53 protein-coding genes, 1 rRNA gene, 1 pseudogene and 1 riboswitch are annotated in these 55,736 nt (G+C 70.3%); of the genes and pseudogenes, 35 read left to right on the top strand and 20 right to left on the bottom strand.

Features of this window, described 5'->3' with window-relative positions; genetic code table 11:
- The first annotated feature begins 104 nt into the window (after positions 1–104).
- Complete coding sequence (locus AB0H78_RS27160) at positions 105–722, top strand: TetR family transcriptional regulator (protein WP_363237223.1); 618 nt, start codon at positions 105–107, stop codon at positions 720–722.
- Between the two features lie 1,002 nt (positions 723–1,724).
- On the opposite strand, the gene AB0H78_RS27155 is transcribed toward AB0H78_RS27160, so the two are convergent.
- From AB0H78_RS27155 to AB0H78_RS27145, 3 genes are all read right to left on the bottom strand, one after another.
- On the bottom strand, positions 1,725–2,822 hold the full coding sequence (locus tag AB0H78_RS27155; RefSeq protein WP_363237222.1) for a serine hydrolase domain-containing protein: 1,098 nt from the start codon (positions 2,820–2,822) through the stop codon (positions 1,725–1,727).
- Positions 2,823–3,040: 218 nt separating this feature from the next.
- Positions 3,041–3,274: a ferredoxin gene (locus AB0H78_RS27150; protein WP_363237221.1), complete on the bottom strand. Its 234-nt coding sequence runs from the start codon at positions 3,272–3,274 to the stop codon at positions 3,041–3,043.
- Entirely contained in the window at positions 3,274–4,743 is a 1,470-nt protein-coding gene (locus tag AB0H78_RS27145; protein ID WP_363237220.1) for an aldehyde dehydrogenase, read from the bottom strand. The genes AB0H78_RS27150 and AB0H78_RS27145 overlap by 1 nt, the downstream gene beginning before the upstream one ends.
- 239 nt (positions 4,744–4,982) lie before the next feature.
- Between AB0H78_RS27145 and AB0H78_RS27140 the strand changes: the two genes are divergently transcribed.
- The 3 genes from AB0H78_RS27140 to AB0H78_RS27130 all read left to right on the top strand — a co-directional run bounded on the left by AB0H78_RS27140 (position 4,983) and on the right by AB0H78_RS27130 (position 7,612).
- The gene (locus AB0H78_RS27140; RefSeq protein ID WP_363237219.1) at positions 4,983–6,020 is read left to right on the top strand and encodes an MBL fold metallo-hydrolase; all 1,038 of its coding nucleotides are present in this window, start codon (positions 4,983–4,985) and stop codon (positions 6,018–6,020) included.
- 135 nt (positions 6,021–6,155) lie between these two features.
- A complete protein-coding gene (locus AB0H78_RS27135; protein WP_363237413.1) occupies positions 6,156–6,416 on the top strand; it encodes a hypothetical protein in 261 nt (86 codons plus the stop codon).
- Between the two features lie 11 nt (positions 6,417–6,427).
- The gene (locus AB0H78_RS27130) at positions 6,428–7,612 is read left to right on the top strand and encodes an SPFH domain-containing protein (RefSeq protein WP_363237218.1); all 1,185 of its coding nucleotides are present in this window, start codon (positions 6,428–6,430) and stop codon (positions 7,610–7,612) included.
- Between the two features lie 37 nt (positions 7,613–7,649).
- On the opposite strand, the gene AB0H78_RS27125 is transcribed toward AB0H78_RS27130, so the two are convergent.
- Positions 7,650–8,147 (bottom strand): NUDIX domain-containing protein, encoded by a 498-nt coding sequence (locus AB0H78_RS27125; RefSeq protein WP_363237217.1) that lies wholly within the window; start codon positions 8,145–8,147, stop codon positions 7,650–7,652.
- Positions 8,148–8,256: 109 nt separating this feature from the next.
- Here AB0H78_RS27125 and AB0H78_RS27120 point away from each other — a divergent pair, with 109 nt between their 5' ends.
- Both AB0H78_RS27120 and AB0H78_RS27115 read left to right on the top strand, forming a co-directional pair.
- On the top strand, positions 8,257–9,837 hold the full coding sequence (locus AB0H78_RS27120; RefSeq protein ID WP_363237216.1) for an MFS transporter: 1,581 nt from the start codon (positions 8,257–8,259) through the stop codon (positions 9,835–9,837).
- Positions 9,834–10,466 carry a TetR family transcriptional regulator gene (locus tag AB0H78_RS27115; protein ID WP_363237215.1) on the top strand — a complete coding sequence of 211 codons (633 nt, stop codon included), beginning with the start codon at positions 9,834–9,836 and terminating at the stop codon, positions 10,464–10,466. The genes AB0H78_RS27120 and AB0H78_RS27115 overlap by 4 nt, the downstream gene beginning before the upstream one ends.
- A 4-nt stretch (positions 10,467–10,470) precedes the next feature.
- Here AB0H78_RS27115 and AB0H78_RS27110 read toward each other — a convergent pair whose 3' ends face one another.
- Complete coding sequence (locus tag AB0H78_RS27110; RefSeq protein WP_363237214.1) at positions 10,471–11,310, bottom strand: GntR family transcriptional regulator; 840 nt, start codon at positions 11,308–11,310, stop codon at positions 10,471–10,473.
- 273 nt (positions 11,311–11,583) lie between these two features.
- Here AB0H78_RS27110 and AB0H78_RS27105 point away from each other — a divergent pair, with 273 nt between their 5' ends.
- The 7 genes from AB0H78_RS27105 to AB0H78_RS27075 all read left to right on the top strand — a co-directional run bounded on the left by AB0H78_RS27105 (position 11,584) and on the right by AB0H78_RS27075 (position 19,710).
- Positions 11,584–12,987 (top strand): cellulose binding domain-containing protein, encoded by a 1,404-nt coding sequence (locus AB0H78_RS27105; protein WP_363237213.1) that lies wholly within the window; start codon positions 11,584–11,586, stop codon positions 12,985–12,987.
- 139 nt (positions 12,988–13,126) lie between these two features.
- Positions 13,127–13,203, top strand: a riboswitch (cobalamin riboswitch).
- A 132-nt stretch (positions 13,204–13,335) separates the two neighbouring features.
- Entirely contained in the window at positions 13,336–14,559 is a 1,224-nt protein-coding gene (locus AB0H78_RS27100; protein ID WP_363237212.1) for a prenyltransferase/squalene oxidase repeat-containing protein, read from the top strand.
- A 5-nt stretch (positions 14,560–14,564) separates the two neighbouring features.
- Complete coding sequence (locus AB0H78_RS27095; protein ID WP_363237210.1) at positions 14,565–15,236, top strand: transmembrane domain-containing protein; 672 nt, start codon at positions 14,565–14,567, stop codon at positions 15,234–15,236.
- Positions 15,236–16,351, top strand: coding sequence for a CbiQ family ECF transporter T component (locus tag AB0H78_RS27090; protein WP_363237209.1), 1,116 nt, complete (start codon positions 15,236–15,238; stop codon positions 16,349–16,351). Before AB0H78_RS27095 ends, AB0H78_RS27090 begins: the two co-directional genes overlap by 1 nt.
- Positions 16,348–18,087: an ATP-binding cassette domain-containing protein gene (locus AB0H78_RS27085; RefSeq protein ID WP_363237208.1), complete on the top strand. Its 1,740-nt coding sequence runs from the start codon at positions 16,348–16,350 to the stop codon at positions 18,085–18,087. The genes AB0H78_RS27090 and AB0H78_RS27085 overlap by 4 nt, the downstream gene beginning before the upstream one ends.
- Positions 18,084–18,890, top strand: a complete 807-nt coding sequence (locus tag AB0H78_RS27080) for an ECF transporter S component (protein ID WP_363237207.1) — start codon at positions 18,084–18,086, stop codon at positions 18,888–18,890. The genes AB0H78_RS27085 and AB0H78_RS27080 overlap by 4 nt, the downstream gene beginning before the upstream one ends.
- Positions 18,891–19,296: 406 nt before the next feature.
- Complete coding sequence (locus AB0H78_RS27075) at positions 19,297–19,710, top strand: transglycosylase SLT domain-containing protein (protein WP_363237412.1); 414 nt, start codon at positions 19,297–19,299, stop codon at positions 19,708–19,710.
- A gap of 8 nt (positions 19,711–19,718) precedes the next feature.
- On the opposite strand, the gene AB0H78_RS27070 is transcribed toward AB0H78_RS27075, so the two are convergent.
- Complete coding sequence (locus AB0H78_RS27070) at positions 19,719–20,999, bottom strand: alpha/beta hydrolase (protein WP_363237206.1); 1,281 nt, start codon at positions 20,997–20,999, stop codon at positions 19,719–19,721.
- A gap of 163 nt (positions 21,000–21,162) precedes the next feature.
- Between AB0H78_RS27070 and AB0H78_RS27065 the strand changes: the two genes are divergently transcribed.
- The 4 genes from AB0H78_RS27065 (at position 21,163) to AB0H78_RS27050 (ending at position 24,394) form a co-directional block, all read left to right on the top strand.
- Positions 21,163–21,702 (top strand): hypothetical protein, encoded by a 540-nt coding sequence (locus AB0H78_RS27065; protein WP_363237205.1) that lies wholly within the window; start codon positions 21,163–21,165, stop codon positions 21,700–21,702.
- Between the two features lie 119 nt (positions 21,703–21,821).
- On the top strand, positions 21,822–22,928 hold the full coding sequence (locus AB0H78_RS27060; RefSeq protein WP_363237411.1) for a histidine kinase: 1,107 nt from the start codon (positions 21,822–21,824) through the stop codon (positions 22,926–22,928).
- On the top strand, positions 22,925–23,590 hold the full coding sequence (locus AB0H78_RS27055; RefSeq protein ID WP_363237204.1) for a response regulator transcription factor: 666 nt from the start codon (positions 22,925–22,927) through the stop codon (positions 23,588–23,590). Before AB0H78_RS27060 ends, AB0H78_RS27055 begins: the two co-directional genes overlap by 4 nt.
- A 318-nt stretch (positions 23,591–23,908) precedes the next feature.
- Complete coding sequence (locus AB0H78_RS27050) at positions 23,909–24,394, top strand: hypothetical protein (RefSeq protein ID WP_363237203.1); 486 nt, start codon at positions 23,909–23,911, stop codon at positions 24,392–24,394.
- A gap of 59 nt (positions 24,395–24,453) precedes the next feature.
- On the opposite strand, the gene AB0H78_RS27045 is transcribed toward AB0H78_RS27050, so the two are convergent.
- Positions 24,454–25,623 carry a steroid 3-ketoacyl-CoA thiolase gene (locus AB0H78_RS27045; protein ID WP_363237202.1) on the bottom strand — a complete coding sequence of 390 codons (1,170 nt, stop codon included), beginning with the start codon at positions 25,621–25,623 and terminating at the stop codon, positions 24,454–24,456.
- A 354-nt stretch (positions 25,624–25,977) separates the two neighbouring features.
- On the opposite strand from AB0H78_RS27045, the gene AB0H78_RS27040 reads away from it, so the two are divergent.
- The 3 genes from AB0H78_RS27040 to AB0H78_RS27030 all read left to right on the top strand — a co-directional run bounded on the left by AB0H78_RS27040 (position 25,978) and on the right by AB0H78_RS27030 (position 28,885).
- Positions 25,978–27,222 carry a cytochrome P450 gene (locus tag AB0H78_RS27040; protein ID WP_363237410.1) on the top strand — a complete coding sequence of 415 codons (1,245 nt, stop codon included), beginning with the start codon at positions 25,978–25,980 and terminating at the stop codon, positions 27,220–27,222.
- A gap of 131 nt (positions 27,223–27,353) precedes the next feature.
- Entirely contained in the window at positions 27,354–28,046 is a 693-nt protein-coding gene (locus tag AB0H78_RS27035) for a pyridoxamine 5'-phosphate oxidase family protein (RefSeq protein WP_363237201.1), read from the top strand.
- Positions 28,047–28,063: 17 nt separating this feature from the next.
- The gene (locus AB0H78_RS27030; RefSeq protein WP_363237200.1) at positions 28,064–28,885 is read left to right on the top strand and encodes a helix-turn-helix transcriptional regulator; all 822 of its coding nucleotides are present in this window, start codon (positions 28,064–28,066) and stop codon (positions 28,883–28,885) included.
- Here AB0H78_RS27030 and AB0H78_RS27025 read toward each other — a convergent pair.
- Positions 28,836–30,437: an MFS transporter gene (locus AB0H78_RS27025; RefSeq protein ID WP_363237199.1), complete on the bottom strand. Its 1,602-nt coding sequence runs from the start codon at positions 30,435–30,437 to the stop codon at positions 28,836–28,838. The two genes, AB0H78_RS27030 and AB0H78_RS27025, sit on opposite strands and share 50 nt — an antisense overlap.
- Before the next feature lie 315 nt (positions 30,438–30,752).
- Between AB0H78_RS27025 and AB0H78_RS27020 the strand changes: the two genes are divergently transcribed.
- The gene (locus AB0H78_RS27020) at positions 30,753–32,216 is read left to right on the top strand and encodes a DHA2 family efflux MFS transporter permease subunit (RefSeq protein WP_363237198.1); all 1,464 of its coding nucleotides are present in this window, start codon (positions 30,753–30,755) and stop codon (positions 32,214–32,216) included.
- Between the two features lie 14 nt (positions 32,217–32,230).
- On the opposite strand, the gene AB0H78_RS27015 is transcribed toward AB0H78_RS27020, so the two are convergent.
- A complete protein-coding gene (locus AB0H78_RS27015) occupies positions 32,231–33,106 on the bottom strand; it encodes a glycosyltransferase (RefSeq protein ID WP_363237197.1) in 876 nt (291 codons plus the stop codon).
- A 191-nt stretch (positions 33,107–33,297) separates the two neighbouring features.
- On the opposite strand from AB0H78_RS27015, the pseudogene AB0H78_RS27010 reads away from it, so the two are divergent.
- Positions 33,298–35,316 (top strand): annotated as a pseudogene (locus AB0H78_RS27010) (MMPL family transporter); the annotation flags it as partial.
- Between the two features lie 10 nt (positions 35,317–35,326).
- On the opposite strand, the gene AB0H78_RS27005 reads toward AB0H78_RS27010, so the two are convergent.
- Positions 35,327–37,315: a bifunctional glycosyltransferase 87/phosphatase PAP2 family protein gene (locus AB0H78_RS27005; RefSeq protein ID WP_363237409.1), complete on the bottom strand. Its 1,989-nt coding sequence runs from the start codon at positions 37,313–37,315 to the stop codon at positions 35,327–35,329.
- Positions 37,316–37,810: 495 nt separating this feature from the next.
- Here AB0H78_RS27005 and proP point away from each other — a divergent pair, with 495 nt between their 5' ends.
- On the top strand, positions 37,811–39,157 hold the full coding sequence (proP, locus tag AB0H78_RS27000; protein WP_363237408.1) for a glycine betaine/L-proline transporter ProP: 1,347 nt from the start codon (positions 37,811–37,813) through the stop codon (positions 39,155–39,157).
- Between the two features lie 104 nt (positions 39,158–39,261).
- Positions 39,262–40,368 (top strand): DUF2330 domain-containing protein, encoded by a 1,107-nt coding sequence (locus tag AB0H78_RS26995; protein WP_363237196.1) that lies wholly within the window; start codon positions 39,262–39,264, stop codon positions 40,366–40,368.
- A gap of 3 nt (positions 40,369–40,371) precedes the next feature.
- Here the strand turns inward: AB0H78_RS26995 and AB0H78_RS26990 are convergent, their stop codons facing one another.
- Together AB0H78_RS26990 and AB0H78_RS26985 are read right to left on the bottom strand one after the other, a co-directional pair.
- Positions 40,372–41,445, bottom strand: a complete 1,074-nt coding sequence (locus AB0H78_RS26990) for a serpin family protein (protein WP_363237407.1) — start codon at positions 41,443–41,445, stop codon at positions 40,372–40,374.
- A gap of 8 nt (positions 41,446–41,453) precedes the next feature.
- Positions 41,454–41,714 (bottom strand): DUF2087 domain-containing protein, encoded by a 261-nt coding sequence (locus AB0H78_RS26985; RefSeq protein WP_363237195.1) that lies wholly within the window; start codon positions 41,712–41,714, stop codon positions 41,454–41,456.
- 158 nt (positions 41,715–41,872) lie between these two features.
- Here AB0H78_RS26985 and AB0H78_RS26980 point away from each other — a divergent pair, with 158 nt between their 5' ends.
- Both AB0H78_RS26980 and AB0H78_RS26975 read left to right on the top strand, forming a co-directional pair.
- Complete coding sequence (locus AB0H78_RS26980) at positions 41,873–42,607, top strand: DUF6250 domain-containing protein (protein ID WP_363237194.1); 735 nt, start codon at positions 41,873–41,875, stop codon at positions 42,605–42,607.
- Positions 42,604–42,939 carry an antibiotic biosynthesis monooxygenase gene (locus tag AB0H78_RS26975; protein WP_363237193.1) on the top strand — a complete coding sequence of 112 codons (336 nt, stop codon included), beginning with the start codon at positions 42,604–42,606 and terminating at the stop codon, positions 42,937–42,939. Before AB0H78_RS26980 ends, AB0H78_RS26975 begins: the two co-directional genes overlap by 4 nt.
- 17 nt (positions 42,940–42,956) lie before the next feature.
- On the opposite strand, the gene AB0H78_RS26970 is transcribed toward AB0H78_RS26975, so the two are convergent.
- Entirely contained in the window at positions 42,957–43,460 is a 504-nt protein-coding gene (locus AB0H78_RS26970; protein WP_363237192.1) for a hypothetical protein, read from the bottom strand.
- On the bottom strand, positions 43,460–44,128 hold the full coding sequence (locus AB0H78_RS26965) for a hypothetical protein (RefSeq protein ID WP_363237191.1): 669 nt from the start codon (positions 44,126–44,128) through the stop codon (positions 43,460–43,462). Before AB0H78_RS26965 ends, AB0H78_RS26970 begins: the two co-directional genes overlap by 1 nt.
- Before the next feature lie 95 nt (positions 44,129–44,223).
- Here AB0H78_RS26965 and AB0H78_RS26960 point away from each other — a divergent pair, with 95 nt between their 5' ends.
- Entirely contained in the window at positions 44,224–44,718 is a 495-nt protein-coding gene (locus AB0H78_RS26960; protein WP_363237190.1) for a GNAT family N-acetyltransferase, read from the top strand.
- Here AB0H78_RS26960 and AB0H78_RS26955 read toward each other — a convergent pair.
- The gene (locus tag AB0H78_RS26955; protein WP_363237189.1) at positions 44,715–46,724 is read right to left on the bottom strand and encodes an MDR family MFS transporter; all 2,010 of its coding nucleotides are present in this window, start codon (positions 46,722–46,724) and stop codon (positions 44,715–44,717) included. The genes AB0H78_RS26960 and AB0H78_RS26955 overlap by 4 nt on opposite strands.
- 57 nt (positions 46,725–46,781) lie before the next feature.
- Here AB0H78_RS26955 and AB0H78_RS26950 point away from each other — a divergent pair, with 57 nt between their 5' ends.
- Entirely contained in the window at positions 46,782–47,540 is a 759-nt protein-coding gene (locus AB0H78_RS26950) for a peptidoglycan-binding protein (protein WP_363237188.1), read from the top strand.
- Between the two features lie 150 nt (positions 47,541–47,690).
- A complete protein-coding gene (locus tag AB0H78_RS26945) occupies positions 47,691–48,350 on the top strand; it encodes an HAD-IA family hydrolase (protein ID WP_363237406.1) in 660 nt (219 codons plus the stop codon).
- Between the two features lie 225 nt (positions 48,351–48,575).
- Here AB0H78_RS26945 and AB0H78_RS26940 read toward each other — a convergent pair whose 3' ends face one another.
- Together AB0H78_RS26940 and AB0H78_RS26935 are read right to left on the bottom strand one after the other, a co-directional pair.
- On the bottom strand, positions 48,576–49,157 hold the full coding sequence (locus AB0H78_RS26940; RefSeq protein ID WP_363237187.1) for a TMEM165/GDT1 family protein: 582 nt from the start codon (positions 49,155–49,157) through the stop codon (positions 48,576–48,578).
- Between the two features lie 215 nt (positions 49,158–49,372).
- A complete protein-coding gene (locus tag AB0H78_RS26935) occupies positions 49,373–50,107 on the bottom strand; it encodes an ABC transporter permease (RefSeq protein WP_363237186.1) in 735 nt (244 codons plus the stop codon).
- A gap of 166 nt (positions 50,108–50,273) precedes the next feature.
- On the opposite strand from AB0H78_RS26935, the gene AB0H78_RS26930 reads away from it, so the two are divergent.
- From AB0H78_RS26930 to AB0H78_RS26920, 3 genes are all read left to right on the top strand, one after another.
- On the top strand, positions 50,274–50,915 hold the full coding sequence (locus AB0H78_RS26930; protein WP_363237185.1) for an HNH endonuclease family protein: 642 nt from the start codon (positions 50,274–50,276) through the stop codon (positions 50,913–50,915).
- Between the two features lie 80 nt (positions 50,916–50,995).
- Positions 50,996–52,657, top strand: coding sequence for an alkaline phosphatase D family protein (locus AB0H78_RS26925; protein ID WP_363237184.1), 1,662 nt, complete (start codon positions 50,996–50,998; stop codon positions 52,655–52,657).
- A gap of 74 nt (positions 52,658–52,731) precedes the next feature.
- The gene (locus tag AB0H78_RS26920; RefSeq protein ID WP_363237182.1) at positions 52,732–53,163 is read left to right on the top strand and encodes a DoxX family protein; all 432 of its coding nucleotides are present in this window, start codon (positions 52,732–52,734) and stop codon (positions 53,161–53,163) included.
- 43 nt (positions 53,164–53,206) lie between these two features.
- Here AB0H78_RS26920 and AB0H78_RS26915 read toward each other — a convergent pair whose 3' ends face one another.
- Entirely contained in the window at positions 53,207–53,752 is a 546-nt protein-coding gene (locus AB0H78_RS26915) for a superoxide dismutase family protein (RefSeq protein ID WP_363237181.1), read from the bottom strand.
- A 217-nt stretch (positions 53,753–53,969) separates the two neighbouring features.
- On the opposite strand from AB0H78_RS26915, the gene AB0H78_RS26910 reads away from it, so the two are divergent.
- On the top strand, positions 53,970–54,593 hold the full coding sequence (locus tag AB0H78_RS26910) for a VTT domain-containing protein (RefSeq protein ID WP_363237180.1): 624 nt from the start codon (positions 53,970–53,972) through the stop codon (positions 54,591–54,593).
- On the opposite strand, the gene AB0H78_RS26905 is transcribed toward AB0H78_RS26910, so the two are convergent.
- A complete protein-coding gene (locus tag AB0H78_RS26905) occupies positions 54,559–54,810 on the bottom strand; it encodes a DUF2277 domain-containing protein (protein WP_363237179.1) in 252 nt (83 codons plus the stop codon). The genes AB0H78_RS26910 and AB0H78_RS26905 overlap by 35 nt on opposite strands.
- Positions 54,811–54,957: 147 nt before the next feature.
- Between AB0H78_RS26905 and AB0H78_RS26900 the strand changes: the two genes are divergently transcribed.
- Positions 54,958–55,296 (top strand): STAS domain-containing protein, encoded by a 339-nt coding sequence (locus AB0H78_RS26900; RefSeq protein ID WP_363237178.1) that lies wholly within the window; start codon positions 54,958–54,960, stop codon positions 55,294–55,296.
- 13 nt (positions 55,297–55,309) lie between these two features.
- A complete protein-coding gene (locus AB0H78_RS26895) occupies positions 55,310–55,579 on the top strand; it encodes a hypothetical protein (RefSeq protein ID WP_363237177.1) in 270 nt (89 codons plus the stop codon).
- A gap of 65 nt (positions 55,580–55,644) precedes the next feature.
- Here the strand turns inward: AB0H78_RS26895 and rrf are convergent.
- Positions 55,645–55,736 (bottom strand): 5S ribosomal RNA (gene rrf, locus AB0H78_RS26890); the annotation flags it as partial.

Below are 55,736 nucleotides of genomic sequence, written 5' to 3'. Positions count from 1 at the left end.
CAGCACCCGCCGGATCAGGTGATTCGCGCCACCTGGGCGACTCCTGGCATGCTGTCGCCTCGCGAAACGGCATCAGCTCAGATGTATGTCACGGATGGGGACACATGACAGCGGAAGCGAAGCCGCAATCGCCGGCTCTGACGGAACGTCAGGAAGCGCGCCGCCGTCGCATTCTGCACGCGAGCGCGCAGCTCGCCAGCCGGGGCGGCTTCGAGGCGGTGCAGATGCGCGAGGTCGCGGAGTCCTCGTCGGTCGCGCTCGGCACGCTGTACCGCTACTTCCCGTCCAAGGTCCATCTGCTCGTCGCCACGATGCAGGACCAGCTCCAGCACATGCACACGACGCTCAAGAAGCGCCCGCCGGCCGGTGACACACCGGCAGAGCGGGTCGCATCGACGCTGATGGGAGCGTTCCGCGCCCTCCAGCGCGAGCCGCACCTGGCGGACGCGATGGTCAGGGCCCTGACCTTCGCGGACCGCAGCGTGAGCCCCGAGGTGGACACCGTCTCGCGCCAGACGACGGTGATCATCCTGGACGCGATGGGCCTGGAGAACCCGACCCCCGAACAGCTCTCGGCGGTCCGGGTCATCGAGCACACCTGGCACTCGGCCCTGATCACCTGGCTCTCGGGCCGCGCCTCGATCGCCCAGGTCAAGATCGACATCGAGATGGTCTGCCGCCTGATCGACCTGACGGACCCGGACACTCACCCCACGAGCTGAAGCCCGCTCCTGGACCCGGTGCTTCTTGTCGGGGTCGGGTGGGTGGGCCCCCCTGCCGACCGATACCTGGAGTGTGGCGTTTCCGGCGCGGAGTAAAGGGCGCGACTGCGTCGCGTCGGCTACGCCGATTCCGCTGCGCTCCACCCTTGACACCACCCCTCCACCGCAAAAACTTGGCGGGTTATCGGTCGGCAGAGGGTCCTGGCCGCATAGGGGGAGGGCAGGCCTGGGGTGCGGTCAGCCCGTGGCCGAACCACACCCGCCGGGGGCCGGGCCGGTGACCCGGTCCGCCACCCGCACCGGGCGCGGACGAACCACCGCACCCGCTGAGCACGTAGCGCGGGCCTGCTCGGCGAGCGCGGGACGGCGAACCGAACCTCGCAGCGTGCGATTCGTGCCCCTAACTGAACACACACCCACCCCCACGCCCGACGAGCACACGACACACCGGCATCGTCGCAGGTCACAGCCCTGCACCCCGGGAACGGGATGGTTGAACGCTCAAGTGGGTCACCTAAGGGGCACCCCCACCGCTCCTGCCCACCCGAAACAGCGACCAGCGGGGCATGAACACCCACCCAACGACGGCCTCTTGACGCCGAACCGAGGCCCGCAGCCCCACGCAAGTCGTGCGACCTCCACCACCGGCGCAGGGAGCGGAGCTCCACCCCGGACGCTGTGACCCGTCACCGCCCCGCCGAAGTGCCCCGCAGACGAACCCTTCAGCTCATCCGGTCCGCACGAGCAGCGCGGTCACCACGAAACCCCAGCCCCAACGCGGCAGCAGCCAGCCGGACGAGCCCCCAAGGGCTCGGCCTACGACGCGCAGCGTCGTACATCACTCACACCAACAACCGCGAAACCCGCCACCGCGCGCAGCGCACCCACCGGTCCGCGCCCCCCACCTGTTCGTCGTAGCTGCTTCAGTGTGCCCGGAGGGCGCGAAACGCTCCCGCCACCGCCCCACCCACCCGAAGCCCACCCCCCACCCCCACCACCAAGTCACCGCCCGCAGAACGCCTCGTCCAAGAACGCGTCGACGGCGTCGTCGAGGTCCCCGGTGAAGTCGGGGGTGAGCGCGATCGTGGCCTGGCGGCGGCCGTCCTCCGTGGAGAACGACCAGGACTGGTACGCCACGGCGTCGCCGTCGTTGCCGTACACAGGTACCCCGCACTTGGTGTCGTGCCAGGCCAGCCCCAGCCCGTACCTGCCCTTGTCGACGCCCGGCGTCTTCATTTCGTCGAGGAGGTGGTCAGGCAGGAGCCGCCCGCCGAGCAACCCGTCGAAGAACCGGTTGAGGTCCCTCGTCGTGGAAATGATCTCGCCGCTCGCGCCGAACATCGACGGGTTCATCTCCGTGTAGTCGACGAGGTGCAGCGCACCGTCCTGCAGGATCGGCACGTACCCGTGCGGGTGCGGGCCGGCGATGCGCGGGGACGTTCCCGGCAGCGAGGTCTCGTGCAGGTGCAGCGGCCGGATCACCCGGCGTTTGATCTCATCGGCGTACGACTGGCCGGTCGCCTTCTCGATGATCTGGCCGATCAGGATGTAGTTGGTGTTCGAGTACTTATAAGCCGTGCCCGGCACCTCGGACGTCGGTGGCTCGGCCACCGCGCGCTGCACCAGCTCGGCAGCGGTCCAGGTGCGCAACCGGCCTTCGAGGAACTTCGGCGACGGCGGCATCTGCAGGGTGCGCGCGTAGTCGTACAGCCCGCTGGTGTGGTTCAGGAGCTGCTTCACGGTGATGTGCTCACCGTTCGGGACGACTCCCGGCAGCCAGTGCTCCACCGTGTCGTCCAGGCGCAGCTGGCCTTCGTCCACGAGTTGCAGAGCGACCGTCGCCACGAACGTCTTCGTGATGCTGCCCGCCCGGAACTTCCCGGCTGTCGGGACCGGACGCATACTGTCCGTCTCGGCCGTCCCGCCGACACCCCGCCACACGCCGTGCTCGTCGCGTACCTCCGCCAGCGCGCCCACCGCGCCCGCGTCCACGACTCTGCCCAGCTGCGCCTGCAGCCCGCTGCGGTCCGTGTGGTGGCGGGGCGCTGCAGAGACGGTGGCCGGCAGCGCCAACACCGCCAGCACTGTCGTCGCAGTCACCAGTGCCCGATGCGTGTGCTTCATCTCAGCCTCGATGTGATCAGTCAGCCGTGAACGGCCCTCGCAATAGCGCGAGTTGGGCCGTTCCTTCTGAACTGATCCTGATCTACCGGGCGCACCGCTGCGATGGGGCTCCTCGCCGTATCCGGCCGGGGGATATCCCCCGGCCGGTCGTCGCTGAGGCACCCTCGGGGAGAGCCCTCTGCCCCTCTACTCCGCTACTCCTCCGGCGGGAACACCGGCTCCCCCGTCCCCAGCAGCGCGATCGCGATCGCCTCCACCGGGCAGCCCTCCGCCGCCGCGAGGACCTTCTCGTTCGCGTCCGTCTCCGGGTGGACCGGGTGGGACTGGCGCGCCGAGTCCAGCTTGAAGCCCTCCGGCGCGTGGCTCACGCACATGCCCGAGCCGATGCACACCGCGCGGTCGACCTCCACCTGCCAGCGGTCTCCCATCAGGCAGACCCTCCGCCTTCGTAGCCGGCCGGGAGGTGGATCATCTTGTGCTCGAAGTACTCGCCGTAGCCCTCAGGGCCGAACTCCCGGCCCAGGCCCGAGTTCTTGTAGCCGCCGAAGGGGCCGAGCATGTCGAGGCTGAAGGTGTTCACGCTGTACGTGCCCGTCCGCACACGCCGCGCGATGTCGATGCCCCGCTCGACGTCGGCGGTCCAGACGCTGCCGCTCAGGCCGTAGTCGGAGTCGTTCGCGATCTTCACCGCGTCGTCCTCGTCGTCGTACGGCAGCAGGCAGATCACCGGGCCGAAGATCTCCTCCCTCGCGATCCGCATGGAGTTGTCGACGTCGCCGAACAAGGTCGGCTCCACGTACCAGCCCTGGTCCAGTCCTGCCGGACGCCCGCCCCCCGTCAGGATCTTGGCGCCTTCCTCCTGGCCGATCCGGATGTAGTCCAGGGACCTCTGCTGCTGGCGCTTGGCGACCAGCGGGCCGAGCTCCGTGGCCGGGTCCAGCGGGTCGCCGACCTTCAGCGCGCCTGCCGCCGACGCGAAGGCCTCGGCTATCTCGTCGTAGCGGCTGCGCGGGGCGAGGATGCGGGTCTGGGCCACGCAGGCCTGGCCGTTGATCATCCAGGCGAAGGGGACGATGCCCGCCACTGCGGCAGCCAGGTCCGCGTCGGGCGCGATGATCGCCGCCGACTTTCCGCCCAACTCCAGGGTGACGCGCGTGAGGTTGCGCGCGCAGACCTCCATCACGCGCTTGCCTGCCGCAACCGAACCCGTAAAGGAGACCTTGTCGACGCCCGGGTGCGAGACCAGGTACTCGCTCACCTCGCGGTCCGCCGCGATGATCGACAGGACCCCTGCCGGGAGCCCCGCCTCCTTCACGATGTCCGCGAGGATGTACGCGTCCAGGGGCGCCTCGGGCGAGACCTTCAGGATCGCCGGGCAGCCGGCCAGCAGCGCGGGCGCGAGCTTGGCCGCCGCCGTGAACTGCGGGACGTTCCACGGCACCACGGCCGCCACGACCCCGACCGGCTCACGCCGCACCAGGAGCTTGCCGAGGACGCCGTCGCGCTTCTCCTCGTACGTGAAATTGCGCGCGGTGGTGATCGCCGCATCCCAGACCATCATCGCGGAGAGGGCCTGCACCATCACGCTTGAGGTGTACGGCGTCCCGTTCTCGGTGCTGATGCAGCGGGCCACCTCCTCGTAGCGCACCGCGAAGGCGTCCTTGATCCTGGTGATCACCTCGATGCGCTCGTCGAGGGACATCCGGGGCCAGGGGCCCTCGTCAAATGCCTTGCGGGCCACGGCGACAGCCCGGTCGACGTCGGCGGGCGCGGCGTGCGGGACGGTGGCGAAGACCTCTCCCGTGTGCGGGGAGACGACTTCGATGACGTCCTTGCCGAGGGGGTCCGTCAACTCCCCGCCGATGAACAGCTGTCCGTGTTCCACAAGCTCGGTCATGGGTGAATGCCTCCCGCGCGGCGCTGACTGACACTGCCGGATAGTTCCTGACGCTGTTTCAGAACTGATACCAGTTCTAGTTCCAGGAGTCCACAGGTCGGGGCCGCCCTGGGCGACCCACCTGGACAACCACCCCGCACATCAGTCGACTTGGGCGACTATTGGAACGCGTTCTAGATATAGTGGCGCCGCGCGCCCAGCCGCCCGGCGCCCCGAGCCCGACGAAAGCCGAGGACCTCATGACACAGGTGACCGACCACGGCGGGGGCGTCTGGTCCCTGAAGGTGCCGATCCCCGACAATCCGCTCGGGCACACCCTCGTCCACCTCATCGACACCGACAGCGGTCCTGTCCTCATCGACACCGGGTGGGACGACCCCGCCTCCTGGGACGCGCTCACCGACGGGCTCGCCGCGCTCGCCGTGTCCATCACGGACATCCACGGCGTCGTCATCACCCACCACCACCCCGACCACCACGGCCTCTCCGGACAGGTCCGCGACGCCTCCGGTGCCTGGCTGGCGATGCACGCCGCCGACACCGAGGTCGTCAAGCGCACCCGTAGTGCCGAACCGGGCGTCTGGCTGGACTACTTGACCGCCAAGCTCACCGCCGCAGGCGCCCCCGAGGACCATCTCGGGCCCCTGCGCCAGGCCCGCTCCGGTGGCCGGCTGCGGACCCTCCCGGGGCTGCGCGCCGCCGTCCCCGACCGTGAGATCGTCCCCGGCGACCTCCTCCCCCTCGCCGGGCGCAGGCTGCGCGCGATCTGGACGCCGGGGCATACGCCCGGCCACGTATGCCTGCACCTCGAAGAGGAGCACCCCGCCCACAAGCCCGGCAACGGGCGCCTGTTCTCCGGCGATCACCTCCTCCCCGGGATCACCCCGCACATCGGCCTGTACGAGGACCCCGACGACGCCACCGTCACCGACCCCCTGGGCGACTACCTCGACTCCCTGGAGCGCATCGGGCGCCTCGGCCCCGCCGAGGTGCTCCCCGCCCACCAGCACGCCTTCACCGACGCCCCGGCCCGCGTACGCGAACTCCTCGACCACCACGAGGACCGCCTCACCGACCTGCGCTCGCTGCTCGCCGAACCGCTCACGCCCTGGCAGCTGGCGGTGCAGATGGAGTGGAACAGGCCCTGGGCGGACATCCCGTACGGATCGCGCAACATCGCCGTCTCCGAAGCCGAGGCGCACCTGCGCAGGCTGGTGAAGCTGGGGCATGCGGAGGCTGTCGCGGGCAGCGATCCGGTCACCTACATCGCGGTGTAGCCGGGGCTCGTTCCGGGTACCCCGCGCCGCGTCCCTCAAGTTCTCCTCAGGCTTCGCGCCCATGGATGGGCCGCAGGTCACGGGAGGCGTATGGTCTGCATTCTCAAGACCAGGACGACGAGGGGGCGGCCCCATATGTGGCCGGACGAGGCTGTGATCGGCTGTACGGGGAAGCTGGTCGTCGCCACTCGGGGACCTGCCGGTCCAGGTGAGGTCGTGGTGTGCGTCAGAGGCGGCACCGAGGCCTTTCTCGCCTGGTCCGAGGAGCCGCTGCCGACCGGGTCGGACGTCCTCGTGGTGGAGTCCCACGGGACGCGCCAGGTCGATGTCGTCCCGTGGACCAATCCACTCGACGAGTTGGACGCGTTGACCGACCCCGCCGGCGACGCCAGCTAAGGAGATCAAGGATGTTCGGTTATCGCGTTCCCGCGCCCGACGAGGCGATGCTGATCTCGGGCGGCAAGCGGGGACTTGGGGGTGCGCCGTTCCGGGTGGTGACGGGGCATGGCAAGTTCGTGCTTCCCGTCTTCCGCAAGGTCCGTTTCCTCACCCTGTCGATGTGCGAGTCGGAGGTCTCCGAGACCTGTGTGACCAAGCAGGGGATCGCTCTCACGGTGCGCGCCGTGATCGCGTTCAAGGTCGGCAACGACCAGGAGTCGATCGTCAATGCCGGCCAGCGTTTCCTCTCCGACCAGGACCAGATGTCGATCCTGACCGGGCGGATCTTCTCCGGTCACCTGCGCTCGATCATCGGCTCGATGACGGTCGAGGAGATCGTCACCGAACGCCAGAAGCTCGCCGTCGAGGTGCTGGACACGTCGAAGACGGAGATGGGGAAGATCGGCCTGACGGTCGACTCGCTGCAGATCCAGTCGATCGACGACGGCGACACGGGCTATATCGACGCGATGTCGGCCCCGCACAAGGCGGCCATCCAGCGCCAGGCGCAGATCGCCCAGGCGCAGGCCACGCAGGCCTCGGCGGAGGCGCAGCAGGTCGCGGCGCGCAACCAGGCGGAGTACGCCCGGCAGACGTCGATCGTGCAGGCGCAGTACAGCGCCGAGGTGGACCGCGCCCAGGCCGAGGCCTCCCAGGCGGGCCCCCTCGCGCAGGCGCACGCCCAGCGGGAGGTGCTCGCCGCGCAGACCGAACTGGCCGAGCGCGCGGCCGAGTTGCGGCAGCAGCAGCTGGTCGCGGAGATCGTGAAGCCGGCCGAGGCGGAGGCCGAGCGGATCCGGGTGCTGGCGGTGGCCGAGGCCGAGCGGATGAAGATCCAGGCCGAAGCGGCGGCTTCGTACGACCGCGTGGCCCTGGACCGGATGCTGATCGACCAGCTCCCGCAGATCGTCAAGGAGGCCTCGGCGGGCCTCCAGGGCGCCAACGTCAACGTCCTCAACGGCGCGGACGGCCTGGGCGAGATCGCGGCGGGTCTGGTCGGGCAGGGGCTGACGATCCTGGATTCCGTACGCAAGAACCTCGGCACCCCGAACGGTGACGGCAACGGCGGCGGCTCCGGCGCCGAGGTCCAGCGCTACCTGGGCGGCCCGCGCAAGCAGTCGGGCGGCGACAACGGCCCGATCGACGTGCAGTAGCCGACTGGCTCACGCATCCCCGAAGGCCCCGCTCCGTTCACCACGGCGCGGGGCCTTCGGCGTACCGCCGGAACGCCTCCTGCCCGTCCGGCACGAACGACAACTCCTTTACCGCCTCCGCCAGTTCTGCCTCCGTGAACCACCCGTGCCAGGCGATCTCGCGCGGGTCGGCGCTGATCGCGCCGCCGATGACGGCCTCATGGAGCGCCAGCCAGTACGGGCTGATCGCGCCGCGGACCAGGAAGCGCACCACGGGTCGCACCGTCGCCCGCACCCCCAGCTCCTCGGCCAACTCGCGCTCGGCCGCGCGCTCGTAGGACTCCCCCACCTCCACGGCGCCGCCGCACATCACGTCGTACAGCCCCGGGAACCGGGAGTCCGCGTCGGGCCGCCGGTGGACGAGCACCCGGCCCTGCGGGTCGCGGCACACGGTCGTCGCGACGCGGTGCAGCCAGCGGCGGCGGATGGCTTCACCTCGCTCGACGACGCCGATCACCCGGTCCTCTTCGTCCACGCGTTCCACCAACTCGCCCATGGTGCCCACCCTTTCATGACGACATGAGAGTCGACCACCACTTGACAGTGGACTTCTTTTTGCGAGTTACTGTCACTACTACTTCGATCCGACTCCACCGGAGGCAGTGATGACAGCTCCCGCACTCCCCGCACTCGCCCACTCCCCCCGCCGCTGGCTGGCGCTCGCCGCGCTCACCCTGAGCGTGCTGATCGTCGGACTCGACGGCACGATCATCAACGTCGCCTTACCGACGCTCTCCACCGAACTCGGCGCCGACAGCGCGCAGTTGCAGTGGATCGGCGGCGGCTATCTGCTCGCCCTCTCGGTGGCGATGCTCCCGGTCGGCCTGCTCGGCGACCGCTACGGACACAAGCGCCTGCTCCTCGGCGGCATCACTCTCTTCGGCCTCGCCTCACTCGCCGGCGCCATGGTGGGCTCGCCCGCCGCGGTCATCACGGTCCGCGCCGTCCTCGGCCTCGGCGCCGCGATGATCATGCCGCTGTCGATGGCGATCCTGCCGCGCGTCTTCGCCAAGTCCGAACTCCCCAAGGCAGTCGCCGTATGGACCGCGGCCACCGCCCTCGGGATGCCGATCGGCCCGGTCGTCGGCGGCTGGCTCCTCAACCACTTCTGGTGGGGCTCGGTCTTCCTCTTCAACGTCCCCGTGGTCGCCCTCGCCCTGGCCGCCGCGATCTGGCTGCTCCCGAGCGACCGGACCCGCGCTCAACAGGCCACCGCAAAGGCCCCGTTCGACACGCTCGGCACCGCGCTCAGCGCGCTGGGCATCACCGCCCTCGTCTACGGGACGATCCTCATCCCCACCGAAGGCTGGACGAGCCCCCAGGTCCTGGTCACCCTGGCCGCCGGGCTCGCCCTCATCGCCCTCTTCGTACGCCGCCAGCTCAGGACCTCCCACCCGCTGGTCGACCTGACCCTCCTGCGCAACCGCAACTTCCTCTGGGGCACGCTCATCGCGGTCTTCGTCAACTTCGCGGTGATGGGCATCCTCTTCGTCGTCCCGCAGTACCTGGAGGCCGTCCTGGGCAACGACGCCCTCGGCACGGGTCTGCGCGTACTCCCGCTGATCGGGGGCCTGATGGCCGCCGCGACGCTCAGCGAAGCCCTGGTCCCCAGGCTCGGCGCCCGCAAGGTGATCCCGGCCGGTCTGCTGCTGCTCGCCGCCGGCGCGGTGATGGGCGCGATGACGGACGCCGCCGACGGCTATACGTTCACCGCGATCTGGCTGACCCTCACCGGACTCGGCTTCGGTACGGCGGTCGTCCCGGCCACCAGCCTGGCGATGTCCTCGCTCCCGTCCGACACCGCGGGCCAGGGCACCAGCTTGCTGGAAACGGTCCAGCAGGTCGGCGGGGTCCTGGGCGTCGCGGGCCTCGGGTCGCTGCTCAGCGCGGGCTACCTGGCCCGACTCACCCTCTCCCCCGATGTCCCCTCGGACACGGCGGGCGCCGCCCGCGACTCCGTATCGGCGGCCGATGCGGTGGCAGCGCAGCTCCACGACCCGGATCTGCTGGCCTCCGCCCACCAGGCGTTCACGCACGGCATGAACCTGGTGATGCTGGCCTGCGGCGCGATCTCCGTACTGGCCGCGCTGCTTGCGGCTCGCTACCTGCCGGGCCGCACAGCACCGCAGCCTGCACCGGTGCCGGTGGCCACAACGACCGCCGTACCCGCAGAATCACTGTCATGACCCCCAAGGAGACCCCGGCCGCATCCCCGACCGTGCCCCCGGTCGCGCCCCTCACCCTGCGCGAGCGCAAGAAGCTGAAGACCCTGCGGACCATCCGCAGGGAAGCCTTCCGCCTCTTCTCGGAACAGGGGTACGAGGCCACCACCGTGGACCAGATCGCGGATGCGGCCGAGGTCTCCCCCAGTACGTTCTTCCGCTACTTCCCCACCAAGGAAGACGTCGTCCTGGACGACGACTACAACCCGGCGATGGCGGAGGCCCTGCGCGCCCGCCCCGCCGACGAGCCGGTGGTCGAGTCGATCCGCCAGGCCATGACCGACTCGGTGGGCGAACTCCTCCAGCACGACCGCGAGGAACTCATCATCCGCACCCGCCTGACCTACAACGACCCGGCGATCAGGGCCCGTTCGATGGACGAGCTGGTCCGCAGCGAGGCAGAGGTGGCCGCGATGATCGCCGACCGCACCGGCCGCCCGGAATCCGACCTGGAGATCCGCTGCGCGGCCGCGGCGATCATCGCGGTCTCCTCGGCGGTCATACGGCACTGGGTCGAGGGGGACGGCAAGGAGGACCTCGCCGCCCTGTACGACACCCAACTCGGCTTTCTGGCAGCCGGGTTGCGGCTCTGAGCGCTCAGCCAGGACCCTGCACATCGCCAGTGGTCGACGACGTGATGATGTCGCCGTGTGCGAAGTCGCCCGGGGGGATTCCGGGGTGGTGGCCGCTGTGCGGGGCCGCTTGTGCGGGTGACGTGCCCAGGGCCAGGCGCGAGACGATGCGATAGCGGTCGCCTCGGTAGACCGAGTGCACGTACTCGACCGGCTGTCCGGAGCGGTCCGTCGTCAGCCGCTCGATCAGCAGCGCCGGTGACAGCACCGGCACTTCCAGTACGGCGGCCTCCGCCTCGTTGACCACGGTCGGCTCGATCGACTGGACCGCCTCGTGGACGAACACCCCGTGCTGCTCGCGCAGATGGACGTAGAGATCACCGGCCTCCAGCTCCTGGGCGGTCAGCCCGGGCACCAGACGCGCCGGGATGTGCAGGTGCTCGATGGCCATCGGCGCTCCGTCGACCAGACGCTGGCGTGCGATGTAGACCAGCTCGTCGGCCGGCGACATACGGAGCTTGCGGCCGATCCGCGCGCCCGCCTGGACCGTGGAGTGCTCCAGGAGCTTGCTCGACCAGTTGCCGCCCGCCAGGGGGACGGCGAACGCGGCGTCGTCCTGGACCAGTTCCTGGGTGATCTTCGCGGGCGCGACGAACATGCCGCGACCGTGCTGGCGGACCAACTGCCCTGTCGCCACCAGCTCGTCGACGGCGGCGCGCAGCGTGGGCCGGGAGACACCGAGGGCCGCGCAGAGCGTGCGCTCCGAGGGGATGGCATCGCCGGGACGGCAGTTCTCGATCAGCCCGAGCAGGTGCTCGCGGACCCGTTCGCGCTTGAGCACGGCGCCCGAGGAACCGCTGTCCATGCCATTTCCTCCATTACCACTGGTCATGTGCGTGGGACGTCATCCTAGCGCCCCACACCCCAACTACCATGTTTTCCAGCACACTTGACGACCCAAGTGGTCTATGCCACCTTCTTGCCAGCGTCAACTGGTCAGCTGTCCACTTGCCCATTGGTCAGGTGCAGTCGGCCCTGCCCCATCCCCCGCACTCCCTCCCGCACCACCCCCACTGGAGAGGAATCCCGGCAGATGATGAACAGACCTCGCTCCGCGTCCCGGTTCTCAAGTCCCTTGATGCGTACGGCGATCAGCGTGGCCGCCGTGACCGGCCTGTGCGGCGCCGCGCTCACGGCGCTCCCCGCCAGCGCGGCCACCCCGCCCGTGAAGGTCCAGTACCGGCAGAGCTCCACCGGTTCGGACCAGGCCGAGCCCTGGTTCAAGGTGGTCAACCCGGGCAGCCAGAGCGTGGCCCTGAGCCAGGTCAAGTTCCGCTACTACTTCAAGGCCGACGCCGGGGCCTCGTACACCTACGCCTGTTCCTGGGCGGTCAAGGGCTGCGCCAACATCACCGGCACCTTCGGCACGCTCGCCCACCCCACGGCCACCGCCGACCGCTATCTGGAGATCGGGTTCACCGCGGGCGCGGGCTCCCTCGCCCCGGGCGCCGACACCGGTGACATGCAGCTGCGCTTCTACCGCTCCAACTGGGCCTCGCTCAACCAGAGCGACGACTACTCCTTCAGCGCCTCCCAGACCGCGTACGGCGACTGGTCGAAGGTGACGGCCACCGTGGGCGGCACCACGGTGTGGGGCACGGCCCCCGAGGGCAACGGCGGGGACCCGACGACCCCGCCCACCGACCCGCCGACCACACCCCCCGGCGGCGGCAGCGCCCTCTTCGACGACTTCAACTACTCCTCCTACAGCGATCCGTCGATCGACTCCCACGGCTGGAGCGTCCGCTCGAACTCCGGCGGCCCCGGTGTCTCCGGAGCGACCTGGGCCCCGCAGAACGTCACCTTCGGCACGGAGAGCGGCAACTCCGTGATGAACCTGGAAACGTCCACGGCGGGCACCGGCGAGTCGACGAAGCAGACCGAAGTCCTCACCAAGGCACTGAAGTTCAAGAACGGCACGTACGCGGCCCGCGTCAAATTCGCCGACGCCCCCAAGTCGACGGGCCCCGACGGCGACCACCTCGTCCAGACCTTCTTCACGATCAACCAGCTCAAGGCGCCGATGGCCGACGACTACGCGGAGTACGACTTCGAGTACCTGCCCAACGGCGGCTGGGGCGAGCCGTCCAACATCCTCTATACGACGTCGTGGGAGACGTACAACCCCGACCCCTGGCAGGCGGTCAACCAGCACACGGAATCCCGTCAGTCGTACGCGGGCTGGCACGACCTGGTCGTGACCATCGACAACGCGAACATCACGTACTACATCGACGGCGCTCAGTTCGGGGTGCACGACGCCCAGTACCTCCCCGAGGCCCCCATGTCGATCAACTTCAACCAGTGGCTCATCGACTTCGGCGGCCAGGCGTCGACGACCCCGCGCGCGTACGACCAGAAGGTCGACTACGTCCTCCACGTGAAGGACCAGGTCCTGACCCCGGCCCAGGTCAACGCGAAGGTCGCCGCCTACCGCGCGGCGGGCACGCACTTCGAGGACACGGTCCCCTCCTCGGGCTGACCGGGCACATGCCAGGACCCGGACAAGGACCACGGGGCAAACCGACCGGGGTCCTTGTCCGGGGGTTCGCGGGGGCCGGGCCACGGCGCCGACCGGAATACGGGCCGGTAGAGTGAGCGCGTCGTCATCACACCCGTACAGGGGAAAGCCGGTGCAAATCCGGCACTGGCCCGCAGCCGTAAGCCACGTGAGCACCAGTGGCAAGTCGGAATGCCCTGTACGCGACCGTGAGCGGCTCGCGTCGCCGGGACCCCCGGTGGCCGGCACCGTCGAGGTAAGCGGAGCCGGAGCCCTGGTGCCCCCGCGGGACCATGCCCCGGCTTCCCCGCAGGAGAGGCCCCACCCGTCATGACCGTTCGCCGCAGCACCGCAGCGCTCGCCGCCGCCACCGCCGTGCTCTGCACGGCCGCAGCCCCGGCCGCCTTCGCCGACGACGCGTCTCCGTCCGCCTCCGCCTCGCCCTCGGTGGTGATCCCCTCCGGTCTGTACGGGAAGACCGACCCGACCTACGACGGCGTCTGGCGCCAGTCGCTCGCGCTCCTCGCCCAGGACACCGTCAAGGTCGCCCCCGCCGCCAAGGCCGTCGACTGGCTGACCGCCCAGCAGTGCGCCAACGGCGGATTCGCCTCCTTCCGCGCCGACGCGTCCAAGGCCTGCGACGCCAAGACGATGTTCGACACCAATGCCACCTCCGCCGCCGTCCAGGCCCTCGTCGCGCTCGGCGGCCACGACGACACCGTGAAGAAGAGCACCGACTGGCTGAAGTCCGTCGCCGGCAAGGACGGCGGCTGGTCGTACGTCCCCGGCGGCCCCAGCGACGCCAACTCCACGGCTGTGGTCGTCGGCGCGCTCGCCGCCGCGGGCGAGAAGGGGGACGTCGTCGACAAGGCGCAGGGCGTGCTCCTCTCCCTCTCCGTTCCCTGCGACGACGCATCGGGCGCGGGAGCCTTCGCGTACCAGCCCGACAAGTCCGGGAAGCTGTTCGCCAACGCCAAGGCGACCACCGGCGCGGTCCTCGGCTCCCTCGGCGAGCAGCTCAACCCCTCCAAGGGCGACAAGGACCCCCAGGGCACCGGCTGCGAGAAGGCCACCGACCCGGCGGGCGCCGCGCACAACGGCTCCGCCTACCTCGCGGGCCAGCTCAGCAAGGCCGGTTACCTGAAGTCCACGCTGCCCGGCTCCACGGACAAGCCCGACTACGGCAACACCGCCGACGCCGTCACCGCGCTCGCCGCCGACGGCCTGTCCGGGCAGGCCCAGGCTCCGCTGGCCTGGCTGGAGAAGAACTCCGCCGCCTGGGCGAAGGGCAGCCCGGCGGCGTACGCGCAGCTGATCTTCGCGGCGCACGCGACCGGCACCGACCCGAAGGACTTCGGCGGCGCCAACCTCGTCGAGCAGCTCAACGCGACAGGCCCGGCCCCGCAGACCGCCGCCGACACCTCATCCGCGTCGAAGAAGGACGACAAGGACTCCGGCGGCTTCAGCGTCTGGTGGATCGTCGGCATCGGCCTCGTCGCCGGTGTCGGCATCGGCTTCCTGATGAGCGCGCGCGGCCGCAAGAACCAGGGCTGATCCCCGTGCGCACCCGCCCCGCCGCACTTCTCGCTCTCGTCCTCGCGCTCGGCTCCGCTCTCACGGTGCTGGGCGCGGGGTCCGCCCAGGCGGCCGGCTACCGCTACTGGTCCTTCTGGGACCGCGACGGCAGCTCCTGGACGTACGCCACCCAGGGGCCGTCCACCGCGCATCCCTCCGACGGTGACGTCGTGGGCTTCCGATTCGCGGTCAGCGTGGACTCCGCCAAGGCCGTCCAGCCGCGCGGGGCAGCCGACTTCGCGGCGATCTGCGCCAAGACCCCCGCCAAGGACGGTTCCAAGCGCGTCGCGATGGTCATCGACTCCGGTACGGCCGCCGACGCACCCGGCGGCGAGACGCCGCCCGCACTCCGTACCGCCTGCGCGCAGGTCGGCGAGGCCGCGACCACGGCGGACGCGCTCGCGGCCGCCGCACCGCCGCTTCGCTACGACTCCAACGCGCTGCTCTGCGCGATCGGCGGCTACCCGAAGGCGGGCTGCGCCGAGCAGGTCGCGGCCGATCCGCAGAAGAGCTCCGCTTCCTCGCCCGCCGCCACCGAGAAGTCGGACGACGCCGACTCCGGCTCCGGCCCCTCGGCCGGTCTCATCGGCGGCCTCGCCGCCGTACTGGTCATCGGCGCGGGCGGCATCTGGCAAGCGCGCCGCCGTCGCCGCTGATGCCCACGCCCCTGCGCGCCCCCGCGGCCACCCGCTCCAACGCCCTGCACGCCGGGGCGTGGTGGCTGTGGGCGCTGGGCCTGGCGACCGCCGCATCGCGCACGACCAATCCGCTGCTGCTCCTCCTGCTCGTCGCGGTCAGCGGATACGTCGTCGCGGCGCGCCGGACGGATGCGCCGTGGGCGCGCTCGTACAGCGTCTTCCTCAAGCTGGCGCTGCTCGTCCTGGGGATCCGGGTCGTCTTCACCGTCGTGCTCGGGTCGCCGATTCCGGGTACGCACGTCCTGTTCACGCTGCCCCAAGTCCCGCTCCCCGACTGGTTCCAGGGCATCCAGCTGGGCGGGAAGGTCACCGCCGAGGGGCTGCTGACCTCCCTCTACCAGGCCATGAAGCTGGCCGCGCTGCTGATCTGCGTGGGCGCCGCGAACGCGCTCGCCAATCCGGCGCGGCTGCTCAAGTCGCTGCCCGGGGCGCTGTACGAGGCGGGGGTCGCGGTCGTCGTCGCGATGACGTTCGCCCCGAATCTGGTCGCCGATGTGAGCCGGCTGCGTGCCGCCCGGCGGCTGCGCGGACGCCCCGACACGGGGGTCAAGGCCCTGCTCCAGGTGGGGCTGCCGGTCCTGGAGGGCGCGCTGGAGCGGTCGGTGGCGCTGGCCGCCGCGATGGACGCGCGCGGTTACGGGCGGCAGGCGGACGTGCCCGCCTCCGTGCGCCGCACGACCTCCACGCTCACGCTCGCCGGGCTCCTCGGCGTATGCGCGGGTACGTACGGACTCCTGGCCGCGGCCGGAGGCCTGTACGGGCTGCCGCTCCTCCTGATCGGCGTGGCCCTCGCGCTCGGCGGCCTCTGGCTCGGCGGGCGGCGCGCGGTCCGCACCCGCTACCGGCCCGACCACTGGGGGCCGCGCTCCTGGCTGGTGGCCGGTTCGGGGATGGCGGTCGCCGCGCTGATGATCCGCTTCTCGTCGACCGAGGCGCTCGCCCTGAACCCCGCCACGATGCCGCTCGCCGCGCCGGAACTGCCGCTGTGGCCCGCGGCGGCGATCCTGGTGGGACTGCTCCCGGCGTTCGTGGCACCCGCGCCGACCCTGTCTCCGAAGGAGCCCGCACAGTGATCCGCTTCGAGAACGTATCGGTCACCTACGACGGTGCGGACACCCCCGCACTCGCCGGGGTCGAACTGACCGTTCCCGAGGGCGAGTTGGCGCTCCTGGTCGGCCCTTCCGGTGTCGGTAAATCAACACTCCTGAACGCGGTCTGCGGCCTGGTCCCGCACTTCACGGGCGGCACGCTCACCGGCCGGGTGACGGTCGCGGGCCGCGACACCCGCACCCACAAGCCCCGCGAACTCGCCGACGTGGTCGGCACGGTGGGCCAGGACCCGCTCTCCCACTTCGTCACCGACACGGTCGAGGACGAGCTCGCGTACGGCATGGAGTCGCTCGGTCTGCCGCCGGACACGATGCGCCGCCGCGTCGAGGAGACCCTGGACCTACTGGGCCTGGCCGACCTCCGCGAACGCCCCATCGCCACCCTCTCGGGGGGCCAGCAGCAGCGCGTCGCGATCGGCTCGGTTCTCACCACGCACCCGCGCGTCCTGGTCCTGGACGAACCGACGTCGGCGCTCGACCCGGGCGCGGCCGAGGAAGTCCTCGCCGTACTCCAGCGCCTGGTCCACGACCTCGGCACGACGGTCCTGATGGCGGAGCACCGCCTGGAGCGCGTCGTCCAGTACGCGGACCGGGTCATCCTCCTCGCGGAACGCGGAGCGGCGCCGCTCATGGGCGCACCGGCCGACATCATGGCGCTCTCCCCGGTGCACCCACCGGTGGTGGCGCTGGGCCGCCTGGCGGGCTGGGATCCGCTGCCGCTGTCCGTACGGGACGCACGCCGTGGCGCGGGGGCGCTGCGGGACCGGCTGGCTGCCCTCCACCACCATCAAGCCCCTCCGGCGATGGAGGAGCGGGGGTCCGGGGGCGGAGCCCCCGAAACAGCGACGCAGGCCGAACCCCCCGCCCCGCCCGCCAAACGGGGCCTGTTCGGACGCCGCCGCCCCCAGCCCCGTATCGAAGAGTCCGACACCTCCGTAGCCGAGATCTCCGCCCTCGGCGTACGCCGCGACCGCGTGGAGGCCCTGCGCCAGGTCACCCTCACCGTGTCGCCCGGCGAGACCATCGCCCTCATGGGACGTAACGGCGCGGGCAAATCCACGCTCCTTTCCACCCTGGTCGGCCTCGTCGAGCCCACCAGCGGCAGCGTCCGCGTCGGCGGACTCCCCCCGCACCGCACACCGCCGCGCGAGATGGTGCGCCGCGTCGGTCTCGTACCGCAGGAGCCGCGCGATCTGCTGTACGCCGATACCGTCGCCGCCGAGTGCACCGCCGCCGACCACGACGCCGGGGCACCGGACGGCACCTGCCGGGCCCTGGTCGGTGAGCTGCTCCCCGGCGTCCCCGACGACACCCACCCGCGCGATCTCTCCGAGGGCCAGCGCCTCACGCTCGCCCTCGCCGTCGTGCTGAGCGCCCGCCCTCCGCTGCTCCTCCTCGACGAGCCGACCCGCGGTCTGGACTACGCGGCCAAGTCCCGCCTGGTGACCCGCCTTCGCGCGCTCGCCGCCGACGGCCACGCCATCGTCATGGCCACCCATGACGTGGAGCTGGCCGCCGAACTGGCGCACCGCGTCGTGATCCTCGCGGACGGAGAGGTCGTCGCGGACGGCCCGACCGCCGAGGTGGTCGTCTCCTCACCGGCCTTCGCACCGCAGGTCGCCAAGATCCTCGCGCCGCAGGAGTGGCTGACCGTCCCGCAGGTCGCGGATGCGCTGGCAACGCTGGAAGGTCCGGCATGAGCACGGTCGCCCCCATCCGCTTCGGCGTCCGCTCCCTGTGCGCGGTCCTGCTGGTCTCCGCGATCGGCGCGATGGCCTTCCTCTGGCCACTGTTCGCCGACCCCGGCTCCGACGTCGTCGCGCACAGCGGGGACGCCCCCTGGCTGTTCGCGCTACTGCTCCCGCTGATGCTGGCCGTGGTCCTGGCCACCCTCGCCGACACGGGCCTGGGCCCGAAGGCCGTCGCCATGCTCGGCGTCCTGGCGGCGGTGGGTGCCGCGCTGCGGCCGCTGGGCGCGGGGACGGCGGGCATCGAGCCGATGTTCTTCCTGATGGTCATCGCCGGACGCGCGCTGGGCCCCGGCTTCGGCTTCACGCTCGGCTCGTTGACGATGTTCGCCTCGGCGCTGCTGACGGGCGGGGTCGGGCCGTGGATGCCGTTCCAGATGCTGACCATGGGGTGGGTGACGATGGGGGCGGGCCTGCTGCCGCGGGCTGCGGGCCGGGCCGAGCTGTGGCTGCTCGCGGTGTACGGGGCGCTCGCCGGATTCGCGTACGGCTTCGTCATGAACCTCTGGGGCTGGCCTGTGGTGACCGGCCAGTCGACCGCGCTGTCGTACGTCGCGGGAGCACCCGCCTCGGAGAATCTGCCGCGCTTCCTCGCCTATTACGTGGCGACCTCGCTCGGCTGGGACTTCATGCGCGCCGCCGTCACCGCCGCCCTGTGCCTGCTGCTCGGCCGCCCGGTTCTGAAAGCGCTGCGCCGGGCCACGCGGCGTGCGGCCTTCGAGACCCAGGTCACTTTCGACGCCGCGGGGACGTGAGCCGACGCACAGGTCTTTGGTCCTGTACGAGGCCGGTTAGTAGCCGCTGAACGCCTCTGACCTGCGGTGGAGTGCCGGGCATTTCGGGGCGGCGTGCGAGTCGCGCTAGTAAGAGGGCCCTTTGCGGGGCTCCGGCGCCCCTGCTCCACTGGAGGACGTCGCAGCGCGCCGTCCCCCTCCCTCTCGTGTCTTTGTACCGAGCGGTCGAGGCGCGCCAGCGGCCTTCCTGTCCCCGGCGTTAGGTCTCTCTGTGTCCCGCATGTCGCTGCCCACCCGTACCTCCCTCCGTCACCGCACCGGTGCCGCGGGCGCCGCCGTCCTGCTCGGTGTGCTGGGGATGACGATGGTGGCGACACCTGCGCAGGCGACCGATTCCGCTGCGGCGCAGCCGACGGTCACGTGGGTGATGCCGGCGAAGACGGCGAACGCCCTGGACACCCAGGCGAGCACACAGGCCTCTGCCGCGACCGCCGCGGCGAAGACCGCGGCGCCCGCGGCGAGCACGGCGAGCAGCAGCACCAGCACTGCGGGGAAGACCCCGAAGGCGATCGCGCACCAGATGATCCCGGACGATGCGCAGTACCAGTGCTTCGACAACATCGTCACCCACGAGAGCGGCTGGAACGTCACCGCCTCCAACGCCTCGTCCGGCGCGTACGGCCTGGTCCAGGCCCTGCCCGGCAGCAAGATGGCCTCGGCGGGATCCGACTGGCAGACCAACCCGGCCACCCAGATCCAGTGGGGCCTGGACTACATGAACGACACCTACGGCTCCCCGTGCGCCGCCTGGTCCTTCTGGCAGGCCAACGGCTGGTACTGAGCCGGGTCTCAGCCCCGCTGCGCGACCTGGTCGAACCACCGGGCGATCCCGGTGACCGACGCGATCGCCGTACCGCCGTGGTCGACAGCCCCCTGGTTCACGACCGGGACCTTCACCCCGTGCGCCGCCAACTGCGCTACGCAGGAACGGGCGTTGGCGATCGGCACGTCGGTGTCGCCGTCCGCGCTGTAGAGCTGCACGGGAACGGCGGGCTTCCAGTCGCATGCCTTGCCATTGGCGCGCAGCATGTCCCGCAGCGCGCCGGTGGGGTGCTTGAGCTCCTTGAGGTACGCGTCCGTGAAGAGCTCCGTGATCGTCGGCGGCAGCGAGGTCACCACCTGCACGTCGGTGTGCAGCCCGTCGAAGAGGCCCGTCACGACCTTGTCGTACGGCGCCCGGAAGACCTCGGCCGGGTCCTTGAAGAGCGGGTGGAGCCGGTTCTGCGCCGTGAGGAAGTAGGACATGTAGAAGACGGCGCTGGTGTTGTTGATGCTGCCGTTGAACATCCCCGGGAGCTCGGCGCCTTCGAGGTCGTACGGTCCCGCGATCGGCGCGACCGCCTTCAGCCGGAAGCTGCGGTCGGCTCCTTCGGTCAGCGCCTTCCCGAGGGCCATGGCGAGCTGCCCGCCCTGCGAGAACCCGGTGACGTACACATCTCCCGTGAAGGGCCTGCCCAGTTGGTGGCCTGCGGTGCGTGAGGCCCGCAGCATGTCGAGGGTGGCGCTCACGCCGGAACGGGTGTCCATGTACGGGTGAAGCCCGGGGCCCTTGCCGAGCCCCAGATAGTCGGGCGCGGAGACGGCCCGCCCTGCCGCCGCCTGCACGTAAGGGGAGAGGCGGTCCATGTCCTCGGCGACGGAGGGAGCGTCGTCGCGGCCGACCATGGTGCCGTGGGTGTCGGAGACGACGGGAAGCCGGTGGGCGCCGCCCTTGGGCAGGACCAGCAGACCCGTGGCGGTGGTGGGCCGGCCCTCGGCGGTCACCGTCCGGTAGGTGAGGCGGTAGGCGGTGACCCCGTACCGTACGGCGCCCGGATCGGCACCCGCGTCCTTCACGAAGGCGGCGACCTCGGCGCGGGTGTGGTCGGCGACGGGGACGATGGAGACGAGGGTGCCGCGGGAGGCGTGCACGGTGTGGTGCGTACCGGAGTCGGAGCTGGTGAGGGCGAGGGCGGGGGCTGCGCCTCCGAGGGCGAGCACCAGTGCGGTACAGGCAGCGATGGCTCCGCGCTGTGCACGTGAAGTGCGGGCGTTTGCCGGGGAGTTCGTGGTGTGCGTCGTGTTCTTCATGCAGGGAATCCTCGTCCGCCCGGTCCCCGCGCCCCATCCGACGATCCCCCGGATCCGGGGGTGTACGTAGCACCACCCGGGCCGGGGGTCTGCCCTCGATCTCCACCCCCGTTTCCACCCATGGGTCCAGGTGCCGCAGGCCTCGGAACAGCAAGCTTGAGGCATGACAACAACCGAGTGGATCACCGACATCGCGCTCCTCCTCGTCGTCTTCCGGCAGCTGCGGGAAGGCCGTCTGGACCTCAGGTCCTTCCTGATCCCGCTGGGGATCGTCTCCTTCGTCGCCTACTCGTACCTCGACACGATCCCCACCGCGGGCAACGACCTGGTCCTGATCGGGACGCTGGTGGCGGTGGGCGCGGCGCTCGGCGTCACCGGCGGGATCTACACCCGGATACGGACGGCGGGCGAGCACATCCTGATCAAGGCCGGTGCGGTCTCGGCAGCCCTGTGGGTGCTCGGCATGGGGGCCCGCATGGGATTCCAGCTGTGGGTGGAGCACGGCGGCGCCGACAGCGTCGGCCGCTTCAGCATCACCCACCACATCACCGGCGATCAGGCCTGGGTCGCGGCGTTCGTCCTGATGGCCCTCACCGAGGTCGTCACCCGGCTGGCCACGATCTTCATCCGGAGCCGGATGGTGGCCGGTACCGGACGGACTCCGGCGCCCGCCCCGAAGTCCGTCTTCAGCCACACGTCCTGACGGTGAGTTATCGTCTGCCCGTGCCTGAGCCCGTGCCCGCGAACCAGACCGCCCCGCCGACGGAGACGGCCCCGCCCCGGAACGCCGGTGCGGGGCCGCTCCCGGGGCGGGACCCGCTCGTGCAGTGGGTGATGAGCCTCGCCGTCGTCGTCGCCGGGGCGCTCACCATCAGGCCCATGGGGCTCAGCGGCCGGGGACTGGCCGTCGCCGTCCTCTTCGTGATCAACTCCGCGGCGCTGCTGGCCAGATACCTGCCCGAGTCGAAGGTCTCGCAGCGGGCCGCGATCATCTGGCTGACCCTCGGCATCATCGCGGCCGCCGCCCTGATCGGAGTCAGCCGCAGCGGCACGAGCTATCTCTTCGCCTTCTTCCTCGCCGGTCACGTCGGATACCGGCTCAGGCCCAGGCCCGCCCTCGTTCTCGCGGCGTTCTGCAGTGTGCTCTGCGGGGCCGTCCTGTACTTCCGTATCGGACCGGGCCACGACCTGCTGCCCTGGACCCTCGGACTCGCTACCGGCGCCCCGGTGCTGGTCGGGATCATCAACCGCAGCCGGCAGCAGGCCGTACGGGCGGCGATCTCGGCCGCGGAGTCCGCCGAGCGCGCTGCCCGCGCGGAGGCGAAGGCAGCCGTCCTGACCGAGCGCAGCCGTATCGCGCGGGACGTGCACGATGTCCTGGCGCATTCACTGGCCGGGATCAACATGCAGCTGGAGCTGGCCGATGCCCTGCTCGACACCGGGGATCTGGACAAGGTGCGGGAAGCCAACAACAAGGCCCATGGCCTGGTCAAGGAGAGTCTGAAGCAGGCGCAGTGGACGGTGCACGCGCTGCGCGAGGACGCCCTGCCCCTGCTGGAGAGCCTGGCGGCGATCCTCGATTCGTCCGGTCACCCGGATGCCCTCACGGTCACCGGGACCGTCCGCGAGGCACCGACCCGGGTGATCCAGAATCTCCTGCGGATCGCCCAGGAGTCCCTGACCAACGCGGCGCGACACGCTCCCGGCGGCGAAGTCGGCGTGGAGCTGACGTTCGCGGCCTCATCGATCACACTGAAGATCCGCAACCGCCCCGCCACCCGTCCGGTGAGCGTGAGTGCGGGCAGCGGGATGGGACTGGTCGGCATGCGCGAACGCGTCGCCCTGCTGGGCGGAACCATCACCGCGGGTCCGGTCTCCGAAGGACCGGACGCGGGCGACTGGCAGGTGGAGGCAGTGATCCCGGTATGAGTGAACCCACGGACAAGCAGCGCCCGTTGAGGGTGATCGTCGCCGACGACCAAGCGGCCGTACGGGAGCCGCTCGCCGCGGTGCTCGGCCTCGCGGACGACATCGACGTCGTGGCGGCCGCCGCGGACGGAACGGAAGTGCTGGCGGCCGTCGCCGCCCAGCCGGTGGACGTGGTCCTGATGGATCTGAGGATGCCCGTGATGGACGGGATCGAGACCACCCGCCGGCTCACCGAGGAACACCCGTCGGTGGCCGTGGTCGTCCTGACGACGTTCGCCGACGACGAGTCGATCCTGGCCGCGCTGGGCGCCGGGGCCCGCGGCTATCTGACGAAGAACGCGGGACGCCAGGACATCACCCGGGCGATCAGGGCCGCCGCCGCAGGCCAGTCCGTACTCGACCGCGAGGTCCAGGACCGGCTGCTCGCCACCGTACGGACCAAGCCCGCGGCGCCGGGGCAGCCGCTGCCCGCCGACATCACCCCGCGCGAGCGCGAAGTGTTCATGCTGATCGGGCAGGGCCTTCCCAACCGGGGCATCGCCGAGAAGCTGTTCATCAGCGAGGCGACGGTCAAGACGCACATCAACAACCTGTTCGCCAAGGCGGGAATCCGGGACCGGGCCGATGCGGTGCGCCGGGCGATCGCGGCGGGCCTGGCCTGACCACGCGAGGCTGAAATCCCACCAGCCCCTTAAGGATCAGGGGGCTTCCCCTTGCAATCCCTGCCCGTCCGCGCATCAATGGAAAGCGTTATCAGACGGACCGTCAGATTCGCAGCGCGGTCAGGCAGGGGACGCAGAGCCGCAGTCCCGCGCCGCTCCACGACCACGCATTCCGCTCGGCGCGCCGCACACCGCTGTTCGGACGGTCCGCGCACATTTCTCCCACCGCGCACGGTTGCAGACGTGCATCCGACGCGATGATGTGCGCGCTCCCACTGCGGCATCCGATCAACTCCCCGTTCACGGGAAGGGAATGCGATGAGAAGCAGCAGACTCGGGATCAGTGCGGCGCTCGCGGCAGGCGGTCTGGCCATGGCCGGACTGGCCCTCGCTCCCGCCGCGTCGGCGACGACGCCCACGGACGCGACCGCCGTCTACGACTGCGGCGCCTTCGGCGGCGGCGAGGCCTCGCTCCACGCCGACCAGTCGGGCGGCAACGTCACCCTCACCCTCACGACCGCCATCACCTCGCCCCTCGCCATCGGCGCGGGCCAGGTGAGCAGCAGTCTCACCATGTCGCTGAACAGCAGCGGCACCGCCGTCTTCACCGGGAGCAGCAACCCGGCGATCCCGGCGGGCGGCGCCTTCAACAGCGGGCCGCTGACCGGCCCGACGGCTTTCACCGCAGGTGACAGCCTGGACTCGTACCTCGGCGGCACGGCGTTCACGATGGTCGTCTTCGGTACGACGGTCAGCTGCGACGCCACCAGCGCGCAGGTACCGGGAGCGTTCGTGGTCGACTGAGCACTCTCCCGCAGACGGCCGGCGCCGCCCCTTGCGGCGCCGGTCGTCCCGCAGACGGATCAGAGCCGCTGAATGATCGTCCCCGTCGCGAGCGCCCCGCCCGCGCACATCGTGATCAGCGCGAACTCCTTGTCCCGGCGCTCCAGTTCATGCAGGGCAGTGGTGATCAGCCGCGCCCCCGTGGCCCCCACGGGGTGCCCAAGGGCGATGGCCCCGCCGTTCACGTTCACCTTCTCCAGGTCCTGCTCGAAGACCTGCGCCCAGCTCAGCACCACCGAGGCGAACGCCTCGTTGATCTCGACGATGTCGATGTCCTTCAGCGACATCCCGGCCTTGCCGAGCACGGCACGCGTCGCGTCGATCGGCCCGTCGAGGTGGAAGTGCGGGTCGGAGCCCACCAGCGCCTGGGCCACGATCCGCGCCCGCGGCTTGAGCTTGAGCGCCCGTGCCATGCGCTTGGAGGCCCACATGATGGCGCAGGCGCCGTCGGATATCTGCGAGGAGTTCCCGGCGGTGTGGATGGCGGTGGGCATGACGGGCTTCAGCGCGCCGAGCCCCTCCATGGTGGTGTCGCGCAGCCCCTCGTCCCGGTCGACGAGCCGCCACATGCCCTGGCCCGCGGCCTGTTCGGCCTCGGTGGTGGGCACCTGTACGGCGAAGGTCTCGCGTTTGAAGCGCTCCTCGGACCAGGCGATGGCCGCCCGCTCCTGCGAGATGAGCCCCAGCGAGTCGACGTTCTCCCGGGTGAGGCCGCGGTTGCGGGCGATGCGCTCGGCGGCCTCGAACTGGTTGGGCAGGTCCACGTTCCACTCGTCGGGGAAGGGCTTGCCCGGGCCGTGCTTGGACCCGCTGCCCAGCGGCACCCGCGACATGGCTTCGACACCACAGCTGATGCCGATGTCCACGACGCCGCCGGAGATCATGTTGGCGACCATGTGACTGGCCTGCTGCGAGGATCCGCACTGGCAGTCCACGGTGGTCGCGGCCGTTTCGTACGGCAGCCCCATCGCGAGCCAGGCGTTGCGCGCCGGGTTCATGGACTGCTCTCCGGCGTGGGTGACGGTGCCGCCGACGATCTGCTCGACGCAGTCGGCGTGGATCCCGGTGCGCCCCAGCAGCTCCCGGTAGGTCTCTCCCAGCAGATAGGCCGGGTGGAGATTGGCAAGTGCCCCACCCCGCTTGCCGATCGGCGTGCGTACGGCTTCGACGATGACGGGCTCCGCGGCCATGACCTGTCCCCTCTTTGCGGCTAAACCGCCGCCGCTCTCGCGGAGGTGGTCGCTCACTTCTGTGGTTCCTCAATCGATGGTTGCGCTGCCCACGACGCGCTTCCCGGCGCGAGTCGCAGCAGGACACCCCCACCGCCAGAACTGATACGCGTTCTAGTTCTCCCCGCAGTCTGCTAACTGCTACCCCCGGTACGCAAGGGTCTTGCACAGTCATTGCATGGTCATCGCGCACCTCTTGCGCGCAACGGATCCGACCGGAACCCTTGCACCTTGTAGAACTCGTTACTACGTTGCGGTCAACTTCTGATGGGTCGTCAGACAGCCCTCACCCCGACCTGGAGTTGACGGATGCCCATGCAATGCCCCCATCTGCCCGAGGGATTCGACTTCACGGACCCCGATCTGCTCCAGTCCCGCGTCCCCCACCCGGAGTTCGCCGAGATGCGGCAGACCGCCCCGGTCTGGTGGTGCGCCCAGCCGAGAGGCATCTCCGGCTTCGACGACGAGGGCTACTGGGCGGTGACCCGCCATGCGGACGTCAAGTACGTCTCGACGCACCCGGAGCTCTTCTCCTCGCACACGAACACCGCGGTCATCCGCTTCAACGAGTCGATCAAGCGCGAGGCGATCGACGCCCAGCGGCTGATCATGCTCAACATGGACCCGCCGGAGCACACCCGGGTCCGCCAGATCGTGCAGCGCGGCTTCACGCCGCGCTCGATCCGCTCCCTGGAAGAGGCGCTGCGCAACCGGGCGCACTCCATCGTCGCGAAGGCCCTGGAGAACGCCTCCCCCGAGGGCGGCTTCGACTTCGTCAACAACATCGCCGTGGAGCTGCCGCTGCAGGCGATCGCGGAGCTGATCGGCGTACCGCAGGAGGACCGCGCGAAGATCTTCGACTGGTCCAACAAGATGGCGGCGTACGACGATCCCGAGTACGCGATCACCGCCGAGGCCGGCATGGAGGCGGCGGCGGAGATCGTCGCGTACTCCATGGGCATCGCGGCCGCCCGCAAGGAGTGCCCGGCCAAGGACATCGTGTCCCAGCTCGTGGCGGCGGAGGGCGAAGGCAACCTCTCCTCCGACGAGTTCGGCTTCTTCGTGATCCTCCTCGCGGTGGCCGGCAACGAGACGACCCGCAACGCGATCAGCCACGGCATGCACGCCTTCCTCACCCACCCCGAGCAGTGGGAGCTCTACAAGCGCGACCGCCCCGAGACCACGGCCGAGGAGATCGTCCGCTGGGCGACCCCGGTGGTCTCCTTCCAGCGCACGGCGACCCAGGACCTGGAGCTGGGCGGCCAGAAGATCAAGGCGGGCGACCGCGTCGGGCTCTTCTACTCCTCCGCCAACAACGACCCCGAAGTCTTCGACGCACCCGAGCAGTTCGACATCACCAGGGACCCCAACCCCCACCTCGGCTTCGGCGGCGGAGGCCCGCACTTCTGCCTGGGCAAGTCCCTGGCGGTCCTGGAGATCAACCTGATCTTCAACGCGATAGCCGACGCACTCCCGAACCTGAAACCGGCCGGCGACCCGCGCCGCCTCCGCTCGGCCTGGCTGAACGGCATCAAGGAACTCCAGGTGACAACGGGCTGACACCCACACTCGGACGGCAGGGGCCGGCCCTCCCCCGCTCCCCGGCCCCTGCCGTCCGGCCGCCCTGTACAGCCTGCCGTACTGCTGAAATAGTCGCCCTGCCAGAGCAGGACGACGAAATCGGCAGGATCATGAGCGACCAGGAACCGAATCAGCAGCTGACCGTGACGGAGCGCACCCGCCATCGCCGCCTCCGCGAGCAGGGCAGCACCTCCCGCGCGGAGCTGGACGCGATCCTGCGCGCGGGCTTCGTCTGCCACCTGGGCGTCCTGATCGACGGCGCCCCGATGGTCGTCCCCACGGTGTACGGCGTGGACTTCGCGACCCGCACCCTCTACCTCCACGGTTCCGTGGCCAGCCGCAGCCTGGCGCACTCCCCCGACGCCACGGTCTGCGTGACGATCACCCACGTCGACGGCCTGGTCCTGGCCCGCTCCGTCTTCGAGCACGGCGTGAACTACCGCAGCGCGATGATCTACGGCACCCCCGGGCTGATCACCCACGCCAGCGACCCCGAAGCGCTCCTGACCGGCCTGCGCACCCTGACCGAACACTGCGCACCCGGCCAGTGGGAGTACGCCCGCAGCCCCAACACCAAGGAGCTGCGCGCCACTTCACTCCTCGCGCTGCCCCTGGACGAGGTCTCGGTGAAGACCGCGTCGGGCCCGCCCGAGGACGCGGAGGGCCCCGACGGCGCACTCGGCCTCTGGGCGGGCGTCATCCCGTACGCCACCACCATCGGCACCCCGCAGCCGGACCCGGCCCTGCCGCCCGGCATCCCGCTGCCCGCCCACATCGCGGCCCTGCGCAATGCCGTGAGTTGACAGTAGAGTCGGAGTCCGTGATCAGCGAACCGCACTTCGCCCTCGGCAATCCGGCTCTCGCGAGCATGGTCCTCCCACTGAGGACCGGGGCCGACATCTCCACCCACAACCACCCGCAGCATCAGCTGACTTGGGCTCCGAGCGGTCTGCTCACCATGGAAGTCGGCAACTTCCGCTGGGTGGTCCAGCGCTCGCGCGCGCTGTGGATTCCCAGCGGCGTGGATCACGCGGTCGTCCCCAACTCGTCCGTGATGATGATCTCGCTGTTCTTCGAGCCGCAGGACTGTCCGCTGCGCTGGGACGTCCCGACCGTCGTCGACGCCACCGGGCTGTTCGGCCCCCTGCTGACCCACCTCGTGGGCCTCGGCGCCGGCGCGGAGGAGCACCGCGCCCGGGTCACGGCCGTGCTCTGGGACGTGATGCGGCCCCTGTCGGTCGCCACGATCCCGACCATCCTCCCCACCGGCCCGCTGGCCCTGCAGGTGGCACTCGCCATCAAGCAGGACCCCGCCGATCCCCGTGACCTGGAGGACTGGGGCCGGGAGGTCGGGGCGTCGCCGCGTACTCTCTCGCGCCGGTTCCGCGCCGAGACGGGGGTGAGCTTCGCCAGCTGGAGGACGTACGAACGCCTGAACGCGTCGCTGCCGATGCTCGGCATGGGGCAGCCGATCTCCCGGGTCGCCCGCGCGGTCGGCTACCGCACAGCCAGCGCTTTCATCACCGCGTTCCGGCGCGAGATAGGCACCACTCCCGCCGCGTACTTCGGCGGAAGCGGTGCCTCATCCACGATCACGCAGTCAGGGGCGCCGGATCCCGCTGCCGGCGGCGGTCGATCGTGAAGGCGACCCCCGCGACGACCACAGCGAACGCACCGATGACCGCGCCCAGGTCCGCCACGGCGTTCAGTGCGTCGATCGACGCGTGTTCGGCGACGCGGGTCAGCGCGGGCACCGCGTCGTGCAGCTGAGCGGGCACCGCGTCGACCACCTGATGTCCAGCCCCTGACCCGACCTGGTCGACGAACTGCTGCTTGAGGTCCTGTGGCACGGCGCCGGTCCCGGGAAACGCCGCGAGCCCGGACTCCGCCTTGTCCGTGGCGACATGGCTGAAGATCGCACCGAGCCCGGCGATCCCCATGGCCATGCCCACCTGCCGCAGCGTGGCGAACGTGGCGGTGGACATGCCCGCGTTCTCCTGCGAGGCGAAGGTCAGCGACGCGGCTTGGTTGAGCGTGGTGAGCGCGCCGATGCCAAGCCCGCCGACGACCATTCCGGGCAGGAAGTGCGTCCAGCTGTCGCCGTACCCGAAGTTGCCCAGCAGGTACATGCCCGCGGTCACCATCGCCATGGTGACCGTCAGACCGAGCCCGATCGGCACACGCTTGGCGACGATCGCGGTCACGGGCGCGGCGATCATCGCGCAGAGGCTGATCGGCAGCAGCCGCAGCCCCATCTCCAGCGGCGTGCAGCCGAGCGCACCCATCAGGAAGAGCGCCAGGTAGGTGGCGGCGGCCATCAGCGTGGCCATGTGCGCGACCGACACGACCGCGGTGCCGGTGAACCCGGGCTTCTTCGCCATCGAAATGTCGAGGAGCGGGTGCTCGGCCCGCGTCTGCCAGACCAGGAACGCGATCACCAGGACGACGCCGGTGATGAGCAGGGAGAGGACCGTCCCCGACGCCCAGCCGAGCGCGTTGCTCCGCGTCAGGGCGAACACGCCGGCCACGAGCCCCCCGGTGAGCAGCAGCGAACCGAGCAGGTCGGCGCGGCGATTAGGTGTACTGGCTGTCCTGGGCATTTTCAGTACCGCCAGTACGGTCACGGCGATCCCGATCGGCACATTGACGGTGAAGATCGAACGCCACCCGAACTGGGTGACCAGCGCACCTCCGATGACCGGCCCGAGGACCGTCGCGCCCGCCATCACCGCCCCGTAGACTCCGATCGCCTTCGCCCGCGCCCCCACTTCGGGGAACGCGACCGCCAGCAGCGGCAGCGCGGTGGCGAACAGCATCGCGGCGCCGATCCCCTGCACCACACGCAGTACGTCGAGCTGCACGATGCCGCCTGCAAGGGTCAGCCCCAGCGACGCGGCGGTGAACACGATCATGCCGGTCACGAACAACTGCTTGCGCCCGAACCGGTCGCCGAGCGCACCAAAGGTCAGCATGAGGCCGGCCAGCGGGATCGAGTAGGCGTCGACGATCCACTGCAGGCCGTCGATGGACGCGTCGAACTCCGAGCGGATGTCGGCGAGCGCGGCGGAGACGACCATCGCGTCGAGCATCAGCATGAAAATCGCGATGCAGACCATGAACAGCATGAGTCCGGGTCGGCGCGGTGCTACGGCGAGCGGCGTCGAACCGCGTGCAGTGGTGGCGATCGAGGACATGGGTTCCCCCTGGAGATCAGGCGTGGATGTCGGACGCGGAAAGAGCCACCCGTGCGCACCGGGCGCCGCACCGATCACGCTAGGTTCCCAACCTGCCCTGGGGGAACGGCGTTTGATGACGCCCGATTGCGCGTAGCGGACAACTTCCGTCCGCCCCGGTGGCGCCATAGCGCGTGGCGGACAAGCGGCTGCGCACACCGGCCATATTCCATCTCCATGGATGCATCAAGCTTGATACATCAAACTGGATGGGTTATGTTTCTTCTCAGACGGCCCCGGCACATCCGGGGCCTGGCGAAGGGGTGGGCAGAACTCATGCGGAATCCGATGCAGCGGTGGCACGCGAACCCGTGGGCGGTCCTGGTGACGCTCTCGCTCGGGTTCTTCATGACCCTGCTCGACCTGACGATCGTCAACATCGCCATCCCGGAGATGATCGAAGGACTGGGCGCCTCGCTCGACCAGACCCTCTGGGTGGTCAGCGGTTACGCCCTCGTCCTGGCGGTCCTCACCATCACCGCGGGCCGTCTCGGAGACCTCTTCGGCGCACGCAACCTCTTCGCCGCCGGCCTGGTGGTCTTCACCCTCGCCAGCGTCGCCTGCGGACTCGCGCCGACCGCCGGCCTGCTGATCGCGGCCCGCGCCGTCCAGGGCCTGGGCGCCGCGCTGCTCGTACCGCAGACCATGGCGCTCATCATCGCCGTCTTCCCGGCGGCGCGACGCGGCACCGCGATGGGGATCTGGGGCACGGTCGCGGGCCTGGCCACGCTGTCGGGGCCGACGCTGGGCGGGATCCTGGTCTCCACGGTCGGCTGGCGCTGGATCTTCCTGGTGAACGTACCGATCGGCATCGCCGCCCTGATCCTGACCTTCCTCGTCGTCCCCGACCTCCGCACCGGCCGCACGCGCCGCTTCGATTTCATGGGCGTCCTCATCGCCACAACCGCCCTGTTCTGCCTGGCCTTTGGCCTCCAGGAAGGCGGCCACTACCACTGGGGCCCCGGCATCCAGGCACTGCTCGCCGCCGCCGTCGCGCTCTTCGCCGGATTCGTGTTCCACCAGCGCCGCAGGCAGGACAGCGACCCCCTGGTGCCGTTCGCGCTCTTCCGCGACCGCAACTTCACCGTCATGACGGTGCTCGTCGCGCTGGTCTCCATGGCCATGATCGGCCTGGTGCTGCCCTTCAACCTCTACCTGCAGTCCGTGCTGCACCTGAGCGCGATGAAGGCCGGCCTGGTCCTCGCCCCGTCCTCGCTCGTCTCGATGACGGTGGGCCCGTTCGCAGGCCGCCTCTCCGACCGGATCGGCGGCAAGTACCTCCTCATGACCGGACTGACGCTGTACGCGGCCGGTTTGGCGGCCATCGTCCTCATCGCCGGCCCCACGACCTCCTGGTACGCCTTCATCCCGGCCACGGTGATCACAGGCCTCGGCGTCGGCTGCATCATCGCCCCGATGTCCACGGAGGCGATGCGCACCATCGATCCCCGCCTGGCGGGCGCCGCTTCGGGCGTCAACAACACGATGCGCCAGATCGGTTCGGTGATCGGCGCGGCCACGGTGGGCGCCCTGCTCCAGGGCCGGCTGGCCGCAGAACTGGCCATGGGGAAGACGTACGCGGCCGCTTTCGTGGCCACCCTCCACGTGACGGCGATCCTCCCGATCGCGGTGGTCCTCCTCGGAGCCCTGGCCTGCCTCCTGGTCCGCAACCACACGAAGGCGACGACCGCGCCCACCACCAACTCAACTCCCCACACGGCAGTCCCGGTTGGACGATGACGCGGCAGGACCGTTCAGATCAGGGGAGGCCGTCCCAGCCGCGTCATGCGCCATACGGTCCGCCACTTCATCGGTTTGCGCGGGCCGCAAGCGGTCCGCACTCCCTCCGCGAAGCCCCCACCCCAGGCGCGCAGTCCGGACAAGGAGCGGATCCGCGCGAGGGTGAGCACGGTCCATACGCCGAGATAGACGGGGACGAGAGGAAACGGCAGCCGACGGCGGGCGAGCCAGACCCGGTTGCGCGCGGTGAAGCGGTAGTGCGTGGCATGGCGGGCCGGGGAGGTCTTCGGATGCTGGAGGACGAGCCCGGGTTCGTAAAGGATCTTCCAGCCCGCGTCCAGACACCGCCAGGCGAGGTCGGACTCCTCATGTCCGAAGAAGAACTCGGCGGGCCACAGGCCGATTTCATCAAGCATCGGGACCGACAGCGCGTGACCGCCTCCGAGGAACGCGGTCACCAGCCCGCGCCGCATGGGGTCGTCGGAGCGCAGCCGCGGCACATGCCGCCGCTGCGTCCGACCTTGCTCATCGGCGATGCGGAACGAGACGATGCCGAGGGCAGGATCGGCCGCGTACAGCTCCTGGACCGTACGGAAGACGTCGTCGGCGACGAGCAGCCCGTCGTCGTCCAGTTCGACGACGACGTCCACGTCGCCCGACGCGCAGAGCGTCCGCAGTCCGACGTTACGGGCGCCGGGGCAGCCCGGGTTGTCCTTGAGCGGGATCTTGGTGACGTCGTACGCGACATCCGTGAGCGGATTCGCGCTGCCTACCAGCACGACCCGGGCGGGTGCCGCGTCCTGCCGGTCCACCGAGGCGATCAGAGCATCCAGTTCCCGCGGGCGATTACCCATCGTGACGATGACGACTCCGATGCGGGGCAATGACATGGCAGCAAACTCCAGCGGTCGACGAGGTGACGCCGATGCTAGGGGGTCCAGCGGCACCGGCCGCACGCTCTGCCCGGCGGTGGGGCGCTGATCACGGGGGGAGGGCTCTCGAGTGGCGAGGCCCGGTCCGGCGACGGATCCTGGCTGGACGCGAGTGATCCGCCTCGGGGGCGAGGAGAGGCAGCCGTCGCATGTTTGCTGGTCTTGGCCGGTTCGTGGTCCGTCGTCCCTGGTGGATCATCGCCACTTGGATCGTCGCAGCCGTCGCGGTCATCTCCCTCGCCCCCAAGCTCACCTCCAGCAGTGACGAGGCGAGCTTCCTGCCGGACAACTACGAGTCCATCCAGGCCGCCGATCTTCAGGAGAAGCAGTTCCCCGCGCAGGAGAACGTCGGCGCGGTCATCGTCTTCACCCGCTCCGACGGCGGCAGGCTGACCGCCGCGGACTCCGCCGAGGTCGTACGGGTCTCCAAGGAGCTGCAGGCGCAGAAGATCCCCCAGGTGGAGAGGGTCGTCCCCGGGGCCGTGTCGCCCAACGGGCTGGTGCAGACGTCCGTCGTGGCCATGCCGAAGGTCACCGACCCCTCGGACACCAAGCAGCAGGACGCCGTGAAGACGCTCCGCACCGATCTGCAGAGCGACATCAAGGGGTCGGATCTCCAGGCCGGAGTCACCGGATCCGCCGCTCAGGCGCTCGACGAGGCCGACTCGTCGAAGAAGGCCGGGCTGCTCGTCGGGGTCGGCACGATCGTCATCATCATCGTCCTGCTGTCCGTGATCTTCCGGTCGCCGATCATCGCGTTCCTGCCGGTCGTCCTGATCGGCTTGATCTCGCCCATGGCGACGGGCCTCATCGCCTCCGCCAACAAGCTCTTCGACATGAAGGCGGACTCCTCCATCCAGGAGCTGCTGACCGTCGTCCTGTTCGGCGTCGGGACCGACTACATCCTGTTCCTGCTGTTCCGGTACAGAGAGGCGCTGCGGGCCGGCGAGGACCCCAAGTCCGGCATGGTGCACGCCGTCGAGCGGGTCGGTGAGGCCATCACCTCCGCGGCCGGCGCCGTCATCGTCGCCTTCGCCGCGCTGACGCTCTCCTCGCTGGGGATGCTGCGCTCCATGGGCCCCGCCCTCGCCATCGCCGTCTTCGTCACGCTGCTGGCCGGGCTCACCCTCGTACCGGCCGTGGTGTCGCTGCTCGGCACCAAGGTGTTCTGGCCCTCCAAGTCGTGGCAGCGCGAGCCGCAGGGGTCCGGATTCACCAAGCTGGGCAAGGCAGTCGGCCGTAAGCCCGTCGTCTGGGCCGTGCTGTCCGCCCTGTTCATGGGCGCGCTCGCGCTCGGCGCCCTCGGCTACAAGGCCAACTTCGACCTCGCGGGCTCCTCACTGCCCAAGGACAAGGAGTCCGTGGTCGCCCTGAAGGACCTCCAGAAGGGGTTCCCCGCGGGCACCACCGATCCGACCAACGTCTATCTGACGTCGACCGGCGGCCAGGAGCTCACCGCCGCCGAGACGGCGAAGTTCCATGCACAGCTCAAGGGCGTCGAAGGCGTCGGGTCGGTCGCCCCGGCCCGGCTGAGCCAGGACCGTACGACCGCCGACTTCTCCGTCGTACTCGCCGATCCCCCCGCCTCCGAATCCGCCATGTCGACGGTGAAGGACCAGCTCAGGCCGACCGCCCACGCGGACGCACCGCCCGGGACCGAGGCCCTGGTCGGCGGGATCACCGCGGTGTACGTCGACATCAACAAGGCCGTGGACCGCGACTATTCGGTGGTCTTCCCGGTGGCGGCCCTCTGCATCATGGTGATCCTCGGGCTGCTGCTGCGGAGCCTGGTGGCGCCCTGGTATCTGATGCTGTCGGTGGCGCTCGGCTTCGGTGCGACGCTCGGCGCGACCTCGCTGCTCTTCCAGCAGATCGGCAGCCAGCCGGGACTGATGTTCATGCTGCCCGTGATCATGTACCTGTTCGTGGTCGCGCTCGGCACCGACTACAACATCCTCATGGTCAGCAGGCTGCGCGAGGAGGCCCGTGAGGGGCGCTCCCCGCGCGAGGCGGCGGCCACAGCGATCCGGCACTCGGGGCCGACGATCGGCTCGGCGGGCATCATCCTGGCGGGTACGTTCGCGACGCTGATGCTCGCGGGCAACTCCACCCTGTCCCAGATGGGCTTCTCGCTCGCCTTCGGTATCGCGATCGCCGCCTTCATCATGGCGATGATCTTCACGCCTGCGCTGACTGCTCTGATCGGGCACGCGGCGTGGTGGCCGGGTCACGGCGACCGGAAGGAGTCCTCGGACCAGGATTCGGACCCGAACCCGGATCCTGAGGCGTCGTCGTCAACTCCCGCCTCCCCGCGAGCAGATACGTAAGGCCGAAGCCCATCGCGACGACCGCCGCCCCGCCCACCGCGTCGAGCACCCAGTGATTGGCCGTGCCGATGATCGCGGTGACCGTGAACAGCGGATGCACCAGGCCCAGCGCCTTCATCCACCACTTCGGCGCCGTCACGACGATCACGATCCCGCACCACAGCGACCAGCCGAAGTGCAGCGAGGGCATGGCCGCGTACTGGTTCGTCATCGCGGTCAGCGCACCGTAGTCGGGGTGCGCCAGGTCCTGTACGCCGTGGGCCGTGTCGATGAAGCCCATCCCGGGCATCAGCCGCGGCGGGGCGAGCGGGTAGAAGAAGAAGCCGACCAGGCCGAGCAGCGTGGCGAAGGAGAGCGCCGTCCGCGCCCAGCGGTAGTCGGAGGGGCGCCGGACGTAGAGCACCGCGAGGATCGCCAGCGGGACGACGAAGTGGAAGGACTGGTAGTAGAAGTTGAGGAAGGACTCGACTCTCGGGAGCTTCACCATCGCGTGGTTGGCCCAGTGCTCGATGTCGATGTGCAGGGCCTTCTCGATCGAGACGATCGTGCGGCCGTGCGCCTCGGCGGTGGAACGGCCGCCGGTCGCCGCCGCCCGGATGTGTGCGTAGACCGAGTAGCCGACGCGGATGGCGAGCAGCTCCAGGAACAGGTTGGGGCGGGTCAGGACACGCCGCCAGAAGGGGGCGAAGGGGACACGGGCCCAACGGGCGGGCAGCGGGGTCGCGTAGAGGGTGGGGACCGGGTTCTGCCAGTACGGCGAGGTGCGCGGCAGGAAGGGCACGGCGCAGGCCGCGGCGAGTGCCACGACGAGCAGCACGTTGTCGCGCAACGGGAAGACGGCCTCGATGTTGGGCAGCAGCATCGTGCCGGGGAGTGTCATCGCCAGAACGACCAGCGCGGGCCAGACCAGGCGGTTGGACGCCCGGCTGCCGACGCGTCCGACCGCCGCGAGGAGGATCCACAGCAACTGGTGCTGCCAGGCGGTCGGCGAGACCGCGACCGCCACGCAGCCGGTGACCGCGACGGCCAGGAGGAGCTGGCCGTCCTTCGCGTAACGGACCGCACGCCACAGCCCGAGCCCAGAGACGGCCGCGGCCAGCACCAGGAACAGGGCGATTTCCAGGGGCCCTTGGAGCCCGAAGCGCAGAAGCGCCCCGTGCAGCGACTGGTTGGCGAGACCCGCGGGCTTGGCGCCCAGGCCCGCTCCGGCCACATGGTGGATCCAGTACGCCCAGGAGTCGCCCGGCATCGCGGACCAGGCCAGCGCCGTGCACGCGGCGAACGTCGCGGTGGTGGAGAGGGCGGCGCGGCGGCGGCCGGTCAGCCAGAGCAGGGGTACGAAGAGGAGCACCGTCGGCTGGAGCGCGGCCGCGAGCCCGACGAGCAGTCCCGAACTGCGCTCGCCCCGGGCCGAGAAGCAGCCGAGGAGGACGAGGAGAACCGGGATGATGCTGGTCTGGCCGAGGTTGAGGGTGTTGCGTACGGGCAGCGACACCATGAGCAGGCTGATCGCGGCGGGCGCGGCCAGCAGCGACGTACGCCGCGACAGAGTCCCCGGCAGCGCGCGGACGACGACGACGCCGATGGCCGCCACGAGCAGCAGGGTGCCGAAGGTCCAGGCGACGCCGAGGCTCTGCTCGGCGGAGCTCGCGAAGGGCTTCAGCGCGAGTCCTGCGAAGGGCGTACCGGTGAACTGGTGGCTGTCGTAGAGCGATCCGGTCAGGTGCAGTACGCCGTTCTCGCCCGTCCAGGAGTCGAGATCGGTCAGCCGCTCGCCGGGTGGCAGTCGGAAGACGGCAGCCAGCTGACGTATCGCCAGCACGGCGACGACGAGCCACATGACCGCCCGCACCGCCCCGATCCTGGCGCCCGCCCCTGTTCCGGCCACGCTTCCCGGTCCGCTGTGCTCGCCACTCGCCACGCTGCGCCGGCCTTTCGCCCCGTTCAGACTCATACCGTCCCGATTCCTAGAGCCTCGCACTTTCCCATGGGAGAGACGCACGGCACCCCCTGTTTACCTCGCCGAACCCGTGCGGTTCCGGCCACCTTCCGCGACAAAGATCACAAGAAAGGGGTACGAAGCGCCGCTGCTGACGGGTCGTTCGCCCAGGTCGGAGCGGGTTCATTCACTGCGTGACGATCATGGTTGGACTGTCTGTAATGACCTGTGTGGCACCTAAGGTCGCTTATGAGCCGCCTCCCACGAGGCGGCTCACGTCTTTGCAGTCGACCCAAGCGCAGGTGAACCCTTCCCGTGCCTCCGCACGCAGCAGCACCGCCCCGACCCGTCCAGCACGAGCAGCACGAGCAGCGCGGGCAGCACACCCCGCTCGACGTGACGGTCACCGACCCGGCGATGGTCAACCGCGCCGTGAAGGCCGCCGCACTCGGCAACGCCATGGAGTGGTTCGACTTCGGCGTCTACAGCTATATCGCGGTCACCCTCGGACACGTCTTCTTCCCGTCCGCGGACCCCACCGCGCAATTGCTGTCGACGTTCGGTGCCTTCGCCGCGGCCTTCCTCGTACGGCCCTTCGGCGGCCTGGTCTTCGGACCGCTCGGCGACCGCATCGGCCGCCAGAAGGTCCTCGCCATCACCATGATCATGATGGCCGCGGGCACCTTCGCGATCGGCCTGATCCCCTCGTACGCGACGATCGGCGTCTGGGCCCCGGTCCTGCTGCTCGCCGCCCGCCTGGTGCAGGGCTTCTCGACCGGCGGGGAGTACGGCAGCGCCGCGACCTTCGTCGCCGAGTACGCGCCCGACCGCAAGCGCGGATTCCTCGGCAGCTTCCTGGAGTTCGGCACGCTCGCCGGCTACATCGGCGGCGCGGGCCTGGTCACGCTGCTCACCGCGCTCCTGAGCACGAGCTCGCTCGAGTCGTGGGGCTGGCGGATCCCGTTCCTGATCGCGGGCCCGATGGGCCTCATCGGCCTCTATCTGCGGATGCGCCTGGAGGAGACCCCCGCGTTCACGAAGCTCGCACAGGAGGCCGAGGACAAGCAGAAGGAGCAGAAGAGTTCAGTACGGGACATGCTCGTGGGCCAGTGGCGGGCGATGCTGCTCTGCATCGCCCTGGTCCTGGTCTTCAACGTCACCGACTACATGCTCCTGTCGTACATGCCGAGCTATCTGACCTCCGAGCTCCACTACGACGAGACGCACGGCCTGCTCGTCGTCCTCGCCGTCATGGCGCTGATGATGGCCGTCCACCCCTTCGCGGGCCGCCTCACCGACCGCTACGGCCGCCGCCCGGTGATCGGCGCGGGCTGCGCGGGCTTCCTGCTCCTCTCGGTGCCCGCACTGCTGCTGATCCGCCAGGGCGGACTGCTCGCGATCGCCCTGGGCATGGCCGCGTTCGGCCTGCTCCTGGTCTGCTTCACCTCGTCGATGCCTTCGGCGCTGCCCGCGCTGTTCCCGACGAAGGTCCGCTCCGGCTCGCTGTCGATCGGCTTCAACATCTCGGTGTCGGTCTTCGGCGGTACGACGCCGCTGGTGATCACCGCGCTGATCGGCGCGACCGGCAACATGATGATGCCCGCGTACTACGTGATGGCCGCGGCGGTCATCGGCGGAATCGCCGTCCTCTTCATGCCGGAGAGCGCCCGCCGCCCCCTGCCCGGCTCGCCCCCGGCGGTCGAGACGCAGGCGGAGGCACGCGCACTGCGGGCCGCCGCGTAGGACGGCCCGGCGCGTCCTGGCACCTCCCCGCACGTACACGGAACCGCCCGCGCCTCCCCGCCGTCTCAGCCGCTGTCCAGCGGTACGACGGGGAGGCGCGAGACGTGCGGTACAGAGCGGTTCTGACGGTACTGGCCATCCTGGCGACCCTGCAGCTCGGATCGCTGGTCTCCCCCGCGTACGCCTGCGGCTGCGGCGCCATGGTCCACCACCCCGGCGACCGGCTCGACGTCAACCGCGAGACCTCGGCGGTCCGTTGGGACGGCAGCACCGAACAGATCGTGATGAGCCTGACGGTCACCGGCACCGCCCGCAGCGCCGCATGGATCATGCCCGTCCCGCACCGTGCGACCGTCGCCCTCGGCGACCGCAAGCTGTTCGACGAGCTGGAGAAGATCACGGCCCCGGTGCACCGGACCCGCACGCACTTCCTCCCCGACGACGGCGACTGGCCCTTCGACGACGCGCACACCAGCGGCGACGGCGCCCCACACGCCGCGGCCTCCGCACCGGTCCATGTGGTGGGCCGCGAGAGCCTGGGGCCCTTCGACGTCGCGCGCCTGACCGCCACCGACCCGTCCGCACTGGGCAGTTGGCTCCGTACCAACGGCTTCGACCTCCCGGCGGGACTGACCGCGGACCTCCAGCCGTACGTCGACCAGAAGTGGGAGTACGTGGCGATCCGCCTGGCCCCACGACAGCAGGGCAAGGCCCTCACGGGCACCCTCGACCCGCTCGCCCTGAGCTTCGCCAGCGACCGCCTGGTCTATCCGATGCGCCTCTCGCGCCGCGCGAAGTCACAGCAGTCGCTGGGCCTGTACGTCCTGGCCTCCCACCGCATGGAGCCCAAGGACTGGATCGGCGGCATGCGCCCTGCGGTCACCTACGCGGGGAAGGTCGCCTCCGAGGGTCCGGTGGGCCAACTGGCCGACGGCCAGACGTACTTGACGGCGATCGACCAGACCTTCCCCGCACCGTCCAGAATCGACGCGGACCACGAACTGACGCGCATGGCCACCGACACCCCGTACCAACAGGTCATCTACACCGACACGTTGCTGAAGGTCGCCGGCATCCCGGCCTGGCTCCTGACCGCACTCGGCACACTCGCCCTGGCAGCCGTGGCGGTGGCGCTGCTCCTCGTACGGGCACACCGCCGCCGCCCGGTGATCCCGCCCCTCTCGGTCCAGGCCCCGCCACCGCTCCGCTGACCCTCAGCCCTCCGTGGGCGCGCTCGCCCGCCACCCCGCGAAGAGCGGCACCTCACCGCTCCCGTCCAGCACCACGACCCCGAACGGCCGGTCGAAGGCGATGTGCTCGACGCGCTCGGGCGGGGGCGGACCGGCCGCCCGGGCCATCGCGACCACGGTCACGGCCGCCGCCTCGATCCCCTTCTCGGCGACCTTCACGACAGCTTCCTGCGCCACCTGCTCGATCTTCAGCGGTACGGGCGACATCCCCAAGAAGTCGGCCGAGTCGCCCGTGGCCAACTCGACACCCAGTGCGGGGAGTTGCTCCATCACATCGATCTTCGTACGGAGGGAGAAGCGCGGCAGCGCCACACTCACCACATCGGCCGCGATCCCCTCGCCCCGCTCGGCCCATCCCGCAGCCAGTACCTCAGGGGCCGACGCACCCTCGGCCCCCAGCACGAACCGGACGCGAGCGCCCGCGCCCTCCGTACGCAGCTCGACGACGTACGCCTCCCCGACCCGCCACGCATCGCGCACCGGAACGCGCCGCCGCATGGTGGGCACCTGGTGCCGCACCCCGGACGCGTCGGTGAAAGGCAGGTCCCGAGTGAAGGAGGCCTCGAACGGCGTCTCCCAATACGCCTTCAGGGCAAGGGCGTTGACCAGCGCCAGCTCGATGGAGCCGTCGAGCCGGATCGGCAGCTTCTCGACGAGCCCCCCGGTCATCTCCCGGACCCAGGCATCCATCTCGCCCTCATCCATGGGCCCGAACCCGATGTCGGGCAGCGCGGCCCGGTACGCCTCGTACACCGGGACCCGCGTCCACACCCGACTGGCCACCGCCAGCGCATCGGTGGCCGCCAGCGCCCGCGCGCCCTCGGTCACCGCCTCCGCGGCCCCGTCGCCCGCAACGCCAAGGAGCGCCCGCAGTTCCTCCGCCGTGGCCCCGCGCGCACCGGCCGCGACGGCGCCGAGCGCCAGCCACAGCCCGGCGGGCGAGCAGACGAAGTCCCCGTCCTCCGCGGCGCCCAGCTCCCGCAGCCACCGCTCCCCCAGGGACCGTACGGCCGCCCCCTGCACCGCGAACCCGGTCATCCCCACGATCAGCGCACCCTCCGGTAGCTGCTGCCGTCCTTCGGACGAGCAAGCCGTCCGCTCTCGACCAGATAGCGCCGCAGCGCCGAGAAGTCGTCGTGCACGGTGAGCAGCGCGTCGTTGACCTCGCGCTCGGTGTAGTCGTGGCCGGTCTCGAAGAGCGTCAGGGTCAAGTGGTCGAGCAGCTGCTCGCGCCGTGCGGCCTTGCGCGGGATCGCGGTCAGCCGGCCGTGCGAGAAGAGCGACGCGACTCCAGAAGTGTCAGACATGGCCCCAGGCTGCCATCCCGCCACGGCCCGGTCACTTCCTTTGTGCGTGCACCATGGCGATCACATGACGGCTGCCGCGATGGTCTGGTGTCGAAGCGATTCGACCGACAGGGTGGACCGGGCCGATCACCAACCCTCCCCCTTCCCCGAGGAGCACCATGTCCCGCCCCACCCGCCGCGTCTTCGGCGCCCTCGTCGCAGGCACCGCCGCCGGAGCGCTGCTGCCCTCCACCGCCGCATCCGCGCACACCCACCGCCCCCTGGCCGCCGACAACTTCCGCCACGGACTGGGCCATTGGGCCGTCGAGCTGGAGCAGGGCGGCTCCGTCACCGCCGCCCGCGGCGTCCTCGACATCGACGTGCCGGCCGGCGCCACGGTCTGGCTCAAGCAGCGGCTGACCGGCCCGTACGTCATCTCGTACACGGCGACACCCGTCTCGGCGGGCGGCGCCAACGACCGCGTCTCCGACCTCAACAACTTCTGGAACGCCACGGACGTCCGCTCCCCCGACGACCTCTTCGCCACCCACCGCACCGGGGCGCTGGCCGACTACGACCACCTCACGACGTACTACTCGGGCTACGGCGCGAACTACAACACCACGACCCGCCTGCGCCGCTACGTCGGCGAGAGCGGCGTCCGCCCGCTGATCTACGACTACACACAGCCGCTGCTCACCGCGAACGAACCGAACCGCGTCCGGATCGTCTCCGACGGCTCCACCGTCCAGTGGTGGAACAACGGTCGACTCGTCTTCGACTACCGGGACCCGGCCCCGTACACGAGCGGCCACTTCGCGTTCCGTACGACATGGAGCCACTTCCGCATCGCCGACTTCGCGGTACGCCGGTTGAAGGCCTCCGGGAAGGCCGCACCTATCCTGCCCTCATGAGCATCGTGAAGATCAATGTCCTGGAAGTGCCCGCCGAACAGCGCGAAGTCCTGGAGAAGCGCTTCGCCTCCCGCGCAGGATCCGTGGAGAACTCCGACGGCTTCGAGTGGTTCGAGCTGCTGCGCCCCGTCGACGGAACCGACCAGTACCTCGTCTACACGCGCTGGGCTTCCGAGGCCGACTTCGAGAAGTGGATGGCGACCTCCATGCGCGGCGCCCACGGCGGCGGCAGCGGTGAAGGCGGCGAGCGTCCCAAGCCCGCCGCCTCCGGCTCTGCCCTGTGGTCCTTCGAGGTGGTCCAGCAGGCCTCCCCGAAGCCACAGTCCTCATGACCCGCCGAACCCGCTGATCACAGCTCCAGCAGTCGCTCCGTCACCTCGCGGTACGTACGGAGCGCGACCCGCAGCTCCTCGGTCGCGGACTCGTGCTCCTGCCCGTTCCATGCGGTACGGAGCGTGCCGCACCGCTCGGTGAGGGTGTCGGTCACCCGCTTGACCGTCTCCTCGAAGACCCGGTCCGCCTCTTCGACCGCATGGTGCGGGCCGTCGACGAATCCGTTGACGGCCTGCTGGAGGCGGTGGGACAGCTTCTCCCGCTCGCTCACCGGTATCAGCGGCTCGGCCCCGTCCGCCCTGCTCTCGGCCCGGACCTCGGCCCGCCCTGCGGCGGACGCTCCGTCCGGCACGGGAGGCGGAGCGCCCGGCCCCTCGCGCCCGTCGCGCCCCTCGGTGCGGCCCACCGCCGGATCGCGCGGCAGGCTTTCCGCTGTCGCATCCGGCCCGAGGACCGGCCGCTTGGCTCCGGCTCCGGCCTGCTCCGGTACCTCCGGCTGCCGTTCAGGTACGTACGTCATCACACCCCGCCCTTCTCAGGTCCCCGCGCCTGCCGGCCCGGCAGCACGCGCGCCTTCGAGTCCTTCGAGTCCCTCGACTCCTTCGGCTCCCGCTGCGGAAGCCGTCGTTCACGGTCCTGCGGACGTTCGGCGATCAGCGCGTCGAAGAGCCCGCGCGCCTCCAGCATCGACGCCCGCAGCTCCTCGGTGTCACTGCCCTCCGCGCCTTCCGCCCGTATCGAACGGTGCACCCGCCGGTAGCCGTTGACGTGCGCCCCGTGGTGTACGGACAGCGCGGCGGCCTGCTCCTCGTACTGCGTGCCGTCCGGGAACCCCCGGTCGTGGGCGAGCGCGGCGATCAGCCGGTCCGCCTCCGCGACCGCCTTCTGCGGGGAGTCCACGAACTGCTCCTGGAGTCCGGCCCAGTGCGCCACGTACCGCTCGCGCGCCTCGGCAGGCAGCGGCCGCGACTCCATCGAGCCATGGCGCTTCACCCGCTCGCCGAGCTCCCGCTCGGCTGCCTTGGTGTCACCGTCGTGGTGCGCGACGACACGGTCGTACTCCGGGCCGAAGCGCCGCTTCAGCCCGCCGCGGCCGGCGCCGCCGCGCCGGTTGGCCCCCACATAGAGGACCGCGGCGACGACTGCGACGACCACCACGATCATGATGATGATCACGACTGTGGACATGGATACCTTCCCGGTGCTCTCGGACGTAGCTTCTGGCGGACCGGGTAGCCGCAAATTCGGATGCCAAACGGCGCATTGCCCCGCAGAATGCTCCGGTGAACTGGACCTTGGCCCCCGAGCCCTTCGACTCCCCCGTCGCCACCTCACTGCGCCGCGCGTACTACTACGACGTGGCCAGCAGCTACTGGAAGCGCCCTGCGACCGAGGCGGAGATCGACGAGGGCCTGCAGGACGACGGGGTCGAGCAACTGGCTTCCCCCACGGGCGAGTTCCTCGTCGGCCGGTACGACGGCGAGCCCGCGGCCTGCGCCGGCATCCTGCGCTTCGCGCCCGGGATCTCCGAGCTCACCCGCGTCTTCATCCGCCCCGAGTACCGGGGCAAGGGCGGCAGCGGCCTGCTGATGAACGCCCTGGAGGACGCGGCGCGCGCCCTGGGGACGCAGCGCATCGTGCTGGACACGCGGCTCGACCTGATCGAGGCGCGCACGGTGTACCTACGGCACGGCTACGAGGAGATCCCGCGGTACAAGCCGGCCGAGGAGTACTCCGAGATCTGGTACGCCAAAGATCTGACCGCCCAGGCCCCCTAACCCTGCGGCAACTCCCGGTGCGACCCGCCCATCTCCTCGCTCAGCTCCTCCACGAGACGGACCAGGTCCGTGGGCCGGTCGGGCCCCCACCAGTCGCCGAGCAGCGTGGAGAGCGCGTCCTCGCGCGCGGAGGCCAGCGCGACCGACGTCTGCGCACCGCGCTCCGTCAGGACGAGTTCCACGCCCTCCCGCCGCGCGAGGCCCCGCTCCTCCAGCTGCGCTCCGGCCTCGATGATCACCGGCAGCGGTACGGGCGCCCGTTCGGCCAGCTCGGCCGGGCGCACCGTGCCGTGCTTGCGGATGCGCAGCACCATCCAGCTGGCGGCGGGCAGCAGATCGAGCCCGGCGCGCTCGGTGATGTCGACGTAGAGCTTCTTGCGTCCCTCGCGGGTGCCGAGCACCGTCAGGGCGCGCGCCACTTCGTCGTAACTGGAGCGCTGGACCGGGTTGGTGCCGACGGTCTCGCTCATGTCCGGGGCGGTGACCGAGGTGCGGACCGGAATCTCCTTCAGGAAGAAGGAGACGACGAAGGCGACGAGGGCGACCGGCACGGCCCAGAGGAAGACATCGGTGACCGACACCGAGTAGGCGTGCAGGATCGACTGGGCGAGCGCGGCCGGCAGTGCGGCGATGCCCTTCGGGTCGGCCTGTACGGCGGCCGGGGAGAAGCCGGGCGGGAGCTGCTGTCCGGCGAGGGCGTCGGCCAGATGTGTGTCGAGCCTGCTGTTGAAGATGGTGCCGAAGACGGCGACTCCGACACAGGCGCCGATGGAGCGGAAGAAGGTGACGCCCGCGGTGGCGACGCCCAGGTCCTCGTATCCGACGGCGTTCTGCACGGCGAGCGTGAGAATCGGCAGCACGAACCCGAGCCCCAGCCCGAAGACGGCGAAGAACAGCCCCATGACCAGATCGCTGGTGCTCTCGGAGAGCTGATGGAGCAGCAGCAGCCCGACGGCGGTCAGTGCCGTACCGACGATCGGGAAGATCTTGTAGCGCCCGGTGCTGGAGACGAGCCTCCCGCACCCGATCGACGAGATCAGCATGCCGATCACCATCGGCAGCATGTGCATGCCGGACATGGTGGGGCTGACACCGCGCACGATCTGCAGGAACAGCGGCAGATAGGTCATCGCGCCGAACATCGCGAAGCCGACGATGAAGCCGATCAGCGAGCAGACGACGAACACGGCATTGCTGAAGAGCTTGGGCGGCAGCACGGGTTCCTTGGCCCGACGCTGCTGCGGCACGAACACAATGATCATGACGACGGCGAGCACGCAGAGCCCGATGATCTGCCACGACCCCCACCCCCAGGTCACTCCGCCCAGCGAGGTGACCAGCACGATGGCGGCGGCGATCGCGGCGAGCAGGGTGATGCCCGTGTAGTCGATCTTGTGCTGGGTGGAGCGGACGGGGATGTGCAGTACGGCGGCGATCACGATCAGCGCGACGATGCCGATCGGCAGGTTGATGTAGAAGACCCACCGCCACGACAGATTGTCGACGAACACCCCGCCGAGCAGCGGCCCGAGCACGCTGGCAATCCCGAATACGGACCCGAACAACCCTTGGTAGCGCCCGCGTTCACGCGGCGGGACAATGTCGCCGACGATCGCCATCGACAGCGACATCAGACCGCCGCCGCCGATGCCCTGGAGTGCGCGGAAGGCGATCAGTTCCGGCATGTTCTGGGCGAGACCGCTCAGCGCGGAGCCGATCAGGAAGATCACGATGACGGTCTGGAAGACGCGCTTCCGGCCGTACATGTCGCCGATCTTGCCCCAGAGCGGCGTGGCCGCGGTCGCCGCCAGCATGTACGCGGTGACCACCCAGGACATGTGCTCCATGCCGCCGAGATCGCTGACGATCGTCGGGAGCGCGGTGGAGACGATGGTCTGGTCGAGCGCGGCGAGCAGCATGCCGAGCAGCAGTGCGCCCATCGCGACGAGGACGCTGCGCTGTGGCTGGATGTCGACGGCCGGGGCGGCGGGTGTTTCCTGAGCCATGGCCCCATCCTCGGGCTGCGGCATAATCACCGCGAGTTCTAGGGGGAGGGGCCCACCGTGCACGAGGACGACGATTTCGAGCCGCTGCGGATACGTCCGTACGTCAATCTGCCGGATCCGGAGCCGGACGAGGCGGACGACGTGGTGGGGGCGGCGTACGAGACGCAGCCGCTCGTTCCGGTACGTGAAGAAGTCCGGCCCCCCGAGTTCCCGGCCTCCCCGCCCGCACGGCCGCGCCGCCGAAGACCCTTGGCCCTCCTGGCGGTCGGCACGGCGGCGCTCGCGGTGATCGGCACGGCGGCCTTCGCGGGCGGCCTCTTCTCCGGCGACGGCGACGGCTCCAGCGACGCGCTGCCGATCGCGCCGACGACCGCACCCGCGCCGGACGGGACCGCCGCCCCGCCGCAGCCGTCGGCCTCGGCGCACAGCCCTTCGCCCACGCCGAAACCGTCACGCCCCACGCCGTCCCCGACCCGCTCGAAGGAACGGCCCCCCACACCCACCCCGTCCCTGTCGACGGCCCGGGCGACCGGCACCGTACGCACCCCGTCGCCGACCCCGACACCGGACGCCCCCTCGACCGCGCCGGCCGCGCCCGTACTGCGCAAGGGAGACGACGGCCCGGAGGTGACGGAACTCCAGAAGCGCCTGCAACAGGCCTGGGTGTACCAGGGCCCGACCACGGGCCACTTCAACGAACAGGTCGAGGACGCGGTCCGCGAGTACCAGTCCTGGATGAGCATCCAGGGCGACCCTTCGGGCGTCTACGGACCGCAGACGCGCAAGACCTTGGAAGCATCGACACAGGAGCCGTAGCCGAGGGGGCCGGGTGGCGCGAGGGAGCCCGGGTTTTGTACCATGGAGAAACAAAGTGGCTCCGTCCGTACTCCCTGACCGGCGGACGGGGCCTTCTTTGTCTCTCAGCGCACCCGCTTCCCGCTGCTCCCGCGCACAACCTGGAGTCATCTGATGACGACCGTCCTGACCGCACGCGCCCTCCTCCTGGACATGGACGGCACACTCGTCAACTCCGACGCCGCGGTGGAGCGCATCTGGCACCGCTGGGCCGTCGACCACGGCCTCGACCCCGTCGAGGCGCTGAAGGTCGTCCACGGACGCCAGGGCTACGCGACGATGGCCGTGCTCCTCCCCGGCCGCCCGATGGAGGAGAACTACGCGGACAACCGCGAGATGCTCGCCCTGGAGACGGCCGACACGGAGGGCGTCGTCCCGGTCCCCGGAGCCCCCGCCTTCATGACCGCGATCGCCTCGCTCCCCCACGCCCTGGTGACCTCGGCGGACGAGGCCCTGGCCCAGGCGCGCATGACGGCTTCGGACCTGCGGATGCCGCTGACCCGCGTCACGGCAGAGGGCGTCAGCGCCAGCAAGCCGGACCCCGAGGGCTTCCTCAAGGGCGCGGCGGAACTGGGCTTCGCCCCCGAGGACTGCATCGTGTTCGAGGACTCGGAGGCCGGCGTGGAGGCGGGTCGCGCGGCGGGGATGCGCGTGGTGGGAGTGGGCCCGAGGGCGCATGCGTACGCACCGACGGCGTACGTCCCCGACCTGACGCACGTGCGGGTGGTCGAGGGAGCGGACGGCACGGTAGAGGTCCACGTCACGACCTGACCCGCTCCACCCGCATCCCTCAAGCCCACGCCCGGCAAAATCAAGCCGTCCGGCGATTGAGGACCGGGGGTCCGGGGGCAGAGCCCCCGAAGCGGGGGCGAAGCCCCCGCCTCGCCGGGGCTCGGGGGCCTGGGGCACAGCCCCAGTTTCGGGAAGGGGCGGGCCTGGGGACAAGCCCCGCGCAGCGGCCCCACCCGCACCCACAGCCGCACCCCCGCCCCCACCTCAGCCGACGATCGCCTCATAGAGGCTGAACCCGGCCAGCGCGATCATCAAGCAGGCCGCCACCTTGGTGATGAGCCGCAGCGGCACGTACTTCATCAGCGTCCGCCCACCCAGAATCCCCAGCCCCGCCACAGCCCAGAGCGCCAGCACGGCCCCGATCCCCACCGACACCGGATCGTCGTACCGAGCCGCCAGGTTCGCCGTCATGATCTGCGTCAGATCGCCGAATTCAGCGACCAGAATCAGCATGAACCCGGCCCCGGCCACTTTCCAGAAGGACTGGTCGGAAGGTGCCTTGACCTCTTCCTCCCCCTCGTCCTTCTTGAAGAGCAGCATCGCCGCCCCGGCCAGGAAGAGAAGACCCACGATCCCCTGCAACAGCCGGTGCGGAATGAGCGTCAGCACGCTCCCGAGCGCAATGGCAAGCGCCACATGCACGGCAAAAGCAGCAGCGACGCCCACGAACACATACGACGCCTTGTACCGCGTCCCGAGCATCAGCCCGGCCAGAGCGGTCTTGTCCGGAAGTTCGGCGAGAAAGACGACACCGAAGGTGATCGCCAGGATCGTGAAGTTGATCACGAGTTGAGTTCCTCAATCGGTCGGGCTGCCCACACCGAGAGGACCTGATTCCACAGCCTGAAATGGGGTCGCTTCGGCACGGCAGCGTCAAAAGAACACTGCGGCCGAAGGTCTCGCTGGCGGACAAAAAGCACGTCCGCCTCCGGGCGCCGGCTGGAACGAGTCCCAGCAGTATGTCGACGGTCCGGCGAAGAGCTACTCCCCTTCTGCTCCGTTCAGGGTACCCGGTGCAGCCGCCCCAGGGCCACCAGCTCGAGCACGACCGCCACGGCCACCGCCTGCACCGCCAGCAGCGCGACCAGCACGAACAGCTGCACAGCCCCGGCCTCCACGGGCGAAGCACCCCCGAGCAGCATGCCCACGAAGGCCCCCGGCAGTGTGACCAGACCCACGGTCCGCGTCTGGTCGAGCCCGGGCAGCAGCGCATCGGATGCGACCGGCCTGGCCACCTCCATCCGCGCCTCGCGATCGAGCAGCCCGAGCGCCATCCCCGCCTCGACCTCTCCCTTCCTGATCCCCAGTTCGTCGAGCGCGCGCCGCCCGCCGAGGACGGTCGCGGTCAGCGCCCCGCCGATGAGGATTCCGGTGACCGGAATGACGGCGATCCCGCCCACCGGCACGAGACCGGTCGCCAGCAGCACGACCACCACGGGAAGAACTCCGGCCGCGATGGGTGCCGCAGCCCACCACCAGGTGCCGTTCTTCGTGATGCGCCGCCCCGCGGTCCGTACGGCCACGGCGAACATCAGCGCCACGAAACCGAAACTCAGCCCGCTGCGCACGACCCACCCGATCAACAGCGCGACCACGGCGAGCTGCACGGCGGCCCGCGCCCCCGCCGCGAGAATCGCGCGCCCCAGCCCCAGCCGTGCGAGCGCCGCGACGACACCGGCGACGAGCAGAAGCACGGCAAGGACGACGCCCAGCGTCACGTTCACGGGCAGCAGCACGCGCCAACTGTAGGGCTGCAGAGGCGAATCAGGACCACCCCCACCCCTTGAACTGACGTGTCCATGTCGCCATCCTGTTACCCGGCGCACACCCCACGGAAATCCCGCGCCATCACGATGACCGAGTCCCGAACACCCAACCCCCTCACCCCCCAAGGGAGTTCGCATGTCAGGTATCTACGCGCGTCGAATAGCCGTCGCCACGGCGACCGCCGCCCTCGCCGTCACCGGCCTCATCAGCGCCCCTTCCGCCCAGGCCGCCCTGCCCACCCCGGTCAGCGCCGCCACCGCGCGCACCTACCTGTCCTCGCTCACGGTCGCCGCGGCCGGCTCCACCTCCGGCTACAGCCGCGACCTGTTCCCGCACTGGATCACCCAGTCCGGCAGCTGCGACACCCGCGAGGTGATCCTCAAGCGCGACGGCACGAACGTCGTCCAGTCCTCCACCTGCTCGGCGACGAGCGGCAGTTGGTACTCCCAGTACGACGGCGCCACCTGGACCGCCGCCTCCGACGTGGACATCGACCACATGGTCCCGCTCGCCGAGGCCTGGAAGTCGGGCGCGAACAGCTGGACCACCGCCCAGCGCCAGGCGTTCGCCAACGACCTGACCCGCCCCCAGCTCATCGCCGTCACGGACAACGTCAACCAGTCCAAGAGCGACCAGGACCCCGCCACCTGGCTCCCGCCGCGCACCGCCTACCGCTGCACGTACGTCAGGGCCTGGGTCCAGGTGAAGTACTACTACAAGCTCAAGGTCGACTCGGCCGAGAAAAGCGCGCTCAGCAGCGTCCTCAACGGCTGCTGATCAAGACCCGGCCAGGACAGGAACCTGTCCAGGACCCTCCGTCGTTCCGTACGGTACGGGGCGACGGAGGAGGGCAACACATGACGGCGCTGCGCCTGGGACCACTGCTGAGGTACGTCGACTGGGAGCGGGGCGAGTCGGCGACCGTCTGGGTCGAGGCGGACCGGCCGTGCACCGCCGAGGTCCGCTGCGAGGACGGCGCGGGCGGCAGCGCGCGCACGTTCCAGATAGCCGGGCACCACTACGCCCTGATACCGGTGACCGGACTGCGCCCGGACTCCGACCATCCCTACGAAGTCCGCCTGGACGGCGCCCGGGTGTGGCCCCTGGAGGAGTCGGCGTTCCCCGTCTCGACGATCCGCACCCCCGCCCCCTCCGCCGACACCGTCCGCGTCTCCTTCGGCTCCTGCCGCTGGGCGGCCCCCGCGCACGGCGAGCCGGACCCCGTGGGCCCCGACGCACTCGACACCCTGGCCGCCGCGCTCGCCGCCGACCCCACCGCAGAACGCCCCGACGTCCTGCTCCTCCTGGGCGACCAGGTCTACGCGGACGAGACCTCGAAGGCCACCCGCCGCTGGCTGGCCGCCCGCCGCGACCTGCGCGACGCACCGGGAGCCGAGGTCGCGGACTACGAGGAGTACACCCGCCTCTACTACGAGTCCTGGCTCGACCCCGAAGTGCGCTGGCTGCTCTCCACCGTCCCCAGCAGCATGATCTTCGACGATCACGACGTCATCGACGACTGGAACACCAGCGCCTCCTGGCGGACCGACATCCGCGCCACCCACTGGTGGCAGGAGCGCATCCTCAGCGGCCTGATGTCGTACTGGGTCCACCAGCACCTGGGCAACCTCTCCCCCGCCGAACTGGCCACCGATCCGCTCTACGCGGCAGTCCGCTCGACCCCCGACGGCACCGACCTGCTGCGGGAGTTCGCGACGTCGGCCGACGCGGACCCCGCCTTCACCCGCTGGAGCTACCGCCGCGATTTCGGCCGCACCCGTCTCCTGATGGTCGACTCCCGCGCCTCCCGCGTCCTCGACGAGCAGAACCGCTCGATGCTGGACACCGCCGAGTCCCAGTGGCTACGGGACCAGGCGCTGGACGCCCCGGGGACGTACGACCACCTCCTGATCGGCACCTCGCTCCCCTGGCTGCTGCCGCCGCTCATCCACGACGCGGAGAGCTGGAACGCGGCGCTGTGCCGCGGAGTGCGCGGCGAGCGCTGGGCCCGCTTCGGCGAAAAGCTGCGCAGGAAGGCCGACTTGGAGCACTGGGCCGCCTTCCCCGACTCCTTCGAACGCCTCACGCGCCTGATCGCCCGCGCGGGCACGGGCCCCGACGCACCGGCCACGATCTGCGTCCTGTCGGGCGACGTCCACCACGCGTACATGACCGAACCGCACTGGCCCGACGGCGCTGCACCCAACGCCCGCGTACTCCAGCTGACCTGCTCCCCGGTCCACAACAGCATCCCCGCGTACGTCCGCCGCGGCTTCCGATTCGGCTGGAGCCGGGCCGGCCGGCGGATCGGCCACGCACTGACGCGCCACGGCCGGATCGACCGCCCCGTCGTCAACTGGGCCAAGGACGGCGGCCCTTGGTTCGGAAACCAGCTGATGACACTGACCCTGCGCGCCCGTACGGCGGAACTCCGCCTCGACCAGGCACGGAAGAGCGGCAAAGGCGCCCGACTGGACACCGTCCTGAAACAAGAGTTGACACACACCACACACACTTGAACTTGCAAGCACTTATAAGGCTTACCTAATCTAGGCATCCTCCGGTCGTCCCCCACCGAAGGAGTCCCTCCGTCATGTCTTCGCTGACCGAACGCACCGAAAGCGCGCAGCCCTACGCGCTCGCCCTCTTCCGCATCGTCACCGGCCTGCTCTTCGCCTGCCACGGCGCCGCAGCGCTCTTCGGCGTCCTGGGCGGATCCACGGTCGACGCGGGCACCTGGCCCGGCTGGTACGCGGCCGTCATCCAGCTGGTCTGCGGGGTCCTGGTGCTCGCCGGCCTGCTCACCCGCCCGGCGGCCCTGATCGCCTCGGGCTCGATGGCGTACGCCTACTTCGACGTCCACCAGTCCAGCGCGCTGTGGCCGATCCAGAACGGCGGCGAGGCCTCCGCGATGTTCTGCTGGGCCTTCCTGCTGCTGGTCTTCACCGGCCCCGGCGCACTGGCGCTGAGCCGCCTGCTGCCGGCCCGCCGCCGCGAGCCCGCACTCGCCGGAGCCTCGGCCTGACGGACCGGGGGCGCGCGTTCCCGCGCGCCCCCGGTCCCTCACCTCAACCGCCCCACACGGGCTGCCCGAACGGCACCGTGAAGCACGCCACCCGGTCCCCGGCCCCGCCCGGATCCCGGTGGATCACCACGGACGCCGCCTCCCCGGCCCGGAACCCCCACCGGTGCCGGGCGCTCGCGCTCGCGGCGCCTTTCGCGTCGGTGGTGAAGTCGAGCCACACCTCGTTGGCCGGGTCCGCCTTCGGGCTCGCCACGTTCTGATAGTGCGGCCCTGCGGCCTCGCCCGTGTAGCCACAGGGCTTGGTGTGCACGTGCACCCCGTACGCATGGCCGGGCTGCAGCCCCTTCACCCGCGCCGAGACCCGCGTCCCCGACGGATTGGTCCGCTGCTCGACCTGGATCCAGGCCGCGGCGGGCACCAGTCCCATGTCGTACGTGACCGCAGGGGACGGCACGAAGGCGGTCGGCGGCGCGAACCGCGCCTCGGCCCGCATCCAGTACGCGTCAGCGGGCCCCGAGCCACCGCCGCCGCCCACAGCACCCGTCAACATCACCAGAGCCGCGGCTCCGGCCAGTGCACCTGCCACCATCGAACACTCCTCGCGCTAGCCCCCTGACCCACCAGCCTCGGCGCGACCAGGGGAAACCCGCGTGCCGATTGCACCACCCGGGTGAACGTGAGATTTCGAACAACAGGCGCCCCACAGCAACTCACCAGAAACATCCGGCGTACGCTGTATGGCTGTAACGCGGCACAGAGATGCGGGTCCACAGACCCGCAAAGCCGCAGAGAACGGGGAGCCTGAAGTGCTGGAGAGTGTGGGTGCGCTGACAAGCAGCCCATGGATCTATGCCGTGGTGGCCCTCTCCGTCGTACTCGACGTCTTTGTGCCTCTCCTCCCCAGCGGCGTCCTCGTGATCACCGCGGCGACGGCGGCGGCCGCAGGCTCTACGACGGTCGCGGGCGAGGTCCCGCACAACGTCCCCGACCTGCTCTTCCTGACCCTCTCCGCCGCGACCGCCTCGGTCGTGGGCGACCTGGTGGCCTACCGGCTGGCCTGGCGCGGCGGCGCACGCCTGGACCGGGCCATCGCCCGCTCCCGTCGCCTGACCAGCGCGCAGGAACGTCTCGGCACCGCCCTGGCACGCGGCGGCGGCATCCTGGTGGTCATCGCACGCTTCGCACCGGCAGGCCGTTCGGTGGTCTCCCTGGGCGCGGGCGCCGCACACCGCAAGGCCAAGGAGTTCCTCCCCTGGTCGGCGCTGGCAGGCGTGGCCTGGGCGGTCTACAGCGTGGGCCTCGGCTACTTCGGCGGCCAGTGGCTCGGCGCGAGCTGGCTGGGCACGGCGGTCTCCGTCCTCGCCCTCTTCGGCGCCGGCACCCTGGCGGCCTTGCTCATGCGGCGCCCGGCTCCGACGCCGGCCGCTTAGCCGCCGCTCCCCCTCGTACTTCTAGCCCGTCCAGCAGCGCCTGCGTCGCGGCCGCGATCTCCTGGACGGCGCGCTCGAACACCTCCCGGTTGTGTTCGGCGGGAGCCCGGAACCCGGACACCTTCCGTACGTACTGAAGGGCAGCGGCCCGGACGTCGTCCTCGGTGGCTTCCTCAGAGAGGACGGGCGGGCGAAGGGTCTTGATACTCCGGCACATACCTCCAGTGTCGCCCCTCCGCCCACATCCCGTCGTGGAACATCTGGCAGTTGCCCCTGTCAACGCCGAACTGCCAGGACTACACTGCGTGTTGAAGCCCCAGCCCCCGGCAGCGTCAAAGAGCGGTTCCCGCTCCGAGGAGGCCCGGTGCACACCCAGCTCAAGCTCACCTCACGCCCCATCACTGTCACCGGAAGCCTGGACCTGGCGGCTCTGCCGACACTCCGCGCCCGCCTGAGCGGTCTGCCGCCCGGCACCAGGCTCACGCTCAACCTCTCGGCCGTAACCGTCTGTGACCACCGCGCGCTGGGCATCCTGTTCGCAGCAGCACGCCGCGCCCGCCGTCAGGGAGGCGGCCTCCACCTGGTCGCCCCCAGCGATGTGGTGGTCAAGTCCCTCACGGCAACGGGCCTGATCCGCCTGCTCCCGGTCGTCGCCGACCGGACGACGGACACCCCCGAACCGGAGATCGCAAAAGCGGCGTAGGGAGGAACCCACCATGTCCGCACTGCTCTTCGCCCTGATCGTGCTCCTGCTCGCCGCGGGAATCGTCAAGCCGGTCCTCTGGGTGGCTGCCGCCGTACTCATCTTCGTGTACGTCCAGTACGGCCGCCCGAGCGGCAAGGGCCGCTCCCGCAACGAGGAGTACCGCGCCTACCGAGACCGCCGCGACGCCCAGAACCGCTTCGACCGCCGCTACCGCCGAGAGCACAGAGGCTTCGGCTCGCGCTCCCAGGCAGGCGGCCGCAGGCAGGACGACCGGAGGTAGCCCTGGAATTGAACGCAAAAATGCCTCAACCCCCGAGCATGGCTCGGGGGTTGAGGCTAAAAATTGTTCGGCGGCGTCCTACTCTCCCACAGGGTCCCCCCTGCAGTACCATCGGCGCTGAAAGGCTTAGCTTCCGGGTTCGGAATGTAACCGGGCG

This window comes from Streptomyces sp. NPDC050738 (assembly GCF_040654175.1).
Taxonomy (GTDB): domain Bacteria; phylum Actinomycetota; class Actinomycetes; order Streptomycetales; family Streptomycetaceae; genus Streptomyces.
This window is presented reverse-complemented; position numbering and strand designations above follow the sequence as displayed.

Excerpts from the sequence above, each read along its gene's own strand:
- AB0H78_RS27160 (WP_363237223.1), top strand. The coding sequence starts at position 105 with ATGACAGCGGAAGCGAAGCCGCAATCGCCGGCTCTGACGGAACGTCAG.
- AB0H78_RS27150 (WP_363237221.1), bottom strand. The coding sequence starts at position 3,274 with ATGGGAGACCGCTGGCAGGTGGAGGTCGACCGCGCGGTGTGCATCGGC.
- AB0H78_RS27145 (WP_363237220.1), bottom strand. The coding sequence starts at position 4,743 with ATGACCGAGCTTGTGGAACACGGACAGCTGTTCATCGGCGGGGAGTTG.
- AB0H78_RS27140 (WP_363237219.1), top strand. The coding sequence starts at position 4,983 with ATGACACAGGTGACCGACCACGGCGGGGGCGTCTGGTCCCTGAAGGTG.
- AB0H78_RS27135 (WP_363237413.1), top strand. The coding sequence starts at position 6,156 with ATGTGGCCGGACGAGGCTGTGATCGGCTGTACGGGGAAGCTGGTCGTC.
- AB0H78_RS27130 (WP_363237218.1), top strand. The coding sequence starts at position 6,428 with ATGTTCGGTTATCGCGTTCCCGCGCCCGACGAGGCGATGCTGATCTCG.
- AB0H78_RS27125 (WP_363237217.1), bottom strand. The coding sequence starts at position 8,147 with ATGGGCGAGTTGGTGGAACGCGTGGACGAAGAGGACCGGGTGATCGGC.
- AB0H78_RS27120 (WP_363237216.1), top strand. The coding sequence starts at position 8,257 with ATGACAGCTCCCGCACTCCCCGCACTCGCCCACTCCCCCCGCCGCTGG.
- AB0H78_RS27115 (WP_363237215.1), top strand. The coding sequence starts at position 9,834 with ATGACCCCCAAGGAGACCCCGGCCGCATCCCCGACCGTGCCCCCGGTC.
- AB0H78_RS27110 (WP_363237214.1), bottom strand. The coding sequence starts at position 11,310 with ATGGACAGCGGTTCCTCGGGCGCCGTGCTCAAGCGCGAACGGGTCCGC.
- AB0H78_RS27105 (WP_363237213.1), top strand. The coding sequence starts at position 11,584 with ATGCGTACGGCGATCAGCGTGGCCGCCGTGACCGGCCTGTGCGGCGCC.
- AB0H78_RS27100 (WP_363237212.1), top strand. The coding sequence starts at position 13,336 with ATGACCGTTCGCCGCAGCACCGCAGCGCTCGCCGCCGCCACCGCCGTG.
- AB0H78_RS27090 (WP_363237209.1), top strand. The coding sequence starts at position 15,236 with ATGCCCACGCCCCTGCGCGCCCCCGCGGCCACCCGCTCCAACGCCCTG.
- AB0H78_RS27080 (WP_363237207.1), top strand. The coding sequence starts at position 18,084 with ATGAGCACGGTCGCCCCCATCCGCTTCGGCGTCCGCTCCCTGTGCGCG.
- AB0H78_RS27075 (WP_363237412.1), top strand. The coding sequence starts at position 19,297 with ATGCCGGCGAAGACGGCGAACGCCCTGGACACCCAGGCGAGCACACAG.
- AB0H78_RS27070 (WP_363237206.1), bottom strand. The coding sequence starts at position 20,999 with ATGAAGAACACGACGCACACCACGAACTCCCCGGCAAACGCCCGCACT.
- AB0H78_RS27065 (WP_363237205.1), top strand. The coding sequence starts at position 21,163 with ATGACAACAACCGAGTGGATCACCGACATCGCGCTCCTCCTCGTCGTC.
- AB0H78_RS27055 (WP_363237204.1), top strand. The coding sequence starts at position 22,925 with ATGAGTGAACCCACGGACAAGCAGCGCCCGTTGAGGGTGATCGTCGCC.
- AB0H78_RS27050 (WP_363237203.1), top strand. The coding sequence starts at position 23,909 with ATGAGAAGCAGCAGACTCGGGATCAGTGCGGCGCTCGCGGCAGGCGGT.
- AB0H78_RS27045 (WP_363237202.1), bottom strand. The coding sequence starts at position 25,623 with ATGGCCGCGGAGCCCGTCATCGTCGAAGCCGTACGCACGCCGATCGGC.
- AB0H78_RS27040 (WP_363237410.1), top strand. The coding sequence starts at position 25,978 with ATGCAATGCCCCCATCTGCCCGAGGGATTCGACTTCACGGACCCCGAT.
- AB0H78_RS27035 (WP_363237201.1), top strand. The coding sequence starts at position 27,354 with ATGAGCGACCAGGAACCGAATCAGCAGCTGACCGTGACGGAGCGCACC.
- AB0H78_RS27025 (WP_363237199.1), bottom strand. The coding sequence starts at position 30,437 with ATGTCCTCGATCGCCACCACTGCACGCGGTTCGACGCCGCTCGCCGTA.
- AB0H78_RS27020 (WP_363237198.1), top strand. The coding sequence starts at position 30,753 with ATGCGGAATCCGATGCAGCGGTGGCACGCGAACCCGTGGGCGGTCCTG.
- AB0H78_RS27015 (WP_363237197.1), bottom strand. The coding sequence starts at position 33,106 with ATGTCATTGCCCCGCATCGGAGTCGTCATCGTCACGATGGGTAATCGC.
- AB0H78_RS27005 (WP_363237409.1), bottom strand. The coding sequence starts at position 37,315 with ATGTGGCTCGTCGTCGCCGTGCTGGCGATACGTCAGCTGGCTGCCGTC.
- AB0H78_RS26990 (WP_363237407.1), bottom strand. The coding sequence starts at position 41,445 with ATGACCGGGTTCGCGGTGCAGGGGGCGGCCGTACGGTCCCTGGGGGAG.
- AB0H78_RS26985 (WP_363237195.1), bottom strand. The coding sequence starts at position 41,714 with ATGTCTGACACTTCTGGAGTCGCGTCGCTCTTCTCGCACGGCCGGCTG.
- AB0H78_RS26980 (WP_363237194.1), top strand. The coding sequence starts at position 41,873 with ATGTCCCGCCCCACCCGCCGCGTCTTCGGCGCCCTCGTCGCAGGCACC.
- AB0H78_RS26975 (WP_363237193.1), top strand. The coding sequence starts at position 42,604 with ATGAGCATCGTGAAGATCAATGTCCTGGAAGTGCCCGCCGAACAGCGC.
- AB0H78_RS26970 (WP_363237192.1), bottom strand. The coding sequence starts at position 43,460 with ATGACGTACGTACCTGAACGGCAGCCGGAGGTACCGGAGCAGGCCGGA.
- AB0H78_RS26965 (WP_363237191.1), bottom strand. The coding sequence starts at position 44,128 with ATGTCCACAGTCGTGATCATCATCATGATCGTGGTGGTCGTCGCAGTC.
- AB0H78_RS26955 (WP_363237189.1), bottom strand. The coding sequence starts at position 46,724 with ATGGCTCAGGAAACACCCGCCGCCCCGGCCGTCGACATCCAGCCACAG.
- AB0H78_RS26930 (WP_363237185.1), top strand. The coding sequence starts at position 50,274 with ATGTCAGGTATCTACGCGCGTCGAATAGCCGTCGCCACGGCGACCGCC.
- AB0H78_RS26925 (WP_363237184.1), top strand. The coding sequence starts at position 50,996 with ATGACGGCGCTGCGCCTGGGACCACTGCTGAGGTACGTCGACTGGGAG.
- AB0H78_RS26920 (WP_363237182.1), top strand. The coding sequence starts at position 52,732 with ATGTCTTCGCTGACCGAACGCACCGAAAGCGCGCAGCCCTACGCGCTC.
- AB0H78_RS26915 (WP_363237181.1), bottom strand. The coding sequence starts at position 53,752 with ATGGTGGCAGGTGCACTGGCCGGAGCCGCGGCTCTGGTGATGTTGACG.
- AB0H78_RS26905 (WP_363237179.1), bottom strand. The coding sequence starts at position 54,810 with ATGTGCCGGAGTATCAAGACCCTTCGCCCGCCCGTCCTCTCTGAGGAA.
- AB0H78_RS26895 (WP_363237177.1), top strand. The coding sequence starts at position 55,310 with ATGTCCGCACTGCTCTTCGCCCTGATCGTGCTCCTGCTCGCCGCGGGA.